Below are 57,671 nucleotides of genomic sequence, written 5' to 3'. Positions count from 1 at the left end.
CGCGAGGTGCTCGCCGCCCGCGGCGTCGGGACCGCCGACCGGATCAGCCTGGAGTGCGAGAACGTCATCGCCCACTCCCGCGGGATGGGGTCCTCGGCCGCAGCCGTCGTCGCCGGCATTGCGATCGCTGATGCGGCCAGCGCCTTCGCCGGGCTGCCGGCACCCTCACCGGAGGAGAAGCTTGCGTGGGCCACGCACTTCGAAGGCCACCCCGACAACGCCGCCCCGGCGATCTTCGGCGGGGTCACCGTCTCCTACTCCGACAGCCACGGGCAGGCCCGCTCGGTCTCTGTGCCCGTCGCCGAGGACGTCTCAGCCGTGCTCATCGTCCCCGACGAACGACTCGACACCTCGGTGGCGCGCTCCCTGCTGCCCGAGACCGTCCCGCACGCCGATGCCGCTGCCAATGCGGCGATCGCCGGCCTGTTCGTCTATGCGATCGGCCATGACCCTGGGCTGCTGTTCGACGCCACCGTCGACCGGCTGCACCAGAACTACCGCCGCCCGGCGATGACCGCAGCGCTCGAGCGCGTCGACGCGCTGCGGGCTGCCGGCCTGGCCGCCGTCGTCTCCGGGGCCGGCCCGACCGTGCTCGTGCTCGGATCCGATGATGACCTCGCCGCCCAGGTCGGTGCGGTGCTCACCGGCGATGCCGCCCGCATCGTCCCGGCTGCCATCGCCGAAACCGGTGTCGAGGTCATGACGACCGACTGCCGGCTGCGCGCCTGACCTGTCTGCAGACCCAGCCGAACGTCCGGGACCGGGCTGCGCCGCCTCGGCGACGGCGACAGGCCGGGTGGGAATTCGCGCAACGGGCGTCATCGCGCTAGGCTAGAGGCGTTCCCCAGCATTCTTCGCTTTACCGGCACCTCCATGTGATCGTGCCCCGCGACTCGGGTGGGAACGCTCTTCGTACCGCGCCGTCTATGGCGTCCGAGGTACTTCATTTTGTGAATGCACGCAATCGTGCGTGTGGTCCGTCGCTGCAGCTCTGTGTTCATGCAGCTGCAGCCGAACGAGGGAGAAGGAACCTTCGTGTCAGAAAGCAATCTCACTGCTCTGCGTCTGCCCCAGCTTCAGGAAATGGCCGCGGGTCTCAACATCAAGGGATACCGTCGCCTGCGCAAGGGGGATCTCATCGCCGCTATCGAGAGCAGGACGTCGAGCTCGGCAGCTGCCAGCTCGGCACCCGCTGCCGCAGCTCCGGCTGCGCAGGAGCAGCCTGCGGCCGCGTCCGCACCCCAGTCAGATCAGCAGCAGGACGCTGCTGCCCAGGCGGCACCTGCCCGCCAGTCCCAGCCCGAACAGCCTGCCCAGCAGCAGGGTGACAAGCCCGGCCGCGACGAGCAGGCCGACGCGCAGCAGCGCGGCGGCCAGCGCCGCGACGCGCAGCGGGACCAGGGCGAGTCGGCCGACGCCGAGTCCTCCCAGGACGACGAGGGCGGCTCGCGCCGTCGCGGCGGACGCCGTGACCGCGGGGACCGCCAGAACCGCGGGGACAACCGCGGTGAGCGTCAGGAGCGCGGCGACCGAGGCGACGGTGGCGACCGCCAGAACCGCGGTGACCAGGACGGACGCGGCGACCGCAGCCGCGACGACAACCGTGGCGACCGCAACGACCGCCAGGATCGCGGCGATCGCCAGGGCCGCCAGGATCGCAATGATCGCGGCGACAACCGCGGCGACCGTCAGGACCGCGGCGATCGGAGTGATCGTGGACACGGTGGCGACAACCGCGGCAACGACAACCGCGGCAACGACAACCGCGGCAACGACAACCGCGGTGGACGCGACGACAATCGCGGCAACCGCGACGACAGCAACCGGCGCGGCAACCGCGGTCGCAACCGCGACCGCAAGCGCCGCGGACGGGGAGACGGCGACGACCAGGATCTGCGTCCCGGTGACGTGCTCATCCCGGTCGGCGGCATCCTCGATGTCCACGACAACTACGCCTTCCTGCGCACCTCGGGCTACCTGCCCGGCCAGAACGACGTCTACGTCTCCGCTGGCATGGTCAAGAAGAACGGACTGCGCAAGGGTGACGCCGTCGTCGGTGCGATCAAGCAGCCGCGCGAGGGCGATCAGCGCTCCAAGCGCCGTGAGAAGTTCGATGCGCTCGTCCGCCTCGACTCGGTCAACGGCCTGAGCATCGAGGACGCCAAGCGCCGCGTCGACTTCTCCAAGCTCACCCCGCTGTACCCGCAGGACCGCCTGCGCTTGGAGACGACCTCGAAGCTCATCTCCACCCGCGTCATCGACCTCGTCTCGCCGATCGGCAAGGGCCAGCGCGGTCTCATCGTCGCCCCGCCGAAGGCCGGCAAGACGACGGTCATGCAGCAGATCGCCAACGCCATCGCCGAGAACAACCCTGAGGTCCACCTCATGGTCGTCCTCGTTGACGAGCGTCCTGAGGAAGTCACCGACATGCAGCGTGCGGTCAAGGGCGAGGTCATCGCCTCGACCTTCGACCGCCCGGCCGATGACCACACGACGATCGCCGAACTCGCCATCGAACGCGCCAAGCGCCTCGTCGAGATGGGCCAGGACGTCGTCGTGCTGCTCGACAACATCACCCGTCTCGGCCGTGCCTACAACCTCGCACAGCCGGCCTCGGGCCGGATCCTCTCCGGCGGTGTCGACGCCAATGCCCTCTACCCGCCGAAGAAGTTCTTCGGCGCCGCCCGCAACATCGAAGGCGGCGGCTCGCTCACCATCCTCGCCACCGCTCTCGTTGAGACCGGCTCGAAGATGGACGAAGTGATCTTCGAGGAGTTCAAGGGCACCGGCAACATGGAGCTGCGTCTGAGCCGCCACCTGGCCGACAAGCGCATCTTCCCGGCTGTCGACGTCAACTCCTCAGGCACCCGCCGCGAAGAGAACCTCATGAGCCCCGAAGAGCGCAAGGTCATGTGGAAGCTGCGCCGCGTGCTCTCCGGCCTCGAACAGCAGCAGGCACTCGAACTGCTCATCTCGAAGATGAAGGAGACCGGCTCGAACGCCGAGTTCCTGTTCCAGGTGCAGAAGACCACGCCGCTGCCGAAGTCGGCGGCCGACGACAACTGACCGGCTGGCCCGCCTGCATGAGTGAGACCGCCGACACGGCAGCCGATATCGACTCGCTGCGCCAGATGGTGCACATGCTCCGCGACGAGCATGCCCGCATCGAGCAGGAGCTGGCCGATCCCGAGGTGCACGCCAACCCGGGCACGGCGCGCCGGCTGACCCGCCGGTATGCCGAGCTCGAAAAGGTCGTGTCCTGCTGGGGCGATCTCATCGCCGCCCAGGACGACCTGGAGGCCTGCCGCGAACTCGCCGACGACGATCCCGGCTTCGCCCAGGAGATCCCCGCGCTCGAAGAGCAGCGCGGGCAGCTCCTGGGCGTGCTGCGGGATCTGCTCGTGCCCCGCGACCCGGATGACGACCGCGATGCGCTCGTCGAGATCAAAGCAGGGGAGGGCGGCGAGGAGTCGGCACTCTTCGCCTCCGACCTGCTGCGGATGTACCAGCGGTGGGCCGATCGGCGCGGTTGGTCGACCGAGGTCATCGACACCACACCCTCGGACCTCGGCGGCTGCAAGGACGTCACGCTGGCCGTCAAGGCCAAGGACGAAGGCGCCTACGGGTGGCTGAAGTTCGAAGGCGGCGTCCACCGCGTCCAGCGTGTGCCGGTGACCGAATCGCAGGGTCGCATCCACACCTCGGCTGCCGGTGTCATCGTCTTCCCCGACGTCGACGAGCCCGACGAGGTCCAGATCAACGACGCCGATCTGCGCGTCGACGTCTACCGCTCATCAGGCCCCGGCGGGCAGTCGGTCAACACGACCGACTCGGCGGTGCGCATCACCCACGTGCCCACCGGCATCGTCGCCAGCTGCCAGAACGAGAAGTCCCAGCTGCAGAACAAGGCCGCCGCCCTGCGCATTCTGCGCGCCCGGCTGCTGGCCGCCCAGGCCGCCGAAGCAGCGGCCGAAGCCGATGACCGGCGCCGCTCGCAGGTGCGCACCGTCGACCGGTCTGAGCGGATCCGCACCTACAACTTCCCGGAGAACCGGATCGCCGACCACCGCACCGGCTACAAGGCCCACAACCTCGACCAGGTGCTCGCCGGCGACCTCGATGCCGTCGTCGAATCCTGCCGCGCACTCGACCGCGCCCAGCGTCTCGAGGAGGCGCAGTAAGCGTGAGTCCAGCCGCAGACACGGCTGGTGGGCAGCCGGCAGATGCGCTCATCGCCGCTGCCCGCACCCGGCTGGCTGAGGCCGGCATCGACACCCCCGGCACTGACGCACGGCTGCTGCTGGCCCACGTGCTCGGTCTGACCCACAAGGAGCTGTCGCTGAAGCTGCTGCGCGGCTTCGACGTGCCCGCTGAGCAGGTGCGCAGCTTCGACGACTGCCTGACCCGGCGGGCGGGGCGCGAACCGCTCCAGCACATCACCGGCACCACCGGCTTCCGCCATCTCGACCTCCGCCTCGGGCCCGGGGTCTTCATCCCGCGCCCGGAGACCGAACTCCTCATCGACCCGGCCATCGCCCACGCCGCCGCCCTGCGCTCCGACGACGAACACACCGGCAACGGCCGGGCGCGCGTGATCCGGATCCTCGACATGTGCACCGGCACCGGCGCCCTGGCCCTGGCTGCGGCCACCGAGATCCCCGGCAGCGAGGTCCACGCCGTCGAGCTCTCCGCCGAGGCCTGCCGGTGGGCTGAGCTCAACATCGCCGCCACCGCCGAGGCGGTCGCCGCCGCCGGCTCGACCGTCACCCTCCATGCCGGTGACGTCGCCGAGGTGGTGCCGGGTCTCGGGCCCTTCGACATCGTCGTGACGAACCCGCCGTATGTGCCCGAGGCCACCCAGCCCGACATCCCCGAAGTCACCGGCTACGACCCGGCCATCGCGCTGTACGGCGGGGGAGCAGACGGGATGCAGACACCGGCACGGATCATCAAGCTCGCCGCCGAGGCGCTGCGGGCGGGCGGGCTGCTCGTCATCGAACATGATGAGACGCAGGCTGCGGCGATCCAGCAGGCCTGCGCTGCCGCTGGTCTGTCCGGTGCCGCCACCCACACCGACTACACTGGCAGAGACCGTTTCACCACCGCCGAACGCCTGGAAGGGCCGTGAATGTCGCGCACGTTCAGCATCGACAACGATGAGATGAGAGACCTGGTCTTCAGCGAATGCGCCCGGGTCCTCGAATCCGATGGACTCATCGTCATGCCGACCGACACCGTCTACGGCATCGCCGCTGACGCCTTCTCCGCCACCGGCGTCGAGAAGCTGCTCCAAGCCAAGGGCCGCGGCCGCGATATGCCCCCGCCGGTGCTCGTCGGCCAGCGCGAAGTGCTCATGGCTCTGGCCGAGGTGCCGAACACCTCCGTCTTCGAACTCACCAAGCGCTTCTGGCCCGGTCCCCTGACGATCATCTGCGGTGCCCAGGCGATGCTCGACTGGGACCTCGGCGACACGCACGGCACGGTCGCCGTGCGGATGCCCGACCACGAGGCGGCCCTCGAACTGCTGCGCAAGACCGGCCCGCTGGCCGTCTCCTCAGCCAACACCCACGGTTCACCGGCCGCCTGCAATGCTGCCGAAGCCGAGGAGATGCTCGGTGAGAGCGTCGACATCTACATCGACGGGGGAGAGGTGCCCGGCATCGGCGCCTCGACGATCGTCGACCTCACCCGCACCCCGCCGCGCATCCTGCGCGAGGGCCCGATCACCGCAGCCGAATTGCGCGAGGTGCTGCCCGATCTGGAGGACAGCGCCGCGAGCACAGAGGAGACCACCGCCTCGGGCGAGGAGGAGACCACTGCCTCGGGCGAGGAGGAGACCGCCACCTCGGGTACGGAAGAGAGCGCTGCCTCAGGCGCGGAAGAGACCAGTGCCTCGGGCGCGGAAGCAGCTGACGAAATCACGCGGGAGTAATCCCGCGTGCGCGCCTACCTCTTCATCCTCCTCGTCGCAGCGATCGTGTCGTACCTCGTCACCCCGATGGTGCGGCGCATCGCCGAACGCGGACTCATCTTCGCGCCGCTGCGCGCCCGCGACGTCCACTCGGTGCCCACCCCGCGACTGGGCGGGGTGGCCATCTACGCCGGTCTGCTCGTCGGACTGCTGTTCGCCTCGCAGACGCCGTTCCTCGAAGAGCTGTTCGTCCAGCCCGGGGCGATCATCGGCATCGTCGGGGCGGCGACGATCCTGTGCGCCCTCGGCGTCGTCGACGACATCTGGGACCTCAACTGGATCACCAAGCTCGCCGGCCAGACCCTGGCCGCCGGGTTCATGGCCTTCAACGGTGTGACCCTGCTGTCGATCCCCTTCAACTCCGTCATCATCGGCTCCCCGCGGATGTCGATCATCCTCACCGTGCTCGTCGTGCTCATCACCATCAACGCCGTCAACTTCGTCGACGGTCTCGACGGACTGGCTGCCGGGATCGTGACGATCGGCGGCATCGCATTCTTCGTCTACTCCTACAGTCTGGCCGTCGACACCAGCTCCGACAGCTACGCCAACCTCGCCTCGCTCATCATCTCGCTGCTCGTCGGGGCATGCCTGGGCTTCCTGCCGCACAACTTCAATCCGGCCCGGATCTTCATGGGCGACTCCGGCTCGATGCTCATCGGCCTGCTGCTGGCTGCCTCGACGATCCGGGTGACCGGCCAGGTCGACCCAGCGCTGCTGTCGGATCAGCGCGTCTTCGCGACCTACCTGCCGATCATCCTCCCGGTGGCGGTGATGTTCCTGCCGCTGCTCGACCTCGGCCTGGCAGTCCTGCGGCGCATGTCCGCCGGCAAGTCCCCGTTCTCGGCAGATGCCAAGCACCTGCACCACCGCATGCTCCGACTCGGGCACTCGCATGCACGCGCGGTGCTCATCCTGTACCTGTGGACGGCGATCTTCGCCTTCGGCTCGGTGTCGTTCCTCATCGCCACCCCCGCCGTCAACGTGCCCATCATCCTCGGCAGCGTGGCGATCACGCTGTTCCTGACGTTCTACCCGCTGTATGCGCGCCTGCGCGCGAAGGAGGCCATCCGATGACCGACCCGAAGCCCGCCCCGCACGAGCGCCGCGAGACCGACGTCGACCTGCAGTGGAAGGCCATCTGGCGCGCGCTGATCATCCGCGGCGCGATCCTCGTCGTCGCCGTCACCCTCCTCGGCGGGCTGCTCGGCATGCTCTTCGCAGGCCAGCGGGGTCTCAACGGAGCGCTGATCGGCGGGGGACTGGCGGCGATCTTCCTGCTCGTCTCGCTCGTCATCATGTACATCGGCCGCAGCTGGAACCTCACCGTCATCGCCGGTGCGCTCGGCGTGGGCTTCCTGTTCAAGGCCTTCATCTTCATGATCGTCATCTGGCGGATCAAGGACGCGGCCTGGCTCGACGGGACGACGGCGTTCTTCACGATCGTCGCAGCCGTGCTCGGCACCTCGCTCATCGATGCGATCACCGTCACACGCGCCCGGGTGCCGACCGTCGACCCCGAGGCGCGCTGAAATCCAGCCGCGGTCACCGACCGCAGCCTGACGACGCGCTGTTTTGAGGCTCTGACCAGGCGTTTTGTCGCGGTGGAAAGCCCGAGAACATGCGGATCGGAGCAGGTGCAGGGATTGCCCAGCAATTTGTGAGTTTATTACTGCGATTGGTAGAGTACTCAAGGACCAGGTGCCAGTTCACCGGTCTCCATGATGTGACAATGCCGCTCCACACTCGTGTGCCGGAGCGACTGGTCGGCCTGGTTCTTACCCGCCCGGGCCCGAAATTGGGAGAGTAACCGAAACGTGTCTATCTTCACCGCGGCGAATTCTGTGATTCTGGCAGCAGGGGACGGCGGGTTCCACCCGCCCACGATGCAGGAGTTCTTCCCGCCGGCGATCTTCTTCGAAGGCACGCCATTCGAGTTCAACCGCGTCATGCTCGTGCGGGTCATCGCCGCCGCAGCACTGTGCATCCTCATGGTGATGGCCGCCAAGCGCGCCAAGCTCGTTCCCTCCCGCGGCCAGTCGATGGCCGAACTCTCCCTTGACTTCGTGCGCAGCAGCATCGCCGAGCAGACCATGGGCAAGGAGCGCGGCCGCAAGTTCCTGCCGCTCATCGCCACCATCTTCTTCATGGTCCTTGCGATGAACCTCACCGGCCTCATCCCGTTCCTCAACCTGGCCGGCACCTCAGTCGTCGGCGTTCCGATGCTGCTGGCCGTCATCGTGTACGTCACGTACCACATCGAGGGCATCCGCTCGCTTGGCGTCGGCGGCTACCTCAAGAACGCGCTCGTGCTGCCGAACGTTCCGCCGGTCATGCACGTCCTGCTGATTCCGATCGAGTTCCTCACCAAGTTCGTCATCCAGCCCTTCACGCTCACCCTGCGTCTGCTGGCCAACATGCTCGTCGGCCACCTGCTGCTCGTGCTGTGCTTCTCGGCGACCTGGTTCTTCTTCTTCGACGCGGCCATGGGCTTCAAGTTCTTCGGATTCCTCACGCTCTTCGGCGGCCTGTTCATGACCGCCCTCAAACTGCTGGTCTCCGTCCTGCAGGCCTACATCTTCGCGCTGCTCGCCTCCGTCTACATTGACCAGGCTGCATCGAAGCACTGATCTTCCCTGACCTGACCGCAAAGCTTGTAACGAAAAACCGTTACGCGTACCGCCCGGTACACAACCGAAAGGAAACGTCCAAAGTGGATATTCTCGCTGAAGTCAACGGCTCCATCGCCACTGTCGGCTACGGCCTCGCCGCGATCGGCCCGGGCATCGGCCTTGGCATCGTCATCGGCAAGACCATCGAGGGAACCGCACGTCAGCCTGAGCTCGCCAACGCTCTGCGCGGCAACATGTTCCTTGGCATCGCCCTGATCGAGGCCCTGGCCCTCATCGGCATCGCCACGCCCTTCTTCCTTTGATATCGAGGACTGACTCAATGACTCCGATGATTCTTGCGGCCGAGGGGACACCGAACCCCCTCATCCCCGCTACCTATGACATCGTCTGGAGTGCGGTGATCTTCCTCATCATCCTCGTGGTGTTCTGGAAGTTTGTTCTGCCGACGTTCAACCGGGTCCTCGACGAACGAGCTGAGAAGATTCAGGGAGGCATCGAGAAGGCCGAACGCGTTCAGGCCGAAGCCGATGCCGCACTCGCTGAATACCAGAAGCAGCTCGCCGACGGCCGTGCCGAGGCAGCGCGCATGCGCTCCGAGGCACAGGAAGACGGCGCTCAGATCATCGCCGAGATGAAGCAGCAGGCCAATGCAGAGGCCGAGCGCATCATCTCCCAGGCAAAAGCACAGATCGAAGCCGAGAAGCAGGCGGCCATGGTCGAACTGCGCGGAGACGTCGGCGGCCTGGCCACCGACCTCGCCTCGCGCATCGTCGGTGAGAGCCTCACCGACGACGCCCGTTCGGCCCAGGTGGTCGACCGCTTCATCGCAGATCTCGAAGCAAGCACCCCGGCCCAGTCGGTTAAGGAGTCGTGATGCTGCAGTCGAGCAGGAACTCGCTCAACGATGTGCTGGACGCAGTTGACTCCCGGCTCCAGAACGCTGCCGGCGCTGCCGCAACCGAACTCGGTGACGGGCTGCTGTCGATCGTCTCCGCAATGGCTGACAGCGCGCAGCTGCGCCGCCTCATGGCAGACGGCGCCATTGCCGAGGAGCGGAAGCACGGTGTGCTCGACACGCTGTTCTCCGGCCGGGTCGACGCGGCCGCACTCGACATCGCCAAGCGCGCCGCCACACTGCACTGGGCTCGCCCCCAGGACAGCGTGACCGCGCTGGAGGATGCCGGCGTCACTGCGATCGCGGCACAGGCACAGGCTGAGGGGCGTCTCGGCGAGGTCGAGGAGGAGCTGTTCCGCTTCACCCGCCTCATCGAGTCCGATCACGAGCTGGGCTGGGCCTTCGAGTCCGCAGCCCCGGCTGAGACGAAGCGCGCACTCGCAGCCAACCTGCTCGACGGCAAGGCCGCGACTGAGACCGTCAAGCTGGCAGCACAGGCTGCTGCGCACCCGCGCGGCGCCCGCGTCTCCGAGACGCTAGACCGCTACTCGGAAGTGCTGGCCCGCCGTCAGGCGCGCTCCGTTGCCGAGGTGACGGTCGCCAAGCCGATGAGCGACGAGCAGCAGGAGCGCCTGGCTGCAGCGCTGTCGGCCCACTACGGCCGCGAGCTGGTCCTCAACGTGCATGTGGACCCCGACGTCGTCGGTGGTGTGCGTGTGCAGGTCGGCGACGAAGTGATGAATTCGACGATCTCGAATCGTCTGTCCGACCTTCGCCGTCGCCTGGCAAGCTGATCAACCGCCCGCGCCTCGGGCTACATACACACGTTCAGACAGCGGTCTGCAGAGAAGAACCGGGTCGCTGCGAGAGAGATTTAAGGAAGCAGGGAAACCAGATGGCGGAACTGACAATTCGTCCGGATGAGATCCGGGACGCCCTGGGGAAGTTCGTTGAGTCGTACAACCCCGAAGGCGGAGACAAGACTGAGGTCGGAAAGGTCGTCACCGCAGGCGACGGCATCGCCAGCGTGTCCGGACTGCCCGGCACCATGGCCAATGAGCTGCTGCGCTTCGAAGACGGCACCCTCGGCCTCGCACAGAACCTCGACGAGCGCGAGATCGGCGTCGTCATCCTCGGTGAGTTCGCCACCATCGCCGAAGAGCAGCCCGTCTACCGCACCGGCGAGGTCCTCTCGATCCCGGTCGGCGACGGCTTCCTCGGCCGTGTCGTCGACCCGCTCGGCGCCCCGATCGACGGCCTCGGCGATATCGAGTCCGACACCCGCCGTGAGCTCGAGCTCCAGGCCGCCGGCGTCATGGCACGCCAGGAGGTTCGCGAGCCGCTGCAGACCGGCCTGAAGGCCATCGACGCGATGGTGCCTGTCGGCCGTGGCCAGCGTCAGCTCATCATCGGGGACCGCAAGACCGGCAAGACCGCCCTTGCGCTCGACACCATCATCAACCAGAAGGCCAACTGGGAGTCCGGCGACCCGAAGAAGCAGGTCCGCTGCATCTACGTCGCCTGCGGCCAGAAGGGCTCGACCATCGCCTCGGTGCGTCGTTCGCTCGAAGAGGCCGGCGCCATGGAGTACACCACCATCGTCGCCTCGCCCGCCTCGGACCCGGCAGGCTTCAAGTACCTCGCCCCCTACTCCGGCTCGGCCATCGGCCAGCACTGGATGTACGAGGGCAAGCACGTTCTCATCGTCTTCGACGACCTGTCCAAGCAGGCAGAGGCGTACCGTGCGATCTCGCTGCTGCTGCGCCGCCCGCCGGGCCGCGAAGCCTACCCGGGTGACGTCTTCTACCTCCACTCCCGCCTGCTGGAGCGCTGCGCGAAGCTCTCCGACGAGCTCGGCGGCGGTTCGATGACCGGCCTGCCGATCATCGAGACGAAGGCCAACGACGTCGGCGCGTTCATTCCGACCAACGTCATCTCGATCACCGACGGCCAGATCTTCCTGCAGTCGGACCTGTTCAACTCGAACCAGCGTCCGGCCGTCGACGTCGGCGTGTCCGTCTCCCGTGTGGGCGGCGCCGCGCAGACGAAGGCGCTCAAGAGCGTCTCCGGCACCCTGAAGATCTCGCTGGCCCAGTACCGTTCGCTCGAAGCCTTCGCGATGTTCGCCTCGGACCTCGATGCCGCCACCAAGCGCCAGCTCGCCCGTGGCGCCCGTCTGATGGAGCTGCTCAAGCAGGGCCAGTTCGAGCCGATGCCGTTCGAGAAGCAGACCGTGTCCGTGTGGGCCGGCTCCGAAGGATACCTCGACGACATTCCGGTCGACGATGTGCTGCGCTTCGAAAAGGAGTTCCACGACTACCTCGAGCGCAAGACTGGTGTCCTCGATGCGATCCGCGAGACGCAGAAGCTCGAAGACGACACCAAGGATGAGCTCACCACTGCCATCAAGGACTTCTCTGACGGCTTCCAGACCTCCGAAGACGGCGGCGTGCATGTCGGCTCCGAAGAGTTCGACTCCGCTGATGAGGACGAGGTCCAGCAGGAGCAGATCGTCAAGCAGAAGCGCTGAGCGCGCTTTGCCCATGACGATCGCTAGCGAAAGGAAGTACTGATGGGAGCCCAGCAGAGGGTCTTCAAGGCGAAGATCAACTCCACCAAGTCCTTGAGGAAGATCTTCAAGGCCATGGAGCTCATCGCGGCATCCCGGATTCAGAAGGCCATCGGCCGGGTGAAGGCAGCCAGCCCGTACGCGAACGCACTCACGCGTGCGGTCTCGGCAGTCGCCACCCAGTCCAACGTCGATCACACGCTGACGACTGAGCCGGAGGAGATCCGGCGCGCAGCCGTCGTCGTGATCGGCCCGGACCGCGGGTTCGCCGGAGCGTACTCGGCCAACGTCATCCGCGAGGCCGAAGAGCTCATCCGGCTGCTGACCGAGAACGGCAAGGACGTCCACCTCTACTCGGTGGGCCGCAAGGCCGAGACGTACTACACGTTCCGCGACCGCGACCTGAAGAAGTCCTGGACCGGATTCTCCGAATCCCCGCAGGCCGAACACGCCCGCGAGATCGGCGAGGTCCTGCTCGAGGACTTCCACACGGCGTTCGAAGAAGACGGCGTCGACGAGATCTACCTCGTCTACACCCGCTTCAAGTCCAGCGTGACCCAGGAGCCGGAGTACCGGCGCCTCATCCCGCTGGAGGTTGTGGACGCAGAGGACGCTGCCGAGACCGATCAGGTCCCGCAGTCCGGCGGCCTGCCCGACCGAGACAAGGCCAAGGCCCATGACGAGGTCTTCCCGCTGTACGAGTTCGAGCCCGGCCCAGCAGAGGTGCTTGACGCACTGCTGCCGCGCTACATCGACTCGCGGATCCTCGCGGCGCTGCTCAATGCCGCTGCCTCCGAGCAGGCGGCACGTCAGCAGGCCATGAAGACCGCGACCGATAACGCAGACGAACTCATCAAGACCTACACCCGGCTGGCCAACACGGCTCGCCAGGCCGAGATCACCCAGGAAATCTCTGAGATCGTCGGCGGTGCGGATTCCCTCGCGGCATCCGGCGCCGACGACTGATCGGCCACACAAGAGAGCAGAAGAGAAAGTAGACCATGACTGCCACAGTTACGGAAACCCCGCAGACGCAGGGCACCGCTGGCCGGATCTCCCGCGTCATCGGCCCTGTCGTGGACGTCGAGTTCCCGCTCGACTCCGTGCCAGCGATTTACAACGCTCTGACCACCGAGGTGACCCTCTCCGAGGGCACCCGCAAGATCACCCTCGAAGTCGAGCTCCAGCTCGGCAACGGCATCGTCCGTGCCATCTCGCTGCAGCCGACCGACGGCCTCGTGCGCGGCCAGGAGGTCATCGACACCGGTGCACCGATCTCGGTGCCCGTCGGCGATGTCACCAAGGGCAAGGTCTTCAACGTCACCGGCGATGTCCTCAACGACTCGATGATCGATGAGCCCTACGAGATCACCGAGCGGTGGCCGATCCACCGCGAGGCCCCGAACTTCGACCAGCTGGAGTCCAAGACCCAGATGTTCGAGACCGGCATCAAGGTCATCGACCTGCTGACGCCTTACGTCCAGGGCGGCAAGATCGGCCTGTTCGGCGGTGCCGGCGTCGGCAAGACCGTCCTCATCCAGGAGATGATCACCCGTGTCGCCCAGGACCACGGCGGTGTCTCCGTGTTCGCCGGCGTCGGTGAGCGCACCCGTGAGGGCAACGACCTCATCATGGAGATGGACGAGTCGGGCGTGCTCGACAAGACCGCACTGGTCTTCGGCCAGATGGACGAGCCCCCAGGCACCCGTCTGCGCATCGCCCTGACCGGCCTGACGATGGCGGAGTACTTCCGCGATGTCCAGCAGCAGGACGTGCTGCTGTTCATCGACAACATCTTCCGCTTTACCCAGGCAGGCTCCGAGGTCTCGACGCTGCTCGGCCGCATGCCCTCGGCCGTCGGCTACCAGCCGACCCTGGCCGACGAGATGGGCGTGCTGCAGGAGCGCATCACCTCGACCCGCGGTCACTCCATCACCTCGATGCAGGCGATCTACGTCCCGGCTGACGACTACACGGACCCGGCTCCGGCAACGACGTTCGCCCACCTCGATGCGACCACCGAGCTCAGCCGTGACATCGCCTCGCGCGGTCTGTACCCGGCTGTGGACCCGCTGGCCTCGTCCTCGCGCATCCTCGACCCGCTGTACGTGGGCCAGGATCACTACGACGTCGCCACCCAGGTCAAGCAGATTCTGCAGAAGAACAAGGAGCTGCAGGACATCATCGCGATCCTCGGTGTCGACGAGCTCTCCGAAGAGGACAAGCTCACCGTGCACCGCGCACGCCGCATCGAGCAGTTCCTGTCCCAGAACACCTACACCGCAGTCCAGTTCACCGGTGTTGAGGGATCGACCGTGTCGATCCAGGACACCGTCGAAGGCTTCCGCGGCATCTGCAACGGCGACTTCGACCACATCCCGGAACAGGCCTTCTTCAACGTCGGCCCGATCGACGATGTGCTGCGCAACTACGACAAGCTCCAGAAGGAGAACTGATCCCTCATGAGCCTGAATGTCACCGTCGTGGCCGCCGACCGGAGCATCTGGTCCGGTGAGGCCAAGCGCGTCGTCGCTCGTACGACCGAAGGTGAGATCGGCATCCTGTCCGGCCACGAGCCCGTTCTGGCGATCGTGGCCGGCGGGGAGGTGCGCATTGTGACGGCTGACGATCAGACCGTCCGGGCGCAGGCCGACGGCGGCTTCCTGTCCGTCGAGAACGACAGGGTGAACATCGTCGCCGACCAGGCCGAGCTCGTCTGAGACATCGCATACACTGGTCAACGTGAACCCATCGACCCTGCTGATCATTCTGCTCTCGTTGGTAGGGCTGGCTGTGGTTTTTGTCGTGCTGTTCCTGGTGCGACGACGGGCGATCACCAAGCTTCGGGGCGCGTTCGACTGCTCCATCAGCGTGGGCGAGGATACTCCTCGCCCACGCTGGCGTTTGGGTGTGGCGGTCTTCACGATCACCTCACTCGACTGGTACCCGATCTTCAGCCTCACCCGGTCGCCGGCGATGACCCTGCCGCGGCAGGACATGGAGATCATCCGGCGCGAAGAGCCGGATTCCGCTGAGCGCTACGCCGTCATGCCCGGCGCTGTCATCGTGACAGCCGCCTACGGCGCAGCAGACGGCTCAGCCCATCAGACCCGGCTGGCCCTCGACTACGAGGCGCTGGCCGCTCTGGCCTCCTGGCTCGAATCAGCGCCGCCGGGCTTCAACCGCACCGTCGGCCGTTTCACCTAGGCGGCCTTGACCTCCTAGACTGATATGTCCTGCGGGGCTGCGCTCCTCAGGACTCTTCTCTGCCACCGCACGATCCGCCCGAGGAGGACCACGCTCATGGAGATCCTGTCCGTCAACGGACCGCACCGGCTCACCGGCGACGTGGCCGTGCGCGGGGCGAAGAACAGCGTGCTCAAGCTCATGGCCGCCACCCTCCTGGCCCCGGGCCGGTCGGTGATCTCCAACGTGCCGCGCATCCTCGATGTCTCGATCATGAGCGAACTGCTGCGCCGCCTCGGCTGCGAGATCGACTACGACCCCGAGGCCGGGATCATCGACATCGACGTGCCGGAGGAGCCGGGCATCCAGGCCGACTACGAACTCGTGCGCGCCATGCGCGCCTCGATCTGCGTGCTCGGCCCGCTCACCGGGCGGATGCACGCAGCCCATGTCGCGATGCCCGGCGGTGACGCCATCGGCTCGCGCGGACTCGACATGCACCAGGCCGGGCTCGAGGCGATGGGCGCCAGCGCACATCTCGACCACGGCTACTTCATCGCCGAAGCCCCAGACGGCCTGGCCGGTGCCGAGATCCACCTGCGGTTCCCCTCGGTGGGTGCGACCGAGAACCTCCTCATGGCCGCCACCCTGGCTGAGGGCACCACCATCATCGACAACGCCGCCAAGGAACCGGAGATCATCGACATCTGCCTCATGCTCCAGGCGATGGGCGCGCAGATCTCCGGCATCGGGACCAAGACTCTGACGATCGAGGGCGTCGAGCGCCTGCACCCGGTCGAGCACCGGGTCGTCGGCGACCGGATCGTCGCCGGTTCCTGGGCCTTCGCCGCAGCCATCACCGGCGGGGATGTCACCGTGCGCGGCATCGACCCGCAGCTGCTGCCGCACGTCTTCGAGCACCTGCGCGCCGCCGGCGCCGAGGTGTCGGTCCTGTCCGGCAGCGCGGACACCGAGGGCCTGGTCGCCGGAATCGCCGCAGCGAATGAGCACGGAGCCCAGAACATGGGCTTCCGGGTCGTGGGCCCGAGCCGACCGCACAGCATCCGCGTCGCCACCCTGCCGTTCCCCGGCTTCCCGACCGACCTGCAGCCCTTCGCTGTGGCCCTCAATGCGATCGCCGACGGAGTCGGCCTGCTGACCGAGAATCTGTTCGAGGCCCGCTGGCGCTTCGTCCATGAGCTCGCACGCCTCGGTGCTGAGATCACCATCGACGGCAACCACGCGCTCGTCACCGGTGTCAGCTCGCTCTCCGGAGCCGAGGTGGAGGCCTCGGACATCCGTGCCGGGGCCGCTCTCGTCATCGCCGGCCTGGCAGCCGAGGGTCGCACCGAAGTCTCCGGCGTCGATCACATCGACCGCGGCTATGAGGGATTCGTCGAACAGCTCCAGGCACTCGGCGCAGACGTCGAGCGGGTCGACAAGCCCGAGCCCTTCGACATCGAGTCCCTCGCCTGAGCGGCGGCTGTCAGCGGCACACCGGCTGGGGGAGCAGCGTGGCTTGAGCGCTCAGAACAGCCGTGAGTCCGGGTCGTCCATTCCGCGCAGCGCATCGTAGTCGAGGACCACACAGCGGATCCCGCGGTCTTCGGCCAGTGTGCGTGCCTGCGGCTTGATCTCCTGGGCGGCGAACACACCGGTGACCGGGGCGAGGATCGGATCGCGGTTCATGAGCTCGAGATAGCGGGTGAGCTGCTCGACCCCGTCGATCTCCCCGCGGCGCTTGATCTCGACTGCCACCGAGGCACCGGCATCGTCCTTGGCGAGGATGTCGACCGGCCCGATGGCGGTCATGTACTCCCGGCGGACGGTCGAGTAGCCCGAGCCGAGGGTCTCGATGTGCTCGGCCAGCAGCTCCTGCAGATGCGATTCGACGCCGTCCTTGACCAGACCTGGATCGACACCGAGCTCAGCGGAGATCTCATCGCGGATCTGCGCGATGCTGATGATGAGATGGTCGCCGGTCTTCTGGTGGGTGACCGTCCAGATCTCGGTGATGCCGTGCTCGGCCTGTTCGGCGCTGGGTTCGCTGATCGTCGTGGTGCACGGTGGGCTCATCCAGTTGAGGGGCTTGTAGGAGCCGCCGTCGGAATGGACGAGGACGCTGCCATCGGCCTTGAGCATGAGCACCCGGTCTGCCATGGGCAGGTGGGCCGTCAGCCGGCCGGCATAGTCGACACTGCACTTCGCGATCACTAAACGCACGGCATTACTGTACGTGAGACAATGACGCCATGCCACGTTCGTCGTCTTCGCGCCGCGCAAACAAATGGGCCCGGCCGCACCGCGAGCTGGGAGCGAGCCTGAATTCCGTGCCGCGGGCCGCCGAGGGACCCGACGGCACATGGGTCGTCCAGCAGGTGCGCGGCAGCAGTTCCGGCAAGGTCTACACGTGCCCCGGCTGCCTGCAGGACCTGCCAGCCCGCATGGACCACATCGTCGCCTGGCGCTCCGAGGAGGAGTTCGGCTTCAACACCGGAGTCGGTGCGCGCCGTCACTGGCACAGGGCCTGCTTCCGCAGCCGGCCGCCGCGCTGAACGGCTCCGCACCTGTCCATGACGAAGGCGGGGACTTCCAATCGGAAGTCCCCGCCTTCAGCTGTCGGTAGGCGTTCAGCGCAGCCGGTTCGAGTTCTGCGACTTGCGGTTGAGCGAACCGCGATTGCCGCTGCCGGCAGCCTGTGAGCCCGAGGCGCCGCCGGACTTCGAGGCGTTCGACTGCTGGCCGGCATTCGCCTGCGCGCCGCCCTGGGTGGGCTTGGCACCGGGCTTCGCGGCTCCGGCCTGCGAACCGCCGGACGAACCGTCAGGACGGGTCTTCATCTCCTGCGTCTCGTCCTCGCTGATGACCTCAGCTTCCTCGATGTCCTCACCATCGCCGTCGGCGGCGCTGCTGTCACCGTCCGAGGACTTCACATCCGTGGCCGGCGTCGCTGCCGCATCGTCCTTCGCATCCTCAGCGGCGGTGAGCTCGGCGAGCTCATCATCAGAGGCGATCTTCTCCGTGGGCAGAGCCGCAGCAGCCTCCTGATCGGACTTGTCCTCGGTGAAGTCGACATCGTCGAACAGGCCGGGCGCTGCGAACATCGACCGCAGCTGCTCGAGCTGGGCGGTGATCGTGCGGCGCTGCTTGGTCAGCAGGTCGACCTGGGCCTGGGCGGAGGAGACATTGCGCTTGGCCTCAGCGGCCGACTCCTCGATCGTCGCCTCGGCAGTCGAACGTGCCTCGGAGATGAGATCCTGGGCGCGCTTGCGGCCATCGGCGATGATCTTGTCGGCCTTCTCGACCGCTTCCTTGCGGGTGCGCTCGGCACGCTCGGCCGCAGCCTTCGCGTCATCGTCGGCCTTCTTCGCCCGGGCCTGGGCTTCCTCGGTCAGCTTCCGGTGCTCGGCGGCAGCGGTGTCGAAGCGCTCCTTCTCAGCTGTTTCGGCCTTCTGGCGCTTATCGGCGAGCTCGACATCGAGCTCATCGGCAGCTTTGCGGATCTCCTCGTCCTTGGCCTTGGCAGCGGCGAGGATCTCGTCGGCTTCCTTCTTCGCCTTCGCCCGGATGTCAGCGGCATCCTTCTCGGCGTCAGCACGCAGCTGCGCGACCTCGCGCTTGAGTGACTCACGCGACTCCTCAGCCTCCGTCGACGCGGTCGAGGTCAGCTGCTCGGCCTCGCGCTCGGCAGCGGTCTGGATCTCCTCGGCACGGGTCTCAGCAGCCTGGATCGTCTCCTCGGCGCGCAGCTCGGCAGCCGAGCTGATCGCCTCCGCCTCGGAGCGGGCATTGTTGAGGGTGTCGTTGCTCTCGGTGTGCATACGGGCGCGCTGGCTGGCGGCGTCGGCACGAGCCTTGTTGCGGATCGTCTCGGCATCGGCGGTGGCCTGGGCGAGGGTTTCGCGGGCCTGTGACTCGGCGATCTTGAGCAGGTGGTCGATGCGGGAGCCGGGAGGGCCAGCTGCCTCTGCCTTGTCGCTGGCGGCGTCCTTGAGCTGCTGCTTCGCCTCGGAGAGCTCTCCGGCGATCTGCAGCTTCGCCCGGTCGGCGCTGATGACCTGAGACCGCGCATCGGACAGGGCCTTGCGCAGGGATTCGATCTCGGTCCGCAGCTGGCCGATGCGCGCATCGACTTCGTTCTTCTCGTAACCGCGCATCGCGGTCCGGAACTCTTCGGGAGGCGTCACAGTCTTCGACTCCGTTTCATTCATTGCGTGGGAATTTCGGGGGCTCACCATCCCACTCTACTCGCCGTACGCGCCAACACCCGTCTGAGGCCGCCATCTGAGCGGTGCAGGTCACACCACTGAGGGAATTCACAGCCGGCTACCCGGGATTCTCAGCAGTTGGACCCTCGACTAGGCTGGGATCTGTATCACTATGTGTGGACTGCGGAGCCGAGCCCAGGAGTGCCAGGACGGCCGCATCCGTCGAAGGAGGAATCATGACCGAAGCTGTGATCGTTGCCGGTTCGCGCACCCCGCTGGGACGCATGAGCGGAGCCCTCGGATCGCTGAGCGCCATGGATCTCGGTGCCGAGGCGATCTCCGGGGCGCTGCACCGCGCCGGCGTCAAGCCCGAAGCCGTCGAGTACGTCATCATGGGTCAGGTCCTGCAGGCCGGCTGCGGTCAGGGGCCGGCACGCCAGGCCGCCGCCAAGGCCGGCATCCCGATGTCGGTGCCGGCCATCACCATCAACAAGCTCTGCCTCTCAGGCCTCAACGCCATCACCCAGGCGGCCATGCTCGTGCGTGCCGGAGAGTACGAAGTCGTCGTCGCCGGCGGCCAGGAGTCGATGACCAATGCCCCGCACATGCTGGAGAAGTCCCGCGCCGGCTACAAGTACGGCACCGTCAAGGTCCGCGACCACATGGACTACGACGGACTGTGGGACGCCTTCACCGACCAGGCGATGGGCGGGCTGACCGAGGACGCGAACAAGGGCGAGCGCGAGTTCAGCCGCGAGCAGCAGGACGCCTTCGCCGCCCGATCCCACCAGCGTGCGGCAGCGGCATGGGAAGCCGGCCGCTTCGACGACGAAGTCACCCCGGTGACGATCACCTCGCGCAAGGGCGAGACCGAGGTGAGCCGTGATGAGGGCGTGCGCCCGGACTCGACGGCTGAGTCGATGGCCAAGCTGCGCCCGGCCTTCAGCAGGGAAGGCACCATCACTGCCGGCAACGCCTCGCAGATCTCCGACGGTGCCTGCGCTGTCGTCGTGATGTCCAAGGAGCGCGCCGAGCGCGAGGGCCTGGAGATCCTCGCTGAGATCCGCGCCCACGCCTGGACCGCAGGCCCGGACTCGACCCTGCAGCACCAGCCCAGCCAGGCGATCAAGGTTGCTGCCGAACGCGAGGGCATCCCGGCTGACGGCTTCGACCTCTACGAGATCAACGAGGCCTTCGCCGCTGTCGGCCTGGCGAGTGCCAAGGACCTCGGCATCAGCGAGGACAAGGTCAACGTCAACGGCGGTGCGGTCGCCCTCGGCCACCCGATCGGCGCCTCCGGCGCACGCGTGGCCCTGACGCTCGCACTCGAACTCAAGCGCCGCGGCGGCGGCACCGGGGTCGCCGCGCTGTGCGGCGGCGGGGGACAGGGCGATGCCCTCGTGCTCTCCGTGCCGAAGAACTGATCAGCTGAAACTCAGAGGAGGAACCCATGCTTGTCGCATTCTCCGTCGCCCCGACCGGCGACGCCGAGACCGGCTCGATGCACGAGGCCGTCGCCGCTGCGGTGAAGGTTGTGCGCGAATCCGGCCTGCCCAACCGCACCGACTCGATGTTCACCACCATCGAAGGCGAATGGGATGAGGTGTTCGCCGTCGTCAAGCGCGCCACCGACGCGGTGGCCGCCTACGGCCCGCGCGTGTCACTTGTGCTCAAGGCCGACATCAGGCCCGGGCGCACCGGCGAGCTGACCGGCAAACTCGAGCGCCTCGAATCGGCCCTCGACTCCGACTGAGGCACCACCGCCTCGGGGCCGGGACGACCGCCTCGGGGTCGGGGCCACCGCCTCGGGAGCCGACGCAGCAGGGGCCCGGCACCAGTGCTCACCACTGATGCCGGGCCCCTGCGGGCTCTGCGCCCCCAGCAGGAATCGAACCCGCATCTTCCGGGTAGAAACCGGACGTCGTGATCCTTTGGACCATGGAGGCACTGGACATCTTAGCGCCTGCGCGCCCGCTGTGCCTGCCGGGGCCGGCGGCCAACTGCGGCGGCTGCGGCGTGGTGAGTGGTGTCAGCCTGGGAAAACCGAGAGAGTAGGAACGTGACTCAAGGACCGAACGACACCAGCCTGTCCTCAGGCGTCGCGCCTGCCCTCAGCGACCTCATCAAACGGGTGCGAGATGCGCGATTTCCGCTGCACACACCCGGTGCCGAGACCGGTCGCAGCCTGCAGCGCAGCCTCGATGACCAGCTGACCGACTACCTGCTGCCGCGGGTCAGCCAGACCGACGCCCCGCTGCTCGTCGTCGTCGGCGGATCAACCGGTGCCGGCAAGTCCACGCTGGTGAACTCGATCGTCGAAGCCGACATCTCCGCCACCGGCGTGCTGCGCCCGACCACCCGCTGGCCGGTCCTCATCCACCATCCCGATGACCAGGAGCATTTCGCCTCCGACCGGATCCTGCCGGGCCTGGAGCGCGTCATCGGCGAAGCGACTGACCTTCAGCGCCCCCAGCTGCGGCTGGTCTCCAGCACCAGCGTGCCGCCGGGCCTGGCCCTGCTCGACTCACCGGACATCGACTCAGTCCGTGAGGCGAACCGCACACTGGCCCGCCAGCTGCTCGCCGCAGCCGACCTGTGGCTGTTCGTCACCACCGCCTCCCGGTACGCCGACGCTGTGCCGTGGGAGCTGCTCAAACAGTCCGCCGAACGCGGCACGGCCGTGTCGATCGTGCTCGACCGGGTGCCGCCGAAGGCCAACCGGGAAGTCCGTCACCATCTCTCGGGACTGCTCGCCGAGGCGGGCCTGGGCTCAGCGCCGATCTTCACCGTGCCTGAGCTCATGCTCGTCGACGGCCGGATCCCCGAAGCCGCGGTGTTCCCCGTGCAGTCGTGGATCATGAACCTCGGGCGCAACTCCCGGGCCCGCGACCGCGTCATCGCCCAGACGCTGACCGGAGCGCTGGCGGCCGTGCCCGCCCGCGCCCGCACCCTGGCCGACTACGTCGAAGAGCAGGAATCCGCCCACCAGCGCCTGCAGGAGACCGTCACCCGTGAGTTCGGCAGCGCCCGCGAGGAGCTCGCCGCGTCGCTCGTCGACGGCCGGGTGCTGCGCGGCGAGGTGCTCGCCCGCTGGCAGGACTTCGTGGGCACCGGGCAGTTCTTCCGCGGACTCGAACCCACGGTCGCTCGGATCCGCGACCGCATCACGTCTGCGGTGACCGGCAAGCGCGACGCCGCCGAACCGCTCAACCAGGCGATCGAGGACTCCGTGGCGCTGCTCATCCGCGAGCAGGTCGTCACTGCGGTGACGAACACCGCCCACGCCTGGCAGGCCCATCCCGAAGGCGATGCGCTCGTCAAGGCGAACCCGCAGATGACGCGGGTGCCGGCCGAGTTCGACGCCGACGTCGGCCGGATGGTGGCGCACTGGTCCGATGACGTCAACGAGCTCGTCCGCGAGGTCGGGCAGAGCAAGCGCGCCAAGGCCCGCATCCTGTCCTTCGGCGTCAACGGCGTCGGCGCAGTGCTCATGCTCGCGGTGTTCGCCGGCACCGGTGGGCTGACCGGAGCCGAGGCCGGTGTCGCCGGCGGCACGGCGCTGGTGGCCGGCAAGCTGCTCGACACGATCTTCGGCGACCAGGCCACCCGCGACCTGGCGCAGATGGCGCGCACCCGCCTCATCGACAGCGCATCTGAACTGCTCGAGCGCTACCGAGCGCCATTCGACTCGGCTCTGAACGACAGCGAAGTCCCGCCCCGGCAGGCAGGCAATCTGCGCGGCGCCGGTGACCGATTGGAGGAAGCACTGTGAGCGATGCCACACGCAGCGAGATCGCGACGCTGACAGAGGGCATCAACCGCGCTCTCACCCTGGGACCGCGCAAGATCTCCGACGAGACCCGCACGGCGGCAGCCGAGCTTCTGGACAAGGCCGAAGCGCGCCTGAAACTCGGTGAGGAATCGACCGTCGTCGCCTTCGCCGGCTCCACCGGGTCCGGCAAGTCCTCCCTGTTCAACGCGGTTGCCGGCCTGGAGATCGCCGAGGTCGGCGTGCGCCGGCCGACGACCTCGAAGCCGACCGCCTGCGTCTGGGGCGACGGGGGCGAGGAGATCATGTCCTGGCTCAAGGTGCCGGTGACCAACCGCACCTGGCGCGAAAGCGCCCTCGACGGAGACGATGAGGAGAGCCTGCACGGCCTCGTGCTCCTCGACCTGCCCGACCATGACTCCACTTCAGCGGAGCACCGCGTCGAATCCGACCGGCTCGTCAACCTCGTCGATGTCGTCTTCTGGGTCGTCGACCCGCAGAAGTACGCCGACTTCTCCCTGCACTCGCACTATCTCTCCGAACTGGCTTCCCACGCCTCGTCGATGGTCGTCGTGCTCAACCAGGTCGACACACTGAGCGCGGAGGAGCGGGTCGCCTGCCGCGAACACCTGCAGCAGCTGCTCGCCCACGACGGGCTCGACAACGCCCGCGTCGCCTTGGCCTCAGCGGTGACCCGTGAGGGCGTCCCGGAGCTGCGGCAGATCCTGACCGAGACTGTGCTCGCCCAGGCGGCCGCCTCCGAACGGCTGCTGACCGACCTGAGGGAGATGGCCGGGCGGATCCGCGGCGAGCTCGGCACGCCTGTCGACCAGCCCGAGCAGCTGCAGGGCGCTGACCGGCTCATCGACGCGATGGTCGACGCCGCCGGTGTGCACGCAGTTGCCCAGACGGTGGAGGACGACTACCTGCGCCGGGCCTACAAGAAGACCGGCTATCCGCCGCTGGCCATGGCCCAGCGCGGCCAGGCCGATCCGCTCGGCGCCCGGCACGGCGGTGACCGCGAGGACCTCATCCGTGCTGCCGTGCCGGAGACGACGCGCACCCAGAGCGCGCGGGTCAACCTCGCCGCCCACGAACTCGTCGTCGACGCCGTGTCCACGTTGCCGATGGCCTGGCAGGCCGATGTCGCCAAAGCGGAGAAGCAGTCGACTGCCGAACTGACCCACACGCTCGACGAGGCCGTCACCGCGGTGCGCATCGAACGGCGCAAGCCCGGCTGGTGGACGCTGGCCGGTGTGCTGCAGAACCTGTTCTTCCTCGCCACCGTCATCGGCGCCCTGTGGCTGGTCATCCAGCTCGTCCTCCTGCTCACCGGTGTCGACGTCACCGCTGGTTCGACGCTGCTGTGGATCATCCCCGGCGCGCTGCTGCTCATCGGCATCACCGGCTCGGTCATCACGAGCCTCGCTGCGGCCTCAGCCCGGCGCAAGGGTGCGAAGGAGGCAGCCGACGACGTCGCCGAACGACTGACCCAGGCCGTCCACTCGGCAGCCGCGAGCTCGTATCTCGCACCGATCACCGGAGTGCTGCGCGAGCACCGGGAGGTCTACGACAGCCTGCGCTGAGCGTTGGAGACCAGCGCCTGTGGATGCCAGACGTGCATCCACAGGCGCTGCGTCATATCTGGGCGGTCATCGGACTGATGGGCAAGAGTGACAGGCAGGTCTCAGCAGAGGCAAGAGAAAGGACCTGCTCATGAAACAAGTCAACTACTTCGTCGGCACCGCAGGCGCTGACTGCCAGAGCGGCACGCTCAGCGACGGACGCGTGTGGGCGTCCTTCAGGCTGGCAGTCAACTTCGGGTTCTACGACAATGAGAAGGGGGAGTACCGGGAGATCGACACCTCGTGGTTCGACGTCTCCTGTTACGGCGACCTGGCCCTTCACGTGAACTCCTCAGTGCACAAGGGCGATGCTGTCATCGTCGCCGGCCGGCTGCGGATCCGTGAGTGGACCGACACGACCGGCACGAAATCAGGCAAGAACCCGCAGATCATCGCCGAGGCCGTCGGCCACAATCTGCGCTTCGGCACAGCGAACTGGGCGCGCAGCACCCGCAACGGTGCCAAGAGCACTGCGGCCGGCAGCTCCAGCGGCTACGACAGCCTCGGCAGCCCGCCGCCGACATCGCATGCCTCGGCAGCGCCGAGCGATGACATCGACGACACCATGGTCGACACCACGACAGGGGAGATCCACGACGATCACTCCATGGAGCCGGCCGGGCAGAGCTGAGCACCGGAAGGTCACCGGGCAGGTCGGGCGCGTACGATCGATGCGCACGGCCCGCCCGGCGACATGCCGGAGAATCTGCGTCGCTTCGGTGAGACGAGTCCGCTGAGTCCGGTTAGAGTAGGACTGTTGTGTGGCACTGACTGAAGGACGACGATGCTTCGACGGTTTCTCGCTGCCGGAACGCTGGCCTGTTCCGCAGCACTCATCAGCGGCTGCTCGCTGCTGAACCAGCAGGCAGCAGAACCGAACCCGGTGCAGACCAAAGAGGTCCCGGCTGTCGTGGACGAAGTCGTCGCCGCACTCAAACCGCTCGAAGGCCGGGACGACGTGCCGAGCACTCAGGAGTTCTTCGACACGATGACCGACGCCGGGTACAAGCCGGAGCAGCTTGAGGCGACGATCGACGCTTCGCCGCTGGGCAATGACGTGCCTGCGAAGATGTTCGGAGTCAAGGTCGACGACGGCTGCGTCGTCGGCGAGATCCGCTCCGGAAAGATCACCGCCCATCTGACCAAGCCCACCGAATCGACCGGCACGTGCCTCCTCGGCTACGTCGAGCGGCCCGAAGGCGTCGATGCGCCGACAGGCGATGAGCGCGACGAGGACTCCGATGACAACGGTGCCGGGCACATGCCGGGCGAGGACATGAACGGCGAGGACACCGCGGAGCCGAGCGAAACCGGCAGCTCCGACGAGGGAACCGGCGACGGCAGCGGCGACGAGGAAGAGAGCACCGAGGCGCCGCAGCTCGGCGGCTGAGCTGCGCTCAGGCGGTGTCGCGCACCGGCTGAACGACGGGCGCGGAGGAATGGCCTAGCCATGTGGGAACCGATAGTCTGAGACCACTATGGCCGAATTCATTTACACCATGCATAAGGCGCGTAAGGCGCACGGTGACAAAGTCATTCTCGACGACGTGTCGATGTCGTTCTACCCCGGAGCGAAGATCGGCATGGTCGGCCCGAACGGTGCCGGTAAGTCCACCATCCTCAAGATCATGGCTGGCATCGACCAGCCATCGAACGGCGAAGCCCGTCTCAGCCCCGGATACTCCGTCGGCATCCTGCTCCAGGAGCCGCCGCTGAACGAAGACAAGACCGTCCTCGGCAACGTCGAGGAAGGTGTCGGCGAGATCAAGGCGAAGCTTGACCGCTACAACGAGATCTCCGAGGAGATGGCCAACCCGGATGCCGACTTCGACGCCCTGATGGAGGAGATGGGCAAGCTGCAGGAAGCCATCGATGCAGCCGATGCCTGGGATCTCGACTCCCAGCTCGAACAGGCGATGGACGCACTGCGCTGCCCGCCGCCAGACGCTGACGTCAAAGTGCTCTCCGGCGGTGAGCGGCGCCGCGTGGCGCTGTGCAAGCTGCTGCTGGAGAAGCCTGACCTGCTGCTGCTCGACGAGCCGACCAACCACCTCGACGCGGAGTCGGTGCTGTGGCTCGAGCAGCACCTCAAGACCTACCCCGGCGCTGTCATCGCCATCACCCACGATCGGTACTTCCTCGATCACGTCGCCGAATGGATCGCCGAAGTCGACCGCGGCCACCTGTACCCGTACGAGGGCAACTACTCCACCTACCTGGAGAAGAAGCAGGAGCGCCTGAAAGTCCAGGGCAAGAAGGACGCCAAGCTGCAGAAGCGCCTGAAGGACGAGCTCGAGTGGGTCCGCTCGAACGCCAAGGCCCGCCAGACGAAGTCCAAGGCCCGTCTCGCCCGCTACGAGGAGATGGCAGCTGAAGCGGAGAAGACCCGCAAGCTCGACTTCGAAGAGATCCAGATCCCGCCCGGCCCGCGCCTGGGCGACATCGTCATCGAAGCCAAGGACCTGCAGAAGGGCTTCGGCGACCGCACGCTCATCGACGGCCTGTCGTTCTCGCTGCCGCGCAACGGCATCGTCGGCGTGATCGGCCCCAACGGCGTCGGCAAGACGACGCTGTTCAAGACGATCGTCGGACTCGAAGAGCTCGACGGGGGAGACCTCAAGGTCGGCGACACCGTCAAGATCTCCTACGTCGACCAGTCCCGCGGCGGCATCGACCCGGAGAAGAGCCTGTGGGAGGTCGTCTCCGATGGACTCGACTTCATCCAGGTCGGCAACGTCGAGATGCCCTCGCGTGCCTACGTCTCCGCGTTCGGCTTCAAGGGCCCGGACCAGCAGAAGAAGGCCGGCGTGCTCTCCGGTGGTGAGCGCAACCGCCTCAACCTCGCGCTGACCCTCAAGCAGGGCGGAAACCTGCTCCTGCTCGATGAGCCGACCAACGACCTCGACGTCGAAACCCTCGGCTCGCTGGAGAACGCGCTGCTCGAGTTCCCCGGCTGTGCTGTGGTCGTCTCCCACGACCGCTGGTTCCTCGACCGCGTCGCCACCCACATCCTCGCGTGGGAGGGCACCGAAGAGAATCCGGCCAGCTGGTACTGGTTCGAAGGCAACTTCGAAGCCTACGAGAAGAACAAGGTCGAGCGCCTGGGCGAGGAAGCCGCCCGCCCGCACCGCGTCACCCACCGTCGCCTCACCCGCGACTGAGCTGCACGCGCATCGACAGCACGAGGCCGGCTGCTCCCACAGGGGAGCAGCCGGCCTGCAGCATCCATGTCAGGCTTCGGGCTTGATGCGGACCATGCCCTCCTGCGCGACCGTGGCCAGCAGCTGACCGGACTGCGAGAAGATCCGGCCGAGCCCCAGCCCGCGGCCGCCACGCGCAGACGGAGAGGTCTCCGAGTACAGCATCCACTCGCCGATCGCCACCGGCCGGTGCCACCACATCGCATGGTCGAGACTGGCCATCCGCAGCCCCGGCGTCATCCACGTCAGGCCCTGGCGGCGCAGCACCGGGGCGAGCAGATTGAAGTCACTGGCATAGGCCAGCGCGGCAGCATTGAGCAGCGGGTCGTCGGGGAACGCAGCCGAGGCGCGGATCCACATCCGCTCCTGGGCACGTGCCTGAGGGTCGGGATCGAAGTAGATCGGCGGCTCGACCGGCCGCACCTCGAAAGGCCGCTTGCGCAGCCAATCGCGCATGAAGGGGATGTCGACATCGGCCAGCAGCTCGTTGATCTCCGGGCAGTCCTCCGGGGCCGGCACATCTGCTGGGAACTCATCTCCGTGCTCCATGCCGTCCTGCTCGACCTGGAAGGAGCAGATGAGCGAGAGGATCGGCTCATCGCGCTGATAGGCGTGCACCCGGCGGGCGGAGAACGACCCGCCGTCGCGCAGCACCTCGACGCCGAAGGTGATCGGTTCGCTGACATCGCCAGGGCGCAGGAAGTAGCCGTGCAGCGAGTGGATGTGACGGGCGGGATCAACGGTCTGCCCGGCTGCCATGACACATTGGGCCAGCACCTGGCCGCCGAACACCCGGCCATCGGGCTTGTACTGGCTGCGCCCGAGGTAGAACACCGACTCCCGCGTGCCGGGTACCGGATCGGTCGGGGTGACCTGCAGCAGGTCGATGAGCTGGGCTACGTTGTCTTCGGCACCCATCAGTGCCCTCCTCACTGTGTGCTGGCAACTGCTGGCAGTCTACGCCGGTGCGCACCCATCCGCCCTGACCAGGGTCCAGCCTGGTGTGCCTGCCCACCGGCACCGGTGGCAGAATGGGATCATGCCCGAATCCCTGTCGAACCCGCTGCTGTCCGGTCCCTTCGCCCGCGTGCTCATCGAACTGCGCTGGGGCGATATGGACGCCTACGGGCACGTCAACAACGTCACCCAGCTGCGTCTGCTCGAAGAAGCCCGCGTGCGCGCCTTCGGCTCACCGACCGCTGACCGTGACGCTGCTGCTCCGGCGGACATCCCCGGCGCCGGGCACTCAGTCCAGGGCCGGGCCTTCCCGCCGGTGCTCGGCGAGGCGGCAGGGGAGACGAACCTGCTCGTCTTCTCCCACCGCATCGAATACCGTCGGCCCATCGGCTTCCGCACCGGACCGATCGCAGTCGACACCGTCATCTCCGGCCTCACCCCCGCCACCATGGAGGTCGGCTACGTCATCGCCGAACCCGACGGCAGCGAGGTCTACACCCTGGCCGAGACCGTCATCGCCTTCGTCGACGCCCGTACCGGCCGGGCCCGGCGGCTGAGCGAGGCCGAAACGGCGGCGGTCGAACCCTTCGTCACCGCCCCGGTGCCGCTGCGTCCCGTGCGGGCCCGCCGCTGATGTCAAGGATCGGCATGCACACATCCGAGCACATCCGCCTCACCACATCCGAGGCGCTGGCCGACTGGGAGGTCTTCGCCTCCCGCGCCCAGCGCATCGACTCCGAGGGCGCGATGCGCCTGTCGGCCACCGGCGATGTCCTTGTCGTCTCCGTCGCACCCGTGTTTCCGCACGGGCTCGGCGACACGACGCCGCTGGCCGTCGGGATGCGCATGTTCCGGCTGGCCGACACCGGACTCGACGGCCTCGACGTCGTCGTGCCGACAGCGGCGATCTGCGACCGGTTCGCCCGGCTGCGCAGCACCGGTGAGGAGGCGATGCCGATCCCGCCGCAGGAGATCCAGGTGTCCTGGGCAGGCATCGCCCCACCCCGCGGGCCGTGGCTGCCGGTGGGCCAGCTGGCCGATGCTGAGCTCATCGCCGCCGCCGAGGCGGGGATCGCCGAGGTGGCCGCCGGGACTCCCGAGGTCGCAGGGATCCATGCGGTGGCCGGGCTGCGCCGCCGCGTGTGGAGCCGGCCGCTGCCCGGTGAGTTCGAGGACCGGCTGCCGGCAGCGGTGGCCTTTGCGATGCTCGGACTGGGATTCGCCCATCCTGCGGGCACCACGAGCGTGTTCGAAGCGCCGGGCTGGCTGCGGCTGAGCTCGCCGCGCGGCCACGTGCTCACCCGCGGACGCGGCGATCGGGCCGCCTGAGGCATCCTGCCGGCTGCTCCCAGCAGGACAGGCTCAGCTGCCGGGACTCAGCTGCCGGGACTCAGCTGTTGGGGGTCAGCGGTCCCAGGCTGGTGCGCGGAGCCTCCCCGGGCTCATCGAACCGGTTGACCATCGCGGTCGCGGCGCGTTCGAAGTAGTCCCACACCATCGTGTCGTGCAGTGGTGGCAGCTCAAGGGAGTCCATGGCGGTGCGCATGTGCCGCAGCCAGTGCTCCCGAGCCTTCGGTGTGACCGGGTACGGGCTGTGCCGCATCCGCAGTCGCGGGTGGCCGCGCTCCTGGGAGTAGGTCGTCGGACCGCCGAAGTACTGCTCCAGGAACGTCTGCAGCCGGTGTTTGGCGCCGTCGAGCTCCTGGCCTTCGGGGTACATCGCGATGAGGTACTCATCGGCTGCGACCTCCCGGTAGAAGACGTCGACGAGCTGCGTGAAGGCCGCGTGGCCGCCGATGATCGTGAACATGGTGTCTGGGCGCTGAGTCGTCACGCTTCGATCCTATGAGTCACTCGGGTCGCGCCGCGAACTCTGCTGCGTGATCCCGAAGGAGGGATCCTTCGTCGCGGTGCTCTCCTGGTTCGCCCGTGCAGGCAGCGGATCATCGGCGATGTCCTCATGCCTCTCATCGTCGCGCTCGGCCGTCGCGGTGGCCGTGCGGTCGGCGTCAGCGCCGCTGTCGGCGGTCCGCTGGCGGGAGGGCAGTGTGCCGGTGGTGCCGAAATCCGATGCCGAGGCGGAGGTGTCGACCGGCTGGGCGCGCACGACGGTCTGCTGGGCCAGCGGGATGCGGATGCCCTTGTCGTCCATCATCCGCTTGACGGTGCCGCGGAAGGCACGGGCGACGGCCCACTGTTCGTTGGGTTTGGTCTTGATGAACGCGCGGATCGTGATCGCCTCACCGGTGAGGTCCTGGACGCCGAGGATCTCGGGGTCTTCGAGGATCGAGGTGGTCATCGCCGGGTCGGCGCGCAGCTCAGCCACAGCGTCTTCGATGATGCCGTTGAGCACGTTCGGGTCGGAGTCGTACGGCACGGCGATGTCCATCACCGCGCGCGCCCAGCCCTGGGACTGGTTGCCCACGCGCATGATCTCGCCGTTGCGCACATGCCACAGGGTGCCGTCGATGCCGCGCACCTTCGTCGTGCGCAGCCCGACCTCCTCGACTGTGCCGACGGCCTCGCCGAGGTCGACGGTGTCGCCGATGCCGTACTGGTCCTCGACGACGAGGAAGAAGCCGGACAGGTAGTCTTTGACGAGCTCCTGGGCGCCGAAGCCGATCGCCACACCGGCGATACCGGCAGAGGCGAGCAGCGGGCCGAGATTGAAGTCCAGTTCGGTCAGCACCATCATGATCGCCAGGGTGGCGATGATGATCGTCGCGATCGACGACAGCATCGACCCGACGGTCTGCGCGCGCTGCGCCCGGCGGGCCTTGGCGATCGCGTCGGAGCCGTTGATGCGCGGTGTCTCAGCGGACCTCTGGCGCCGCCGGTTCTCCGCGGCGTTCGAGCCATCGGCGATCTTGCCGGCGAACTTGCGGATGATCTTGCGGGCGACGAGGTTGAGGATGACCGCGCCGACGATGATGAAGGCGATGCGCAGGGGTGCGCCCAGCAGCCACATCCAGTCGAAGTGGGCGGTTCTGTCCACGGTCTCGTTCACCGTATCCTTGATCTGCTCAGCAGGAGGTGTCGTTGAAGTGCTCATACGGGCGCAATCTTAGAGACCTGATCTGAAAGGGCAGTCAGAACAGCCCCGCCTCCGCTGAGCGTCGCATGAGGACGCGGTATGGCGTTCACCACAGCGCTGCGCAGTTTCGCCCGGCAGCCGGTCAGCTGCCCGATTCTGCGCCGGCAGCGCTGAGTGCTGCCATCGAGGTCTGCTGGGCGCGCAGGTCCCGTTCGGCGTTGTCGAGGTTCTCGGCCATGAGCCGCAGCAGCCCCTTCGGGGCAGCCGGATGCTCCTCAAGCCACTGCCGGGTCCGGGCCACCGCCTCGGGCGTGGCAGGCGGGTAGAGCCTGAGGGTGAGCGTCTGCGCGATCTCCAAGGTGCGCGACTCCCACCAGCCGGCCACCCGGTCGAAGTACTCGGTGGCGAAGCTGCCGACCGGCTCCTCGGCGGGCACCAGCGACCCATCGGGCAGCTGCAGGCCGGTGGCGAAGCCCAGCGCGGTCGCGGCGACGACCGAGTTGGGCAGCTCACGGTCATCGGCCAGGGAGCGGAACGCCGCGGTCTTGGCCGCCGGGGTCTGCGGGGAGGCCTTCGCCGTCTGAGCCTTGTTGCGACCCATCGCGGTGTCATCGGCCTCCAGCGCAGCGCTGATGCCGGCCTCGTCGAGGCGGCCGGCGGCGGCCAGTGCGATGACGAGGCTCCAGCGCAGGTCGGTGTCGATGCTCACGCCCTCGACTGGTGCAGTGCCGGTCTGCAGCATCTGGGCGACACGGTCGAGCTGGCTGTCGGTCTCAGCGGTTTCGGCGAAGCCGATGAGGAACTGCAGCTGGCTGTCCGACCCCGGGGCGGCGCGCTTGAGCAGCGTCCACAGGTCATCGGCGAACCGGGCGCGCGCATCGGCGCGCAGGTGCGGCGGCAGGAACCGGGTGATCGCGGCCTTGGCCTGCCGCAGCTGGGCGAGCAGCCCGGCCGAATGGGTGATCGACCCGGCATGCGCGCCGACGAGCGCGAGGTAGTCCTGGGCGGAGATCTCGCCGTCGCGGACCATGTCCCACACGGTGGAGAAGACCAGCAGCTGGGTCAGCGAGTCCTCGAAGCCCGAGGCGTGGGCGATCGCATTGCGCAGGCTGACCTCGTCGAAACGGGTCTTCGCATAGGTCAGGTCGCCGTCGTTGACGACGATGATGTCCGGGCGCGACGAGGCACCGGCCGGCGCCTCCACCTCGGCGACGGGGCCGTAGAGATCGACCGACTGGATGTGCGTGCGCACCACCTGACCGGATGCGGTGATGTCGTAGCAGCCGATCGCCACCCGGTGCGGGCGCAGCGAGGGGACCGGGCGGCCGGGCAGCTCAACGGCCTCCTGGCTGATCGCCAGGCGGGTCAGCTGGCCGGTCTCATCGGTCTCGACGATCGGGCGCAGCAGGTTGATGCCCGATTCCTCCAGCCACAGCTGCGACCAGGTGCGCAGATCCCGGCCCGAGGTGGCCTCCAGTTCGGTGAGCAGGTCGTCCAGTTCCGTGTTCGCCCAGGCGTGGGTGTCGAAGTAGCGCTTGACGCCGGCGAAGAACGCATCCCGGCCGACCCAGGCGACGAGCTGCTTGAGCACGGCCGCACCCTTGGCATAGGTGATGCCGTCGAAGTTGACCTCGACGTCGAAGAGGTCCTCGATTGCGGCGACGATCGGATGAGTGCTCGGCAGCTGGTCCTGCTGGTAGGCCCAGGCCTTCTCAACGGTGGCGAAGCTGGTCCACACATCGGAGAACTCCGTGGCCTCGGCAGTCGCCAGCGTCGAGGTGAACTCCGCGAAGGACTCGTTGAGCCACAGGTCGTTCCACCAGCGCATCGTGACGAGATCGCCGAACCACATGTGCGCCAGCTCGTGCAGGATCGTCACCGCACGGGCCTCGACGGTGCTGCGCTTGGGCCGGGAGCGGAAGACATAGTCCTCGACGATCGTGACCGCCCCGGCGTTCTCCATCGCCCCGGCATTGAACTCCGGGACGAAGAGCTGATCGAGCTTCTCAAACGGGTACGGGGTGGCGAAGAGGTCCTCGAAGAAGGTGAACCCGGCGCGCGTGAGCTTGAAGATCTCCTCGGCATCGACGTGGTCGAACAGCGAGGCGCGCGCGTAGACGCCCAGCGGCACCTCCTCGCCGTCGCAGCTGAGCAGCGAGGAGTGCGCGGACTTGTACGGCCCGGCGATGATCGCGGTGATGTAGGACGAGATCGGGGGAGTGGGAGCGAACTGCCACAGCGCCATGTCCGCTGATTCGATCCCGAGCTCGGCGAGCGCCTCATGCGGTTCGCCGGCGACCGGGGTCGGGGAGTTCGACACCACCGTCCACGACTCCGGGGCGATGATCGTGAAGGAGAAGGAGGCCTTGAGGTCAGGCTGCTCGAACACGGCGAACACGCGGCGGGCATCAGGCACTTCGAACTGCGTGTACAGGTAGGTCTCGTCATCGACGGGGTCGACGAAGCGGTGCAGGCCCTCACCGGTGTTCATATAGAAGAAGTCGGCGTCGATGCGCAGCTCGTTGTCCGGAGCCAGGCCCGGCAGGCTGATGCGGGCGGCCGAGACGTGCTCGTCGACCGGCAGCTCCTCGCCGTTGAGCCGGATGCTGTGCACCTGAGCGGTGACCGCGTCGATGAAGGTCGAATCATCGCTGTCGGCGGTGAAGCGCACCGTGGTGACTGAGCGGAAAGTCTCTCCCTGACCGTCGAGGACGAGTGTGACGTCGTAGGACGTAACCGAGATCTGCGCGGCGCGCTCGGCCGCCTCGATGCGGGTCAGGTTGTGCTGTGCCACGGATGGGCCTCCGGAATATCAGCTGGTGGAATGATCGGACTAGGCTCATTGTTGCATGATCGGAAGCCGTGCCGGGCGCATCCGGTGCGGTCATCGCACATCCGGCCGCAGCCTTGCGGCAGACCGACACGGAAGGACTCTGATGAGCACGCAGACACTTGATTTCTGGTTCGACGCGACCTGCCCCTGGGCCTGGATGAGCTCCCGCTGGGCGCTTGAGGTTGAGAAGGTCCGCGACGTCAGGGTCGCCTTCCATCCGATGAGCCTCTCAGTGCTCAACGAGGGCCGTGAGGAGCTGCCGGAGGACTGCAAGGAGAAAATGAAGCTCGCCTGGGGCCCGGCCCGCGTCGTCACTGCCGCGATGGTCGAACACGGGCCCGAGGTGCTCGCCGACCTCTACACCGCCCTCGGCACCCGCATCCACAACGAGGGCCGCCGCGACTTCGACGAGGTGATCCCCGCCGCGCTCGCCGAAGCCGGGCTGCCGGCCGAGCTCGCTCAGGCCGCCCACACCGATCAGTACGACGAGCAGCTGCGCGCCTCCCACAAGGAGGGCATCGACAAGGTCGGTGAGGACGTCGGCACCCCGATCATCTCCCTGGGCGAGGTCGCCTTCTTCGGCCCGGTCGTCAGCCCGGCCCCCAAGGGCGAGGCTGCCGGTAAGCTGTTCGATGGAGTGCTGGCCGTGGCGAGCACCGACGGGTTCTTCGAACTCAAGCGCACCCGCACGGTCGACCCGATCTTCGACTGAGTCTCTGCTGGACACGCTGCGAAAGGGCAGGCAATGAAAGTACACCTCGGCACCGACCACGCTGGCTTCGAGTTCAAAGAAGCGCTCAAGGCGCACCTCGCAGCCCAGGACTACGACGTCGTCGACCACGGCGCCCACGAATACGATGCACTCGATGACTACCCCGCCTTCTGCATCGCCGCCGCCGAGGCGGTGGTGACCGACAACGCCTCGGGCACCCCGGCACTGGGTGTCGTCATCGGCGGTTCGGGCAACGGCGAGCAGATGGCAGCGAACAAGGTCGAAGGCGCGCGTGCGGCCCTGGCCTGGAACCCGGAGATCGCCCGGCTGGCCCGGCAGCACAACAACGCTCAGATCGTCTCGATCGGTGCGCGCCAGCACACCGAGGCTGACGCGTTCGCCATCGTGGATGCGTTCCTGACCGAGCCGTTCTCCGGAGATGAGCGCCACGAGCGGCGCATCGGCATCATGGCCGCCTACGAGAACGGCGAGACCATCTGAGGCTCACCCCTCCGCAGGTCCTGAGCTGAGCCCGCCTGGCCGTCCCGGTCAGGCGGGCTCAGTCGTGACCGGGCCCGGTCGTGTCAGTTCCAGAAGATCGGGCCTGGTCTGCATGATCGGGCCTGGTCTGCTTCAGGACCAGAAGATCGGCAGCGCACCGGGATGGTGGGCGTGGACGATGGTGAGGAAGACGATGAGGTCGAACAGCAGGTGCACGCAGATCGTGTAGGGCAGTGACTTCGTGCGCGTGAAGATGAGTGCCTGGACGAGTGCGAACGGAATCGTGAGCACCGGGCCCCACGCCTGGTAGCCCAGCTCCCACAGGAAGGACACGAAGATCACCGAGGTGAGCACATTGGCCGTCCAGAACGAGAAGTGGCGGTACAGCAGCGTGAAGACCGTGCAGATGAAGAACAGCTCATCCCAGATGCCCACGGCGTTGACGCCGAGGAACAGCCGGAGGATCTCACTCGGTGTCTCCACGGCCGGCCAGTTGGTGTACACCCCGGAGCTGATGAAGTACCGCGGCAGGATGAGCCAGCCGAGGAAGAGCACGATGAACAGCCAGGACCATTCGAGCTTCGACCACGGCTGGCCGATCCGCCGTGGGAACCGGACAGCGTGGTCGCGGTAGACCCAGCGGCTGATGGCGTAGGGGATGATGACCGCCCCGGACAGCACGGCTCCCATGAGGGCGATGTTGCCCCAGGAGATATCGGCCTTGAGTGAGATCGTCGAGATGAGCGCCAGCGCCAGGCAGATGAGCAGCACGTCCCGGCCCAGCGCCCGGTCGATCGTCCACGCTCCGATGAGCCCGATGGCCAGCGGCAGATAGCCCCAGTCCGACTCGAAGCCGAAGAGCAGCACCGCTGCAGCAGAGACACACGCCACCGCTGCAGACGCCGGACAGAGGGCGCGGTGCTGACGCGGGCGATCGGATGCAGGACCTGCATGGGAGGGTGTCTGTTCGCTCACGGATTCATTGTGTCAAAGACCGTGCAGCCGCAGGCCCGGGCACGCGCCGGCGGGTGGGAAAGAGAAACCGCCGGCCCACATGTGGACCGGCGGAATGCGGAGGGGATGACGGGAATCGAACCCGCACCATCAGTTTGGAAGACTGAGGCTCTACCATTGAGCTACATCCCCACTGCGCCCGTGTGAGCGCTCTAGAAATGCTAGAACAGATCAGCTCCGAATGCAAAGCGAGATGCGCGCTCGCCAGACGGCGCTGACACGGTGACGAGGGAGGATGTGAGATCGTCGGCAGCCGCGCTGCGGATTAGGAGGAAGGCTGCTCAGGCGGCTACAGTAGAGTCTCGTTGAGCCGGGGTGTGGCGCAGCTTGGTAGCGCATCCGCTTTGGGAGCGGAGGGTCGCAGGTTCAAATCCTGTCACCCCGACTGACGGAAGTGTCGCGAGTTCGCTCGCGGCACTTCGTCTATTCACACGCCGCATGCTGTCTATCCAGACCCCGTACGTCCTCTATTCAGCCCCGGGGCCGGCCTCGGTCTCGGGTGCGTCGTCGGCGTCGTCAGCCGTCCGGCGTCTGCCGCGTGAGGCCAGCCTCAGGCCGATGCCGCCGGCGACTGCCGCCGCGCCGACGCCGAGCAGTGCACCGCTCGCTCCGCCTGTCATCGGCAGCTCCGCGGCCTGTAGAGCCGGATGCTGCGATGGGTCCGGCGGCGATGCTGAGCTGGGCTGCTGCCGCGGGGAGCTCTCAGCTGTCGGTGCGGCGCTGTCGGTGCTCGTCGGCGCTGCCGTCGGTGAGGAATCCGGGCTCGCTGACGCCTCGGGGGTGGGTGCCGGCGAGGAGTGCGTCGGTGCGGGATGACTCGGTGTCGGCCCGGTGGTGGGAGCTGTGCACTCAGCGGTACGGGGCTCATCACTGCGCGCACCGACGGGACCGGAGGCCGGCTGTGCGGTGCGGCTGCCGGCAGTGGTCTGCCACGAGGTGCGGTACGTCGGCCTGTGGCCGGGCTCCAGGCGCGGGTCCGGAGCCGATTCGCTCGGCACCGGCGTGAGGTAGTAGTCCGCCTGCACCCGCTCGGGCGTGACGTCGATGAGCACGTAGCCGTGCCCGATCCCGTCCATCCACTTGAGCCCGGGGTTGAGCGAGCGCAGCACGGAGGCGGCGAGCTCGACTGCCCCGACTGCGAGCTTGGGGGAGCGCAGCACCCGGCGGACGATCTCGTAGAAGCCGTCGCTGGTGATCGATGGGCAGACGAACTCCACCCCGGCTGGTGTCAGCGCGCGGTGCTGAGCCGGCAGCTGGGGCTGTGGAACGGGGGCGGCGATCATCGGCGGGATCGGTGAACCGTCGCGCACTCCCGGCGCGGCATAGGCGCTGGCGGCTGTGGGCGCCGGATGCGCAGCCGCAGCGGCATCAGCGGCCTCCGGGTAGTCAGCGACGGCCCGGTCGAGATCGGCCTCGGGCTCGGCGACGAGATCGCCGACCCAGGAGGAGTGGATGTCACCGGTGAGGATCACCGTGTCACCGGCGTCTGCCGGTGCGTGGGCCATGTGCCGCAGCAGCTGCTGCTGATCGGCCCGGTAGCCGTCCCAGGCATCGGCGTTGACCATGACGGAGCCGCGGGGGAACCCGGAGTACTCGCCGGGCCAGGCGAGAGAGGCGACCATCACCTGGTTGCCGATCAGATGCCACCGGCGCGGTGACCGCACCCCGTCGCGCACCCATTCCATCTGCGCCGGCTCCATGATGTGCCGGTCCGGGTCATCGAGCTTCTCGCGAGTGCCGGCATCGGCGATGAGCACGAACGACCCGACCTGCTCCGAACGGTGCTGCCGCGTTTCGACCACCGAGAGGTCGGCGAGTTCACCGAAGGTGAAGCGGCGATGGAAGCGCGTGCCGGATGCGCTGCTGTCCGGCATGCGGATCGGCAGCCATTCGGCATAGGCGCGGAAGGCCGCAGCCTGCCGTTGGCGGAAGTCGCCTTCACCTTCATTGTGGTTGACTGCGCCGTCGGCCCAGGCGTTGTCGGCGATCTCATGGTCGTCGAACACCGTGATGAACGGATGCCGGGCGTGGACGGCGCGCGCGTCCGGGTCCGCACGGTACTGCGCCAGCCTGAGTCGATAGTCCTCCAGCGTTACGGTCTCGTGCGCCGGCTCGTGATCGCGCTCGCCGGCGAGTTCGGCAGGTCCGTAGCGGTCGTCGCCGTTGCCGTATTCGTAGAAGTAGTCGCCGAGGTGGAGGACGAAGTCGAGATCATCGCGCTCAGCCAGTGCCCGGTACGTTCCGAAGTGCCCGCCGGTGTAGTTCGAGCACGACACCTGTGCCAGCCGCAGCGCATGTGTCCGCCCGGGCTCATCGGGAGCCGTGCGTGTGCGTCCGACCTCGCTGACCTCGCCGTCGGCGGAGAAGAAGTAGTAGTACTCGGTGTACGGTTCGAGTCCAGTGACATCGACTGTGACGGTGTGGTCGCTGTCTGCCGAGGTGGTGACCTCACCGCTGGCCACCGCAGTGGTGCAGTCCGGCGAGGCTGAGACGGTCCAGCGCACGGTCGTCGGTGCACCCTGTCCGGAACCCGGCACTGCCCGACCGTCGCTGGTGCGGGGACTGAATCGGGTCCAGATGATGACCGCGTCGGCCAGCGGATCGCCGGAGGCCACTCCGAATCCGAACCCGCCGTTGGCGGCCCCGGCGGCGGCTGCCGCACGGTCGTGTTCGCGTGCCCAGGGCAGGGCGGCACCGAGGAGGGCGAAGGCGCCGGCCTGGAACAGACGGCGGCGTGCGAATGCTGTGGAGACGACGCGATGTGCGCCGCCGGCAGTCGTCGCAGATGCCGTGCGCGACTGCACCGGGGGAGGGGGAGTCGAGGGCTGGGGAGACGGTTGAGACGGGTGTGCGGGGAGATTGCGTGCGGTGTCGCTCATGCCTGTCATTCCATGTCACCGCAGCAGGGCCGTCAATTGCACTGAAGCAGCTGCAGAGCGCCGCACCTCGGCCCCGTTGAATCGTCTGACCTGGGGAAACGTCGTAGCGTTCGGTGGTCTGCGGATGTGCGCGGCACGCAGTGTCCGTCATGATTTCACCACGGAGTTACCCAACGGTAAGGCGGGTGTTCCGGACCCTGCCGGAACACCCGCCTCATCGACGCAGTCGCAGCCTGCCGAGAGGCAGCTGCGAGCGTGCGCTCAGGTGTAGCGGATGCGTGCGCCTTCGCTGCGCGACCACGTGATGTATCCGCCTTGGAAGTCCTGGCGCACCTTGCCCTTCCATGCGTACTCGTCGGTCTTCGGGAAGCCGAGCCGGCCGCGCTCCCACTTCTGCTTGCTCCAGGCGGTGCGGATCGCGCCGGTCGTCGCATGTGCGCCGGTTGCCTTGGACCAGTGGATCGAACCGCCTTCGAAGTGCTGGTACGCTCCGCGCGGCGAGGTGAGCTGCCGTTCGTCGGTCGTCGGCAGCCTGAGGTAGCTGCGCTCCCACCCGAGGGCCTTCCATTTGCTGCGGATCGCCCCGACCATCGAGTGGGTGCCGGTGGCCGGATGCGAGACGATGCTGCCGCCCTGGAAGCGCTGGTAATCCGCCTGTGACCGGTACCGTAGCCGGGTCTGATCGGTCGCCGGGTATCCCAGCGGCCCGCGCTCGTACTTCTGCTCAGCCCATTTGCGCTGGATCTTCCCGTTGCGGTGCGTGAAGTGCGCACCGGTGGAGCTCGACCAGTGCACCGAGCCGTTGGCGAAGCGCTGGTAGGCGCCGCGCGGTGAGGAGAGCTGCCGCTCGTCCATCAGCGGTGCTCCGGTCGTGGCTTTGTGCTTGGAGTAGTACGTGCCGATCGCTCCGCGCACCGTGTACATCGACGGCAGCTGCTTGGCGGCGCTGCTGCGGATCGCGGCCATCTGCCCGTACAGCCCGCTGCCGGGGCATTCGGTGTAGCCGGTGTCGCGGTGGGCGAAGATCCGCGGCAGCCGGACCTGCGTGCCCTTCTTGTACTTCGCGGTGCCGCCCTGCGAGGTCAGCGTCACCGAACCCTTGGGGTCGTAGCCCCAGGTGGCGGCCTGCCAGGCGCCCACCCGGCCGAGCGCCTCGATCGCCGCTGAGGGCGCCGGGGAGCTGTAGGTGCCCATCACGGACACCCCGAAGGTGTCGGTGTTGAATCCCGAGGCATGCGCGCCGATGACCGATTGGCTGTGGCTGCCCGACCGGCCCTGATAGACCCCGCCGTACTTGTCGATGAGCATGTTGTAGCCGATGTCGCACCAGCCCAGGCTCTGCGTGTGGTACTTGAGGATGCCGCGCAGAATGCCGGGCACCTGCGCCTTCGTGTAGCCGGTGGCGCCGGCGGTGTGATGGACGGTCATCGCCTGCACACGGCCGGGGGAGATGTCGACGCTGCACTTCTTCAGCGATTCATCGGCACCCCACTGCCGGCGGGTGACATAGGACAGGCTCGGTGCTGCCGCCGCTGCCGGTGCTGCCGCAGCCGAGGCGGTGCGCGCGACGGTGTCGTCGGCTGCGGTGGTCGTCGTGGTCGCCGTGGCGACCTGCGCATCGGCGGCGCTGTGCTGGGTGCGGAACTCCACCTCGGCATCGGCGCCGACGATGACCGGCTCGGTGCCGGTCTGCGCCTGCGCCGCCTCACCTGATCCCGGCTCCGGGCCGTCGCTGGCCGGGTCGAGCTCCTGCCAGGCCGACCAGCCGTCGGTGCCGGCTGCGCGGGAGCGGTACTCGACGGTTCCCGGGTCGTCGCTGGCATCCCAGCTGACGCCGAGCACAGCGACCTCGGCATCACCGAGTTCGACGTCGACGACGGCCTGGGCGTCGTCATCGAAGGTGACCTCATCGGTCTCCACGGCCTGCGGCTGCTGGCTCGGCGCCTGTGCTGGTTGAGCACTCGGCGATGCGCTCGCATCTGCGGTCGGCGCGGGTGCCGTTGTCGGATCGGCCGCGTCGCCGTCGGTCAGCGAAGGAGCCTGTGGATCGGTGCTGGGGCCCGGCTGCGCAGCGGCGGCGGTGGCTCCGGCGGTTGTGAGGGCGAGAATGAGGATCGATGCAGCAAGCTGCTGGCGCATAGCTGTCCCTTTCGAAGAGGCGCGCAGCGATGCGCGCCACGGTTCGGCACAGGAGAAGTTGCCGTCACCAGGCAGGATACCCCCTCTGTCGATGCGCCCACTGGTATTCACGCGCCGGTGCGGCGCGTGCTCGCGGGGCTCACACCTCGTCGCCTGTCACCGGGCCCTCGGTGTTCGGCTTCCATCCCAGCGCCGGAGCGACGTGCGCGGCGAATGCTTCGAGCACATGGACGTTGTATTCGACGCCGAGCTGGCTGGGGATCGTGAGCATGAGTGTGTCAGCGGCCTGGACAGCGGCGTCGGCTGCCAGCTGCTCGATGAGCACATCGGGCTCAGCGGCATAGGTCTTGCCGAACGTCGACCGGAACCCGTCGATGATGCCGATCTGATCCTGTGCCTCCGCCCCGCGCAGGCCGAAGTACATGTGGTCGCGTTCGCTCACGAGCGGGAACACGCTGCGGCTGACGGACACCCGCGGGCGACCCGTGTGCCCGGCCCGTGCGTAGGCCTGCCGGTACAGGTCGATCTGCTCGGCCTGCAGCTGATCGAACGGTGTTCCGGTGGCCTCTGTCAGCAGCGTCGAACTCATGAGATTCACTCCCTGCTCACCGGCCCATTCGGCGGTGCTGCGCGAACCTGCGCCCCACCAGATCCGCTCGCGCAGCCCGGGGGAGTGCGGTTCGAGCCGCAGTCTGCCGGCCGCACCGAACTGCGCGGGGTCAGCGGTGGCGATGCCCTCACCTGAGATGGCGCGCATGAGGAGCTCGAACTTCGGCCGGGCGATATCGGCGCCGCGCGGATCGGTGGACCCGGTGTAGCCGAACTCCTCCCAGCCGCGCAGGGCCGGTTCGGGTGAGCCGCGGCTGACGCCCAGGGCCACCCGGCCATCGGCGATGAGGTCGAGGGCTGCGGCTTCCTCTGCCAGGTACAGCGGGTTCTCGTAGCGCAGATCGATGACGCCTGTGCCCACCTCGATGCGCTGCGTGCGCGCAGCGATGGCGGCCAGCAGCGGCATCGGGGCAGCCGACTGGCGGGCGAAGTGATGCACCCGGAAGTACGCGCCGTTGACACCGAGCTCATCGGCGCGTTCGGCGATGGCGATGGCATCGTGGAGCATCTGCCGGGCATCGGGATCACCGAGCCCGCGTCCGTGACCGTAATGACCGAATGACAGGAATCCGAAAGCTCTCATACCCAGCCAACACAATTGAACTCTCAACTGTTCCCGCGCGGCGCCGGAGGGTGCTCGCGGCACTGCACCGGCCCAATGTGCAAAACGGCGGCCTCCATGACTAGACTGGAGAGCTGTGCATTGCCGCCGGAGTCTGTGCGGCGATGAGACTCATGACTTAGGCGGATCGCATCCGCAGACCCCACCGTCCGAACGAGAGGTACATCGTGAAGAGCTCCGTCGAGAATCTCGACCCGACTCGGGTCAAGCTCAGCGTTGAAGCGCCTTATGCCGAACTCAAGCCGAGCATCGACGAGGCATACAAGGAGATCTCCAAGCAGATCACCATCCCCGGCTTCCGCCGCGGCAAGGTTCCGGCACGCATCATCGACCAGCGCGTCGGCCGTCCGGCCGTCCTGCAGGAGGCCGTCAACAACAGCCTGGACGACTTCTACCGCCAGGCGCTGAACGAGAACGACGTTCGCCCGCTCGGCAGCCCCGAGGTAGAGGTCTCCGAGATTCCCGGACTCGACGGAGCCGAAGAGGGCAACCTCGTCTTCACCGTCGAGGTCGACTGCATGCCGAACATCGAGCTGCCGGCCTACGACTCCATCGAGGTCGAGGTCGACACCTACGAGGTCACCGACGAGGACATCGACAAGGAGATCGACGAACTGCGTGCCCGCTTCGGCACCCTCAACCCGGTCGACCGTCCGGCTGCTGAAGGCGACTTCGTCACCATCGACCTGACCGCCAAGGTCGACGACGAGGTCATCGACGAGGCCACCGACATCTCCTACGAAGTCGGCGCCCGCACCATGATCGACGGTCTCGACGACGCTCTCGTCGACCTCTCCGAAGGCGAGGAGACGACTTTCAGCACGACGCTGGCCGGTGGCGAGCACAAGGGCTCTGAGGGTGTGGTCACCGTCAAGCTCAACGCCGTCAAGGAGCGCGTCCTCGCTGATGCCGATGATGACTTCGCCCAGATGGCCTCCGGTTCGGACACCATCGAGGAGCTGCGCGAGGAGACCCGCGAGAACGTCGCCAAGCAGAAGGAGCTTGAGCAGAGCGTCCAGGCACGCGAGAAGGTCCTCGACGCGCTGCTGGAGATGGTCGAGCTGCCGCTGCCGGAGAAGTTCCTCGCTGAGGAGGTCTCCCGCCAGGTTGAGGCCGCCGGAGCCGAAGAAGGAGACGAGCGCTACCAGGAGATCCAGGACGAGACCGCCAAGGCCGTCCGCACCCAGTTCCTGCTCGACGCGATCGCCGAGAAGGAAGAGGTCGAGGTCTCCCAGGCCGAGCTCATCGAGTACATCATGGCGATGGCCCAGCAGTACGGCATGCAGCCCCAGGAGTTCATCCAGATGCTGCAGTCCTCCGGCCAGGTGCCGGCCATCAGCGGAGAGGTCGCCCGCCGCAAGGGCCTGGCCGCTGTCCTCGCTGAGGCCACGGTCGTCGACACCGAGGGCAACGCCGTCGACATGACGAAGTTCGTCACCCAGGAGTCCGAAGAGGACGACGAGGATGGCGACGACGCTGAGGCAGAGGCCGATGAGACCGCGGATGCAGCCGACGACGCCGAGGCTGAGAAGAAGGACTGACCTGCTGCGCATCTGACGCATCAGACAGGGCGGGTACGGGAGACCGTGCCCGCCCTGCGTCGTCTGTGACCAGCCCTCATATGCTGAGGGCGAACACAAGGCGATGCGGGACTAAAACCCGGTGCCGACGGGTTAGAGTCCAGTAAGCATGGAACCGAACCACAGGAGTGACACGTGACGACACACGAGTACGCCTCCCAGCCGGTCGCGCAGGACAAGCCGACAGGACTGGGACTGGATGATCACATCTTCAACCGGCTGCTCAAGGAGCGCATCATCTGGTTGGGTTCAGAGGTGCGCGACGACAACGCCAACGCCATCTGCGCGCAGATGATGCTGCTGGCAGCCGAGGATCCCGACCGCGACATCTGGCTCTACATCAACTCACCCGGCGGCTCGGTCACCGCAGGCATGGCCATCTACGACACCATGCAGTACATCCGCCCCGACGTCGGCACGGTCGCCATGGGCATGGCCGCTTCGATGGGACAGTTCCTGCTGTCCTCGGGTGCGAAGGGCAAGCGCTACGCCACCCCGCACGCCCGGATCCTCATGCACCAGCCGCTGGGCGGCATCGGCGGCACCGCCACCGACATCAAGATCCAGGCCGAGCTCATCCTGCACATGAAGAAGCAGATGGCCGAGCTGACCGCCGAGCAGACCGGCAAGTCCCTGGAGCAGATCCTCAAGGACAATGACCGCGACCACTGGTTCACCGCTGATGAGGCCCTCGACTACGGCTTCATCGACAAGGTCATCACGAAGTCCGACGACCTCGACGGCGAAACCTCGCTCAACGAAGCATAAGGAGACATAGATGACTCGTATCGATCCCTGGAGCACCGCCGGCACGATGCCGACCTCGCGCTATGTCATGCCGCAGTTCGAAGAGCGCACACCCTACGGCTTCAAGCGGCAGGACCCCTACACCAAGCTGTTCGAGGACCGCGTCATCTTCCTCGGCGTGCAGGTCGACGACACTTCCGCCGACGACGTCATGGCCCAGCTGCTCGTCCTCGAATCGCAGGACCCGGACCGTGACATCACGCTCTACATCAACTCGCCGGGCGGCTCGTTCACCGCGCTGACGGCGATCTACGACACGATGCAGTACATCAAGCCCGAGATCCAGACCGTCTGCCTCGGGCAGGCCGCCTCGGCTGCCGCTGTGCTGCTGGCCGCCGGCACCCCGGGCAAGCGCCTGGCGCTGCCGAACGCCCGTGTGCTCATCCACCAGCCGGCCATGCAGGGCCAGGGCCATGGCCAGGCCTCGGACATCGAGATCCAGGCCGCCGAGGTGCTGCGCATGCGCACCTGGCTGGAGGAGACGCTGGCCAAGCACACGAACAAGTCCGCTGACCAGATCTCCAACGACATCGAACGCGACCTGTTCCTCACTGCCGAGCAGGCCAAGGAGTACGGCCTGGTCGACCAGGTGCTCTCCTCGCGCAAGAACGTCTGAGATCAGGTGACGACCGGCCCGCGCCTCGTGATCGGGGTGCGGGCCGGTGCCGTTCCCGAGGCGGTGGCCGGCAGCCGTGATTCCGCGCCTGGGCACAGGGTGTCACGACACGCGCCGGGTGAGGTCGCAGGCGTTGTCCGCGCCGTGTGACATGCTGTTGAGGTACTGAACAGAAGCGGGTTAGGCTGATAGCGTGTGCCCCTTGGAAAGGTTGTGACCGTGGCGCGCAAGAGCGATAGTGCAGATCTTCTCAACTGCAATTTCTGCGGCAAGTCGCAGAAGCAGGTTCGCAAGCTCATTGCCGGTGGCGGTGTCTACATCTGCGATGAGTGCATCGGGCTGTGCAATGAGATCATCGAAGAGGAGCTCAACCAGCCGCTGGCCGAGGTCGAGGAGACCGAGCTGCCCAAGCCGCAGGAGATCTACGACTTCCTGCAGGAGTACATCGTCGGCCAGGAGACCGCGAAGAAGGCCCTCGCCGTGGCGGTGTACAACCACTACAAGCGCATCCGCGCCTCCCGCAGCCTCGATGACGATGACATCGAGATCTCGAAGTCCAACATCCTGCTCGTCGGCCCGACCGGTTCCGGCAAGACCTACCTCGCTCAGACGCTGGCGAAGAAGCTGAATGTGCCCTTCGCCGTCGCCGATGCCACCGCCCTGACCGAGGCCGGCTACGTCGGCGAGGATGTCGAGAACATCCTGCTCAAGCTCATCCAGGCCGCTGACTTCGATGTCGAGCGCGCCCAGACCGGCATCATCTACATCGACGAGATCGACAAGATCGCGCGCAAGGCCGAGAATCCCTCCATCACCCGCGATGTCTCCGGTGAGGGCGTGCAGCAGGCGCTGCTGAAGATCCTCGAAGGCACTCAGGCTTCAGTGCCGCCGCAGGGCGGGCGCAAGCACCCGCACCAGGACTTCATCCAGATCGATACGACCAATGTGCTCTTCATCGTCGCCGGCGCCTTCGCCGGTCTGGAGGAGATCATCTCCTCCCGCGAGGGCAAGCACGGCATCGGCTTCGGCGCGATGCTGCAGTCGAAGAACGACGACGAGGACATCTACAGTCAGATGCTGCCCGAGGACCTGCTGAAGTTCGGGCTCATCCCGGAGTTCATCGGCCGTCTGCCGGTCATCGCCACCGTCTCCAACCTCGACCGCGATGCCCTCATGACGATCCTGACCGAACCGCGCAACGCCCTGGTCAAGCAGTACCAGCGGATGTTCGAGTTCGACAACGTCGAACTCGAGTTCGAGCACGAGGCCCTGGAGGCCATCGCCGACCTTGCGCTGCTGCGCGGCACCGGCGCTCGCGGCCTGCGCTCCATCATGGAAGAGGTCCTGCAGCCGGTCATGTTCGATGTGCCCAGCCGTGATGACGTCGAACGCGTCGTCATCACCAAGGATGTCGTCGACTCCAACGTCGCCCCGACGATCGTGCCGCGCAAGGCGCAGCCGGCCCGCCGCAAGAAGTCGGCCTGATCAGCTCTTCGCTTCGGCAGAGCCCGACGATTCCCTGCGCGCCTCAGCCATCGCATCGCGCGCATTGTGCCCCCGGGTGGGGTCTGCGCCATCACGCTGCCGGAGTGTCCAGTAGGCGTGTGCAGCCGCTGACCAGCTATTCCATCTCGGTCTGCGGCTCGCAGGAACACTGAGCCGGCGTGCATCTGCGGGCAGCGCCACCCGAGTCATCGACCGGCTCTTGACTGCGGCTCCATGAAATGCAACCATTCAGTTATAGCAACTGAATGGTTGCACGTTATGCCTGTGGAGGCTCTCATGGAACAGCTCATCATCGACCGCAGCATCGACATCAGCGCCTCGGCAGAGACGGTCTTCGGCCTCATCTCCCAGCCCGGCTGGTACATCAACGACGGGACGCTGCGCGATCACACTGTGACTCGACGCGGCGAGCTGGCATTCGTCACCGACCCAGTGCACGGCACCTTCGCCATCCGGACCATCGAGCTCAAGCCGCCGCATTTCGCCGCTTTCCGGTGGACCGCCGGCGAAGCACTCGACGGATCGCTCGACGCCGCCACCGCCGAAGACCTGCCGATGACGCTCATCGAGTTCTTCATCACCGAACGCAGTGGGGGAGTGACGCTGCGGGTGCGCGAAACCGGGTTCGAGAACCTCAGCGCGGACGGCCTGGCCCTGCGTCGGGCCTTCGATGCCAACGACTCCGGGTGGGCCGAAGAGCTCGCCGTGGCCAAGGCGGCGCTGGAAGACGACCGAGGCCCGGAGGCATCTCAGACCGCGGAGCGCGCTCAGTGACGCACACCAGCACCGGAGAGTCAGTGCAGATGCTGCGCGCGCTGGGGGAGAGCACTCGGTTGGAGCTCATGCTGCGCCTCGGTCAGGCACCGGCCTCCGCCTCGGGACTGCAGCACGAATTCAGCATCTCCCGCCAGGGCATCATGAAACACCTGGATGTCCTCCGCAAGGCAGGACTCATCACAGCAGAGCGCAGCGGGCGCGCTGTCGTGTATCAGGTCGAGCCGGAGCGCATGTTACACCTCGCTGCGGTGCTCAGCGAGCTCAGCCGGGGCTGGGAACGCCGCCTGGCTGCGATCAAGCACGCCGCGGAGGCTGCTGAAGCCGATGACGCGGCCGACGAGAGCTGAGTCCGTCGGGCTGCTCAGTACGTCTCTGCCGGCTGAACGACGACGAAGCCCGGGCCGTGGAAGCGCATCTGGATGCCCTCACCGGAACCCCGGCCGAAGAACGAGCCGAGGGTCACATCGGTGTGGATGTCCGGTGCCAGATTCGCTGACCAGCACACCGCCGCCTGCGGGTCGACGAACGTCGGGGTGCGCGAGCAGTCGAGGACCATCGGCTGGCCCTGCGCGCAGATCGCGGCCGTGCCGTGCCCGGAGAGTTCGAGGTTGAACAGTCCTGAACCGGTCGTCAGCGCGCCGATGCCGCGCAGCGGCTGGATGTCCCAGCGCAGCGAGGCGTCGAAGGCGAGCATGCTCGTCGTGTTGACGGTCAGCGCATCGTGTGGTCCTTCGAGCTGCATCATGAAGATGTTCGCGGCCATCCGGGCGAAGAAGATCTCGCCGTGGCCTTCGACGCGCATGAGCTGACCGCCCTCACCCGTGGCCGCCTTCTTCATGAACTGCCCGACCGAGGTCGAACCCTGGTGCTTGAAGTTGACGTTGCCCTGGTAGGCGACCATCGCACCCTTCGTGGCGATCATCGGCTCCTGCGGGGTCACCACGCCTCGCACCATCCGGCTGGACTGCATCGTCCACCGCTGGTTGAGCTCCTGCTCCTGGTGCTGTTTGGCGAAGAGTTCGCTGCGCATCGCTGTCTCCTGGTCGTGCGCGCCGGGCCGGTGCCCGACTGGGGAAATGAAGCTGGGGGCGTGCAGATCGACTGCACGCCCCCAGCTTAAACCCACAGCAGGCTCAGCGAGCCGCTTCAGTGTGGCTGTTCGGCAACACTCACTCGGCGGGCTCGAACTCGACGTCGGCGACCGTGATGTCCTCACCACCGGCCGACAGTGTCCACGTCTGCACGCGTCCGGCGGCCATGATGTCGCTCTCAGCACCCTGTGCGGCGGCGAGCACCGCCTCGGGAACGGTCACCGTCACCGAGGTGATCGGGGTCTTCTGCGAGACCTTCGCCTCGGTCTTCGCGCGGCGCAGCTCACCGAGCACATCGCCGACGTGCCCAAGGGCCTGAGTATCGGCCTCGAAGGCCGGCAGGTCGTCCGCCTGCGGCCAGGCAGCGCGGTGGACAGAACCGGACCGCCACCACGACCACACCTCTTCGGTCACGAACGGCATGAACGGGGCGAAGAGACGCAGCAGCACATCGAGCGCGGTCGCCAGGGTCGCATGCGCCGAGAGCTGACCGGCCTCGCCGACCGAACCGTAGGAGCGGTCCTTGGCCAGCTCGACGTAGTCGTCGGTGAAGGCCCAGAAGAAGGACTCGGCGGTGCGCAGCGCATGAGCGTAGTCGTACTCGGCCATGAAGGCTGAGCATTCGGCGACGGTTGCGCGCAGAGCCGCCAGCACAGCCTGGTCGAGGCTTTCGGTGATGAGGTCGGTGCGCCCGATGAGATCGGCGTGGACACCCTGGGCGAGGGCGAACTTCGAGGCGTTGAGGATCTTCATCGCCAGACGCCGGCCGATCTGCATCTGCGTGACCTCATAGGCGGTGTCCGCGCCGAGCCGGGCCGAACCGGCCCAGTAGCGCACGGCATCCGGCCCGAAGCCGGGCTTGGACTCTTCGAGGATGTCACTGGGCACGACGACATTGCCCTTGGACTTCGACATCTTCTTGCGGTCAGGGTCGAGGATCCAGCCCGAGAGCGCAGCCCGCGTCCACGGCACATCGTCGTTCAGCGAGTTGGCGCGCACAACCGTCGAGAACAGCCAGGTGCGGATGATGTCATGACCCTGCGGACGCAGATCGAAGGGCGCGGTCTGGGACCACAGCTTCTCGTTGCGCGACCAGCCGCCGGCGATCTGCGGGGTCAGCGACGAGGTCGCCCACGTATCGAGCACATCGGGCTCACCGGTGAAGCCACCGGGCTGATCGCGCTGCTCGGCGGTGAACCCCTCAGGCACATCGGCCTGCGGGTCGACCGGCAGGGAGGCGTCATCGGGCACGATCGGGTTGTCGTAATCGGGCTCGCCGGCCTCATCGAGGCGGTACCACAGCGGGATCGCGACACCGAAGTAGCGCTGCCGGGAGATGAGCCAGTCGCCGTTGAGGCCCTCCACCCAGTTCTCGTAGCGCGAGCGCATGAACGAGGGATACCAGTCGAGTTCGCGGCCGCGGGCGATGAGCTTCTCGCGCAGCCCGGAATCCGTGCCGCCGTTGCGGATGTACCACTGCCGGGAGGTCACGACCTCCAGCGGCTTGTCGCCCTTCTCGTAGAACGGCACCGGGTGCGTGATCGCCTCCGGCTCGGCGAGCAGGTCACCGGACTCAGCGAGCATCTCGGCGATCGTCTTGCGTGCGGTGAACGTGGTCTTGCCGGCCAGCTGCTCATAGTTGTCCACCGCCTCGGGAGCGGGGGAGGAGGCGATCCAGTCCGGGACCTCGCGCTGCAGGCGCCCGTCGCGGGTGATGACCGCGCGGGTCGGCAGCTGCAGCTCACGCCACCACGTGACGTCGGTGAGGTCACCGAAGGTGCACACCATCGCGATGCCGGTGCCCTTGTCAGGCTTCGCCAGCTGGTGGGCGCGCACATCGACGGCCACGCCGAAGAGCGGAGACACGACCTGGGTGCCGAAGTAGTCCTGGTAGCGCTCATCATCCGGGTGCGCGACGAGGGCTGCCACGGCCGGGATGAGCTCAGGGCGCGAGGTGACGATGACGATCGGCTCGACTGACCTGTCAGCAGTGCCGTCAGCGGCAGCCGGGTAGAAGGCGACCGTGTGGTAGGCGCCTTCGCGCTCCCGGTCCTCCAGCTCAGCCTGCGCCACCGCAGTGCCGAAGGTGACATCCCACATCGTCGGGGCTTCCTGCGAGTACACGTGCCCGCCGGCGAGGTCCTTGAGGAACGCCCGCTGAGACACCGCGCGGCAGTCGGCGTCGATCGTGCGGTAGGAGTGGTTCCAGTCGACCGACAGGCCGACCGAGCGGAACAGCGCTTCGAACACCTCACCATCGGAGCTGGCGAGCTTCTCGCACAGTTCGATGAAGTTCTGCCGCGAGACCGGCACGAAGTCCCGCGGGTTCTTCGCAGGCTTCTGCGGCGGCGTGAAGTCAGGGTCGTAGGGCAGAGTCGGCTCGCAGCGCACTCCGTAGTAGTTCTGGGTGCGGCGCTCGGTCGGCAGGCCGTTGTCGTCCCAGCCGAGGGGGTAGAAGACGTTCTTGCCCATCATCCGCTGATAGCGGGCGATGATGTCGGTCTGGGTGTAGGAGAAGACGTGCCCCACATGCAGCGATCCCGACGCCGTCGGCGGGGGAGTGTCGATCGAGTAGACCTCCTCGCGGGAGGTCTCAGGGTCGAAGGCGTAGGTCTGCTGCTCGGACCAGCGGGAGTCCCACTTGTCCTTCAGGCCTTCGAGAGCGGGTCTGTCCGGGAGGTGCACCGAGTCTTGTGTGCGTGAGGCAGGTTGAGTCATACCGGTGATTATCCCCGCACCGCGCAGCCGAACTCAAACCACCTGAGACCAGCGGTTCCATGTCAGGATAGGAGGGTGAGCCCCCTGCCGCCGACCCCGCGCTATGCCGAGAACGCAACGTCGACTGCCTGGATGAACCCGGCCCGCTCACTGGCGATCCTCTTCGTCGTGGCGATCCACAGTGTCAGCGCCACCGTTGAGACCGACCTGAGCTCCCATGGCGACGCCACGTGGTGGTCCGCCAATCTCATCGACGCCACCGCCCGCTGGTCAGTGCCTGTGTTCCTCATGATCTCCGGCGCGCTCGCCCTCGACCCCGACCGCGGAGTGCGGCCACGGGAGTTCCTCATCAAACGCTTCTACCGCATCGGCATCCCGCTGGTGGTGTGGACGGTCGTCTACATCCTCTTCCGGCTCTTCTACGAAGGCCGCATCCACACCAGCTGGAACCCGATCGCCGCGATCCTCACCGGCTCCCCGTATGTGCAGCTGTACTTCCTCTACGTGCTCGCCGGACTGATTCTGCTCACTCCGTTCATGCGGCTTCTGTCGCTGCACGGAACGAAGCGCCTGCAGTGGGGCACGGCCGGGATCCTGCTGGCGATCGGGATGGCCGATCACGTCATCTCGACGTTCTTCGACGTCGGTGAGCCCAACGCCGCCACCCGGTTCCTGCCGCTCATGGGCTACTACGTGCTCGGCTTCGTGCTGCGTGACTGGATCCTCACCCGCAGGCAGACGATCCTCGCGTGGCTCGTCTTCTTCGGCTCCTACGGTGCGATCCTGGCATGGTCTGCGATCGGGCCGGGGGACAAGCCATGGCGGTTCGCCTACGAGTACGTCTCCCCGTTCGTGGTGCCGATGTCGCTGGCGGCCTATGTGCTGCTGCACACTCACATGCGCACCGGCTGGCGATTCCTCACCAGGATCTACCCGTACTCATTCGGCGTCTTCCTCCTCCACCCGCTCATCCTGTTCCCCATGCGGCAGGTCATCGGCTACCCCAACACGGTCGGCTCTGTGCTGTTCCACGGACTCGTCCTGCCGATCGTCTACACGCTTGTCTGCACGGCCATCACCTGGCTGATGCTCAAGATCCCATTCGTGCGCGCGGCTTTCGGTGCAGGAAGGCCGTTCCTCGCCCGCGGCTGAGACACCGGAGGACCGGTCATGCTCGTGCTCGACTTCGACTCCGCCCACCACCGCGCCATCGTCGAGGCATACGCGCACATCTGCGACGGCGAGGTCGCCGTCGTCGAGCTGCGGGCACCGCTGGAACAGCGCGACACCGGATGACGACAGCACACAGGCCGGGTGCCGTCGGTGCGCTGTCCACCTGGTACCCGCATCTCGTCATCGACACCCACGATCAGCAGTCTGAGCAGACCGCAGCAGAGGTGCTCACCTGGCTCGCGTGCGCTCGACATCTTGTGAACCGCCGGGCCTGCGGCGAGGATGGAGACGACAACTCAGCCCTCGGCCCATGAGGAGATGCCACGATGACGATCATGCGCGCAGTCGTGACCGGAGCCAGCTCCGGGATAGGAGCAGCCACCGTTCGCCGCCTGACTGCCAGCGGCTGGCACGTCACCGCGGTCGCCCGCCGCGCCGAGAAGCTCAACGCGCTCGCCGACGAGACCGGGTGTGCCGTCGTCACCGCCGACCTCACCCGCGATGATGACGTCGCGACGATGGCCGAGACGGTCGCCGCGGCCGGTCCGCTCCATGCCCTCGTCGCCAACGCCGGAGCCGCCTACGGTCATGCCGAGATCGCCGATGCCGCGGTGACCGACTGGCAGAAGACGATGGACATCAATGCGTTCGGACTGCTGCGCAGCATCAACGCGCTGCTGCCGGCTCTGACTGCTTCGGACCGCGGAGACGTGCTCATCATGGGTTCGACCGCCGGGCTCATCACCTATGAGGCGGCGGGTGCGTACACCGCCTCGAAGCATGCGGTGCACGCCATCGCTCAGACTCTGCGCCTGGAACTGGCCGGCAGCCCGGTGCGCGTCATGGAGATCGCCCCGGGCATGGTCCGGACTGAGGAATTCAACCGCAAGCGCTTCGGTTCGCAGGAAGCCGCCGACAAGATCTACGAGGGCGTCGAGAACCCCCTGACGGCTGAGGACATCGCCGACGCGGTGGACTGGATGCTGAGCCGCCCGCACCACGTCAACGTCGACCTCATGGTCATCCGCCCGCTCGCCCAGGCCGCCCAGCACAAGGTGGCCCGCCATCAAGGACTGTGAACCGGTCTGCGGCTATGACCAAAGTGGTAACGACACTGAGTGTGCCCCGGCGCAGCCTGGAAGCACCCGCCCGGCGCCGCATCCGCGCCCGCCGGGCCGGGTGACGAGAGGAACCGATGTCGCACGCAGCTCTGGAGGCACACCCCGGCACCACCCCTGCCACCGGCTGGCGCTGGCGCGGCATCGCCCGAGCCGCGGTGCTGCTCGTTCTCTCAGCGCTGTTCCTCGCCGGCTGGTTCTCCTCACTGCCGCCACAGGGCGCCCTCGATGCCGGTCTGCGCGTTCTCACCGTGGCGCTCTTCGTGCTCGCTGCCGATCGCAGCCCCCCGCACGCAGCCGGGACGCACCCGCGACCTCCTCGTCGCTGCAGCGCTCATCCTGGCGGCAGGCGAGTTCGCCTGGCATGTCCACCTCTCCGTCGCCACCGAACTCGACGTGTCATTCGCCTGGGGGTACACGGGCGCGCTGCTCGTCATGCTGCTGATCTCGGCAGTCCGGCTCATCCGCGACCGCCGTGCACACACCTCCGCGACTGCTGCTGAAACGGCCGAGCCCACTGCCGCCGACCGCCCAGACTGAGCCGAGCAGCTGAACTGAGCAGCTGAACTGAGCAGCCCACCGGCACGGTTCGGATTCCGCATGCATCTGCGCTAAGATGTCTCCTGCGACGATCCGGCCATCACCGGGGAGCATCCGGAAGAACAGGCGCGCAGCCAGACCACGGGAGCGCGTGCCCCATTAGACCCGGACGGGCGGGCCCGTCACAGCCTGGAAATGAGCGATCGGAGACCTCCAATGCCGACCCGAGCCACACCTCGGCGGCGGGCAGGACTCCGATAAGCGAGGTGGTACCGCGGCGGAAGCGTCGTCCTCGTCACCGGACCGCCGAACGCATCAAGGACGCTCATGACCGATCAGATCTACCCCAAGCAGAAGACCTCCGCTGCAGGCCTGACCGCATCGCCGTCGTTCCCTGCCATCGAAGACGACGTGCTGCGCTTCTGGAACTCCGACGACACCTTCCAGGCGAGCATCGATCAGCGTGAGGCCGGTTCCGAGGGCCAGAACGAATTCGTCTTCTACGACGGCCCGCCCTTCGCCAACGGCCTGCCGCACTACGGCCACCTGCTCACCGGCTACGTCAAGGACGTCGTCCCGCGCTACCAGACGATGCGCGGCAAGCGCGTCGAACGCCGCTTCGGCTGGGACACCCACGGACTGCCCGCCGAACTCGAAGCCGAACGCCAGCTCGGCATCACCGACAAGTCCGAGATCGGCGACATGGGCATCGCCCGCTTCAACGAGGTGTGCCGCTCCTCAGTGCTGACGTACACGAAGGAGTGGGAGGAGTACGTCACCCGCCAGGGCCGCTGGGTCGACTTCGACAACGACTACAAGACGCTCAACGTCGAGTACATGGAGTCGGTCATCTGGGCGTTCAAGCAGCTGTGGGACAAGGGCTACGTCTACGAGGGCTACCGCGTCCTGCCGTACTGCTGGAAGGACCAGACGCCGCTGTCGAACCACGAGCTGCGCATGGACGAGGACGTCTACAAGTCCCGCCAGGACCCCTCGGTGACGATCGGCTACAAGCTCGCCGACTCCGATGAGTACGTCGTCATCTGGACCACCACCCCGTGGACTGTGCCGAGCAACCAGGCAGTGGCCGTCCATCCGGACGTCCAGTATGTCGCGGTGCGCCCCGGGCCCGAGGCGCCGGCTGAGCACCTGCGCGGCACCACCCTCATCATGGCCAAGGACCGGGTTGCCGCCTACGCACGCGAGCTCGGCGAGGACCCCGAGGTGGTGCGCGAGATGGCCGGCACCGACCTGCTCGGCCTGCGCTACGAACCGCCCTTCGGGTACTTCGAGGGCCGGCAGGAGGAGTTCGGCGAGGCGATGCACTCGATCCTCGCCGCCGACTTCGTCACCACCGACGACGGCACCGGCATCGTCCACCAGTCACCGGCCTTCGGTGAGGAGGACAAGGTGCTCACCGACGCCGCCGGGATCCACGCCGCCCGTCCCGTCGACGACGCCGGCTGCTTCGAAGCCCCGGTCACCGACTACGCCGGCCAGCAGGTCTTCGAGGCGAACAAGGCGATCATCCGCGACCTGCGCGACCACACCGGCCCGCTGGCCGGACGCTCGGCGCTGCTTGTGCGGCACGAGACCTACGAGCACTCCTACCCGCACTGCTGGCGCTGCCGCACCCCGCTCATCTACCGGGCGGTGTCCTCGTGGTTCGTCAAGGTCACCGACTTCAAGGACCGGATGGTCGAGCTCAATGAGCAGATCAACTGGGTGCCGGAGAACGTCAAGCACGGCCAGTTCGGCAAGTGGCTGGAGAACGCCCGCGACTGGTCGATCTCGCGCAACCGGTTCTGGGGCTCGCCGATCCCGGTGTGGGTCTCGGATAACCCCGAATACCCGCGCACCGACGTCTACGGCTCGCTGGCCGAACTCGAAGTCGACTTCGGCCGGCTGCCGCTCAACGACAAGGGCGAACCGGACCTGCACCGGCCGTGGATCGACGACCTCACCCGCCCGAACCCGGATGACCCGACCGGCCAGTCGACGATGCGCCGCGTGCCCGATGTCCTCGATGTGTGGTTCGACTCCGGTTCGATGAGCTACGCCCAGGTCCACTACCCGTTCGAGAACGCCGACTGGTTCGAACACCACTTTCCGGGCGACTTCATCGTCGAGTACATCGGCCAGACCCGCGGCTGGTTCTACACCCTGCACATCCTCGCCACCGCCGTGTTCGACCGCCCGGCCTTCCGCAACTGCATCAGCCACGGCATCGTGCTCGGCTCCGACGGGCAGAAGATGTCCAAGAGCCTGCGCAACTACCCCGACGTCAACGAGGTCTTCGACCGCGACGGCTCCGATGCGATGCGCTGGTTCCTCATGTCGAGTCCGATCCTGCGCGGCGGCAACCTCGTCGTGACCGAACAGGGCATCC

At 67.2% G+C, this 57,671-nt stretch carries 53 protein-coding genes and 3 tRNA genes (2 of these 56 running past the window's edge); 42 read left to right on the top strand and 14 right to left on the bottom strand.

From position 1 onward, the window contains the following. From thrB to murA, 17 genes are all read left to right on the top strand, one after another. Positions 1-729: the 3' portion of a homoserine kinase gene (gene thrB / locus H9634_RS06030; protein ID WP_191725810.1), read on the top strand. The gene continues 240 nt to the left of window position 1, outside the view; the window shows 729 of its 969 coding nt (coding positions 241-969); its start codon lies off the left edge, out of view; the stop codon is at positions 727-729. A 270-nt stretch (positions 730-999) separates the two neighbouring features. Beyond that, positions 1,000-3,066: a transcription termination factor Rho gene (gene rho / locus H9634_RS06025; protein ID WP_191725809.1), complete on the top strand. Its 2,067-nt coding sequence runs from the start codon at positions 1,000-1,002 to the stop codon at positions 3,064-3,066. A 17-nt stretch (positions 3,067-3,083) separates the two neighbouring features. Then, complete coding sequence (gene prfA, locus H9634_RS06020; RefSeq protein WP_404801673.1) at positions 3,084-4,181, top strand: peptide chain release factor 1; 1,098 nt, start codon at positions 3,084-3,086, stop codon at positions 4,179-4,181. 2 nt (positions 4,182-4,183) lie between these two features. Then, the gene (prmC, locus tag H9634_RS06015) at positions 4,184-5,128 is read left to right on the top strand and encodes a peptide chain release factor N(5)-glutamine methyltransferase (protein WP_318245017.1); all 945 of its coding nucleotides are present in this window, start codon (positions 4,184-4,186) and stop codon (positions 5,126-5,128) included. Next, positions 5,129-5,932, top strand: a complete 804-nt coding sequence (locus H9634_RS06010) for an L-threonylcarbamoyladenylate synthase (RefSeq protein ID WP_191725808.1) — start codon at positions 5,129-5,131, stop codon at positions 5,930-5,932. Positions 5,933-5,938: 6 nt separating this feature from the next. After that, positions 5,939-7,048: an MraY family glycosyltransferase gene (locus tag H9634_RS06005; protein WP_191725807.1), complete on the top strand. Its 1,110-nt coding sequence runs from the start codon at positions 5,939-5,941 to the stop codon at positions 7,046-7,048. Beyond that, the gene (locus H9634_RS06000; RefSeq protein ID WP_191725806.1) at positions 7,045-7,503 is read left to right on the top strand and encodes a hypothetical protein; all 459 of its coding nucleotides are present in this window, start codon (positions 7,045-7,047) and stop codon (positions 7,501-7,503) included. Before H9634_RS06005 ends, H9634_RS06000 begins: the two co-directional genes overlap by 4 nt. A gap of 312 nt (positions 7,504-7,815) precedes the next feature. Next, on the top strand, positions 7,816-8,601 hold the full coding sequence (gene atpB / locus H9634_RS05995; protein ID WP_318245016.1) for a F0F1 ATP synthase subunit A: 786 nt from the start codon (positions 7,816-7,818) through the stop codon (positions 8,599-8,601). An 83-nt stretch (positions 8,602-8,684) separates the two neighbouring features. Continuing rightward, on the top strand, positions 8,685-8,906 hold the full coding sequence (atpE, locus tag H9634_RS05990) for a F0F1 ATP synthase subunit C (RefSeq protein WP_102159700.1): 222 nt from the start codon (positions 8,685-8,687) through the stop codon (positions 8,904-8,906). A 17-nt stretch (positions 8,907-8,923) separates the two neighbouring features. Beyond that, on the top strand, positions 8,924-9,478 hold the full coding sequence (locus H9634_RS05985; RefSeq protein ID WP_191725805.1) for a F0F1 ATP synthase subunit B: 555 nt from the start codon (positions 8,924-8,926) through the stop codon (positions 9,476-9,478). Next, positions 9,478-10,293 (top strand): F0F1 ATP synthase subunit delta, encoded by an 816-nt coding sequence (locus H9634_RS05980; protein WP_191725804.1) that lies wholly within the window; start codon positions 9,478-9,480, stop codon positions 10,291-10,293. The genes H9634_RS05985 and H9634_RS05980 overlap by 1 nt, the downstream gene beginning before the upstream one ends. A 101-nt stretch (positions 10,294-10,394) precedes the next feature. Then, entirely contained in the window at positions 10,395-12,029 is a 1,635-nt protein-coding gene (gene atpA / locus H9634_RS05975) for a F0F1 ATP synthase subunit alpha (RefSeq protein WP_191725803.1), read from the top strand. A 42-nt stretch (positions 12,030-12,071) separates the two neighbouring features. Continuing rightward, complete coding sequence (locus H9634_RS05970; RefSeq protein WP_191725802.1) at positions 12,072-13,034, top strand: F0F1 ATP synthase subunit gamma; 963 nt, start codon at positions 12,072-12,074, stop codon at positions 13,032-13,034. A gap of 35 nt (positions 13,035-13,069) precedes the next feature. Beyond that, the gene (atpD, locus tag H9634_RS05965) at positions 13,070-14,524 is read left to right on the top strand and encodes a F0F1 ATP synthase subunit beta (RefSeq protein ID WP_191725801.1); all 1,455 of its coding nucleotides are present in this window, start codon (positions 13,070-13,072) and stop codon (positions 14,522-14,524) included. 6 nt (positions 14,525-14,530) lie between these two features. Next, positions 14,531-14,788 (top strand): F0F1 ATP synthase subunit epsilon, encoded by a 258-nt coding sequence (locus tag H9634_RS05960; RefSeq protein ID WP_175294558.1) that lies wholly within the window; start codon positions 14,531-14,533, stop codon positions 14,786-14,788. Positions 14,789-14,810: 22 nt separating this feature from the next. Next, positions 14,811-15,275, top strand: coding sequence for a DUF2550 domain-containing protein (locus H9634_RS05955; protein ID WP_191725800.1), 465 nt, complete (start codon positions 14,811-14,813; stop codon positions 15,273-15,275). Between the two features lie 96 nt (positions 15,276-15,371). Then, positions 15,372-16,730: a UDP-N-acetylglucosamine 1-carboxyvinyltransferase gene (gene murA / locus H9634_RS05950; RefSeq protein WP_191725799.1), complete on the top strand. Its 1,359-nt coding sequence runs from the start codon at positions 15,372-15,374 to the stop codon at positions 16,728-16,730. Between the two features lie 51 nt (positions 16,731-16,781). Here murA and nucS read toward each other — a convergent pair whose 3' ends face one another. Next, the gene (gene nucS, locus H9634_RS05945; RefSeq protein ID WP_191725798.1) at positions 16,782-17,477 is read right to left on the bottom strand and encodes an endonuclease NucS; all 696 of its coding nucleotides are present in this window, start codon (positions 17,475-17,477) and stop codon (positions 16,782-16,784) included. Positions 17,478-17,506: 29 nt separating this feature from the next. Here nucS and H9634_RS05940 point away from each other — a divergent pair, with 29 nt between their 5' ends. Further along, positions 17,507-17,809 carry a hypothetical protein gene (locus tag H9634_RS05940; RefSeq protein WP_225210647.1) on the top strand — a complete coding sequence of 101 codons (303 nt, stop codon included), beginning with the start codon at positions 17,507-17,509 and terminating at the stop codon, positions 17,807-17,809. 75 nt (positions 17,810-17,884) lie between these two features. Here H9634_RS05940 and H9634_RS05935 read toward each other — a convergent pair whose 3' ends face one another. Further along, positions 17,885-19,441 carry a coiled-coil domain-containing protein gene (locus tag H9634_RS05935; protein WP_191725797.1) on the bottom strand — a complete coding sequence of 519 codons (1,557 nt, stop codon included), beginning with the start codon at positions 19,439-19,441 and terminating at the stop codon, positions 17,885-17,887. Positions 19,442-19,698: 257 nt separating this feature from the next. Between H9634_RS05935 and H9634_RS05930 the strand changes: the two genes are divergently transcribed. Continuing rightward, positions 19,699-20,886, top strand: coding sequence for an acetyl-CoA C-acetyltransferase (locus tag H9634_RS05930; protein WP_191725796.1), 1,188 nt, complete (start codon positions 19,699-19,701; stop codon positions 20,884-20,886). Positions 20,887-20,912: 26 nt separating this feature from the next. Continuing rightward, complete coding sequence (locus H9634_RS05925; protein ID WP_191725795.1) at positions 20,913-21,215, top strand: thiamine-binding protein; 303 nt, start codon at positions 20,913-20,915, stop codon at positions 21,213-21,215. 120 nt (positions 21,216-21,335) lie between these two features. Here the strand turns inward: H9634_RS05925 and H9634_RS05920 are convergent. After that, positions 21,336-21,408: transfer RNA gene (locus tag H9634_RS05920), tRNA-Arg, on the bottom strand. Positions 21,409-21,521: 113 nt separating this feature from the next. On the opposite strand from H9634_RS05920, the gene H9634_RS05915 reads away from it, so the two are divergent. From H9634_RS05915 to ettA, 5 genes are all read left to right on the top strand, one after another. Then, positions 21,522-23,234 carry a dynamin family protein gene (locus tag H9634_RS05915; RefSeq protein WP_191725794.1) on the top strand — a complete coding sequence of 571 codons (1,713 nt, stop codon included), beginning with the start codon at positions 21,522-21,524 and terminating at the stop codon, positions 23,232-23,234. Next, positions 23,231-24,817: a YfjP family GTPase gene (locus H9634_RS05910; RefSeq protein ID WP_191725793.1), complete on the top strand. Its 1,587-nt coding sequence runs from the start codon at positions 23,231-23,233 to the stop codon at positions 24,815-24,817. The genes H9634_RS05915 and H9634_RS05910 overlap by 4 nt, the downstream gene beginning before the upstream one ends. A gap of 130 nt (positions 24,818-24,947) precedes the next feature. Further along, positions 24,948-25,487 carry a single-stranded DNA-binding protein gene (locus tag H9634_RS05905; protein ID WP_191725792.1) on the top strand — a complete coding sequence of 180 codons (540 nt, stop codon included), beginning with the start codon at positions 24,948-24,950 and terminating at the stop codon, positions 25,485-25,487. Between the two features lie 153 nt (positions 25,488-25,640). Continuing rightward, positions 25,641-26,246 carry a DUF6993 domain-containing protein gene (locus tag H9634_RS05900; RefSeq protein ID WP_191725791.1) on the top strand — a complete coding sequence of 202 codons (606 nt, stop codon included), beginning with the start codon at positions 25,641-25,643 and terminating at the stop codon, positions 26,244-26,246. Between the two features lie 88 nt (positions 26,247-26,334). Beyond that, positions 26,335-28,017 (top strand): energy-dependent translational throttle protein EttA, encoded by a 1,683-nt coding sequence (ettA, locus tag H9634_RS05895; protein WP_191725790.1) that lies wholly within the window; start codon positions 26,335-26,337, stop codon positions 28,015-28,017. Between the two features lie 69 nt (positions 28,018-28,086). Here ettA and H9634_RS05890 read toward each other — a convergent pair whose 3' ends face one another. Continuing rightward, positions 28,087-28,974 (bottom strand): acyl-CoA thioesterase, encoded by an 888-nt coding sequence (locus tag H9634_RS05890; protein ID WP_191725789.1) that lies wholly within the window; start codon positions 28,972-28,974, stop codon positions 28,087-28,089. Positions 28,975-29,095: 121 nt separating this feature from the next. Between H9634_RS05890 and H9634_RS05885 the strand changes: the two genes are divergently transcribed. Next, entirely contained in the window at positions 29,096-29,647 is a 552-nt protein-coding gene (locus H9634_RS05885; protein WP_191725788.1) for an acyl-CoA thioesterase, read from the top strand. Between the two features lie 14 nt (positions 29,648-29,661). Beyond that, positions 29,662-30,342: a hypothetical protein gene (locus H9634_RS05880; protein ID WP_191725787.1), complete on the top strand. Its 681-nt coding sequence runs from the start codon at positions 29,662-29,664 to the stop codon at positions 30,340-30,342. Positions 30,343-30,403: 61 nt separating this feature from the next. Here H9634_RS05880 and H9634_RS05875 read toward each other — a convergent pair whose 3' ends face one another. The 3 genes from H9634_RS05875 to pepN all read right to left on the bottom strand — a co-directional run bounded on the left by H9634_RS05875 (position 30,404) and on the right by pepN (position 34,841). Continuing rightward, the gene (locus H9634_RS05875) at positions 30,404-30,847 is read right to left on the bottom strand and encodes a globin (RefSeq protein WP_404801672.1); all 444 of its coding nucleotides are present in this window, start codon (positions 30,845-30,847) and stop codon (positions 30,404-30,406) included. Between the two features lie 9 nt (positions 30,848-30,856). Continuing rightward, complete coding sequence (locus tag H9634_RS05870; protein ID WP_318245015.1) at positions 30,857-32,020, bottom strand: mechanosensitive ion channel family protein; 1,164 nt, start codon at positions 32,018-32,020, stop codon at positions 30,857-30,859. Between the two features lie 169 nt (positions 32,021-32,189). Beyond that, positions 32,190-34,841 (bottom strand): aminopeptidase N, encoded by a 2,652-nt coding sequence (gene pepN, locus H9634_RS05865; RefSeq protein ID WP_191725785.1) that lies wholly within the window; start codon positions 34,839-34,841, stop codon positions 32,190-32,192. A gap of 142 nt (positions 34,842-34,983) precedes the next feature. Between pepN and H9634_RS05860 the strand changes: the two genes are divergently transcribed. Then, on the top strand, positions 34,984-35,592 hold the full coding sequence (locus H9634_RS05860; protein ID WP_191725784.1) for a mycothiol-dependent nitroreductase Rv2466c family protein: 609 nt from the start codon (positions 34,984-34,986) through the stop codon (positions 35,590-35,592). 33 nt (positions 35,593-35,625) lie between these two features. Further along, the gene (locus H9634_RS05855; protein ID WP_102159750.1) at positions 35,626-36,093 is read left to right on the top strand and encodes a ribose-5-phosphate isomerase; all 468 of its coding nucleotides are present in this window, start codon (positions 35,626-35,628) and stop codon (positions 36,091-36,093) included. A gap of 132 nt (positions 36,094-36,225) precedes the next feature. On the opposite strand, the gene H9634_RS05850 is transcribed toward H9634_RS05855, so the two are convergent. Together H9634_RS05850 and H9634_RS05845 are read right to left on the bottom strand one after the other, a co-directional pair. Next, positions 36,226-37,068 (bottom strand): CPBP family intramembrane glutamic endopeptidase, encoded by an 843-nt coding sequence (locus tag H9634_RS05850; protein ID WP_191725783.1) that lies wholly within the window; start codon positions 37,066-37,068, stop codon positions 36,226-36,228. 100 nt (positions 37,069-37,168) lie between these two features. Further along, positions 37,169-37,239 (bottom strand) — tRNA-Gly (locus H9634_RS05845). A 179-nt stretch (positions 37,240-37,418) separates the two neighbouring features. On the opposite strand from H9634_RS05845, the gene H9634_RS05840 reads away from it, so the two are divergent. Next, a tRNA-Pro gene (locus tag H9634_RS05840) sits at positions 37,419-37,492 on the top strand. A gap of 82 nt (positions 37,493-37,574) precedes the next feature. Here the strand turns inward: H9634_RS05840 and H9634_RS05835 are convergent. From H9634_RS05835 to H9634_RS05825, 3 genes are all read right to left on the bottom strand, one after another. Continuing rightward, positions 37,575-39,986, bottom strand: a complete 2,412-nt coding sequence (locus tag H9634_RS05835) for an alkaline phosphatase D family protein (protein WP_191725782.1) — start codon at positions 39,984-39,986, stop codon at positions 37,575-37,577. Between the two features lie 261 nt (positions 39,987-40,247). Continuing rightward, positions 40,248-42,125 (bottom strand): N-acetylmuramoyl-L-alanine amidase, encoded by a 1,878-nt coding sequence (locus H9634_RS05830; RefSeq protein WP_191725781.1) that lies wholly within the window; start codon positions 42,123-42,125, stop codon positions 40,248-40,250. A 139-nt stretch (positions 42,126-42,264) separates the two neighbouring features. Continuing rightward, positions 42,265-43,317 carry an LLM class flavin-dependent oxidoreductase gene (locus H9634_RS05825; protein ID WP_175294578.1) on the bottom strand — a complete coding sequence of 351 codons (1,053 nt, stop codon included), beginning with the start codon at positions 43,315-43,317 and terminating at the stop codon, positions 42,265-42,267. A gap of 206 nt (positions 43,318-43,523) precedes the next feature. Here H9634_RS05825 and tig point away from each other — a divergent pair, with 206 nt between their 5' ends. The 6 genes from tig to H9634_RS05795 all read left to right on the top strand — a co-directional run bounded on the left by tig (position 43,524) and on the right by H9634_RS05795 (position 48,989). Then, a complete protein-coding gene (tig, locus tag H9634_RS05820) occupies positions 43,524-44,897 on the top strand; it encodes a trigger factor (RefSeq protein WP_191725780.1) in 1,374 nt (457 codons plus the stop codon). A gap of 174 nt (positions 44,898-45,071) precedes the next feature. Continuing rightward, positions 45,072-45,704: an ATP-dependent Clp protease proteolytic subunit gene (locus H9634_RS05815; protein WP_318245014.1), complete on the top strand. Its 633-nt coding sequence runs from the start codon at positions 45,072-45,074 to the stop codon at positions 45,702-45,704. A 10-nt stretch (positions 45,705-45,714) separates the two neighbouring features. Then, positions 45,715-46,359: an ATP-dependent Clp protease proteolytic subunit gene (locus tag H9634_RS05810; protein ID WP_175294580.1), complete on the top strand. Its 645-nt coding sequence runs from the start codon at positions 45,715-45,717 to the stop codon at positions 46,357-46,359. 219 nt (positions 46,360-46,578) lie between these two features. After that, positions 46,579-47,844, top strand: a complete 1,266-nt coding sequence (gene clpX / locus H9634_RS05805; RefSeq protein WP_191725779.1) for an ATP-dependent Clp protease ATP-binding subunit ClpX — start codon at positions 46,579-46,581, stop codon at positions 47,842-47,844. A 297-nt stretch (positions 47,845-48,141) separates the two neighbouring features. Continuing rightward, positions 48,142-48,639, top strand: coding sequence for an SRPBCC family protein (locus tag H9634_RS05800; protein ID WP_191725778.1), 498 nt, complete (start codon positions 48,142-48,144; stop codon positions 48,637-48,639). Continuing rightward, a complete protein-coding gene (locus H9634_RS05795; RefSeq protein ID WP_318245013.1) occupies positions 48,636-48,989 on the top strand; it encodes an ArsR/SmtB family transcription factor in 354 nt (117 codons plus the stop codon). The genes H9634_RS05800 and H9634_RS05795 overlap by 4 nt, the downstream gene beginning before the upstream one ends. 14 nt (positions 48,990-49,003) lie before the next feature. Here the strand turns inward: H9634_RS05795 and H9634_RS05790 are convergent, their stop codons facing one another. Then, positions 49,004-49,672, bottom strand: a complete 669-nt coding sequence (locus H9634_RS05790) for an AIM24 family protein (protein WP_165883099.1) — start codon at positions 49,670-49,672, stop codon at positions 49,004-49,006. A 139-nt stretch (positions 49,673-49,811) separates the two neighbouring features. Continuing rightward, the gene (valS, locus tag H9634_RS05785; RefSeq protein ID WP_191725777.1) at positions 49,812-52,451 is read right to left on the bottom strand and encodes a valine--tRNA ligase; all 2,640 of its coding nucleotides are present in this window, start codon (positions 52,449-52,451) and stop codon (positions 49,812-49,814) included. Positions 52,452-52,526: 75 nt separating this feature from the next. Here valS and H9634_RS05780 point away from each other — a divergent pair, with 75 nt between their 5' ends. The 6 genes from H9634_RS05780 to ileS all read left to right on the top strand — a co-directional run. After that, positions 52,527-53,603 carry an acyltransferase gene (locus tag H9634_RS05780; RefSeq protein WP_318245012.1) on the top strand — a complete coding sequence of 359 codons (1,077 nt, stop codon included), beginning with the start codon at positions 52,527-52,529 and terminating at the stop codon, positions 53,601-53,603. A gap of 18 nt (positions 53,604-53,621) precedes the next feature. Next, entirely contained in the window at positions 53,622-53,747 is a 126-nt protein-coding gene (locus H9634_RS14715) for a hypothetical protein (RefSeq protein WP_263598795.1), read from the top strand. Next, positions 53,744-53,938 (top strand): hypothetical protein, encoded by a 195-nt coding sequence (locus H9634_RS05775; RefSeq protein WP_191725776.1) that lies wholly within the window; start codon positions 53,744-53,746, stop codon positions 53,936-53,938. Before H9634_RS14715 ends, H9634_RS05775 begins: the two co-directional genes overlap by 4 nt. Positions 53,939-53,950: 12 nt before the next feature. Continuing rightward, on the top strand, positions 53,951-54,703 hold the full coding sequence (locus tag H9634_RS05770) for an SDR family oxidoreductase (protein WP_191725775.1): 753 nt from the start codon (positions 53,951-53,953) through the stop codon (positions 54,701-54,703). 267 nt (positions 54,704-54,970) lie between these two features. Next, complete coding sequence (locus H9634_RS05765) at positions 54,971-55,282, top strand: hypothetical protein (RefSeq protein WP_191725774.1); 312 nt, start codon at positions 54,971-54,973, stop codon at positions 55,280-55,282. A 327-nt stretch (positions 55,283-55,609) separates the two neighbouring features. After that, on the top strand, positions 55,610-57,671 hold the 5' portion of the coding sequence (ileS, locus tag H9634_RS05760; RefSeq protein WP_191725773.1) for an isoleucine--tRNA ligase. The gene runs 1,208 nt beyond the window's last position; 2,062 of the gene's 3,270 nt are visible here — the first part of the coding sequence; it begins with the start codon at positions 55,610-55,612; the stop codon falls past the right edge of the window.

This window comes from Brevibacterium gallinarum, assembly GCF_014836885.1.
Classification (GTDB): Bacteria; Actinomycetota; Actinomycetes; order Actinomycetales; family Brevibacteriaceae; genus Brevibacterium; species Brevibacterium gallinarum.
This window is presented reverse-complemented; position numbering and strand designations above follow the sequence as displayed.

What these genes read in the sequence shown, in the direction of transcription:
- rho (WP_191725809.1), top strand. Translation starts at nt 1,000, where the DNA reads ATGCAGCTGCAGCCGAACGAGGGAGAAGGAACCTTCGTGTCAGAAAGC.
- prfA (WP_404801673.1), top strand. Translation starts at nt 3,084, where the DNA reads ATGAGTGAGACCGCCGACACGGCAGCCGATATCGACTCGCTGCGCCAG.
- H9634_RS06010 (WP_191725808.1), top strand. Translation starts at nt 5,129, where the DNA reads ATGTCGCGCACGTTCAGCATCGACAACGATGAGATGAGAGACCTGGTC.
- H9634_RS06000 (WP_191725806.1), top strand. Translation starts at nt 7,045, where the DNA reads ATGACCGACCCGAAGCCCGCCCCGCACGAGCGCCGCGAGACCGACGTC.
- H9634_RS05985 (WP_191725805.1), top strand. Translation starts at nt 8,924, where the DNA reads ATGACTCCGATGATTCTTGCGGCCGAGGGGACACCGAACCCCCTCATC.
- H9634_RS05980 (WP_191725804.1), top strand. Translation starts at nt 9,478, where the DNA reads ATGCTGCAGTCGAGCAGGAACTCGCTCAACGATGTGCTGGACGCAGTT.
- atpA (WP_191725803.1), top strand. Translation starts at nt 10,395, where the DNA reads ATGGCGGAACTGACAATTCGTCCGGATGAGATCCGGGACGCCCTGGGG.
- H9634_RS05970 (WP_191725802.1), top strand. Translation starts at nt 12,072, where the DNA reads ATGGGAGCCCAGCAGAGGGTCTTCAAGGCGAAGATCAACTCCACCAAG.
- atpD (WP_191725801.1), top strand. Translation starts at nt 13,070, where the DNA reads ATGACTGCCACAGTTACGGAAACCCCGCAGACGCAGGGCACCGCTGGC.
- H9634_RS05960 (WP_175294558.1), top strand. Translation starts at nt 14,531, where the DNA reads ATGAGCCTGAATGTCACCGTCGTGGCCGCCGACCGGAGCATCTGGTCC.
- murA (WP_191725799.1), top strand. Translation starts at nt 15,372, where the DNA reads ATGGAGATCCTGTCCGTCAACGGACCGCACCGGCTCACCGGCGACGTG.
- H9634_RS05940 (WP_225210647.1), top strand. Translation starts at nt 17,507, where the DNA reads ATGCCACGTTCGTCGTCTTCGCGCCGCGCAAACAAATGGGCCCGGCCG.
- H9634_RS05930 (WP_191725796.1), top strand. Translation starts at nt 19,699, where the DNA reads ATGACCGAAGCTGTGATCGTTGCCGGTTCGCGCACCCCGCTGGGACGC.
- H9634_RS05925 (WP_191725795.1), top strand. Translation starts at nt 20,913, where the DNA reads ATGCTTGTCGCATTCTCCGTCGCCCCGACCGGCGACGCCGAGACCGGC.
- H9634_RS05905 (WP_191725792.1), top strand. Translation starts at nt 24,948, where the DNA reads ATGAAACAAGTCAACTACTTCGTCGGCACCGCAGGCGCTGACTGCCAG.
- H9634_RS05900 (WP_191725791.1), top strand. Translation starts at nt 25,641, where the DNA reads ATGCTTCGACGGTTTCTCGCTGCCGGAACGCTGGCCTGTTCCGCAGCA.
- ettA (WP_191725790.1), top strand. Translation starts at nt 26,335, where the DNA reads ATGGCCGAATTCATTTACACCATGCATAAGGCGCGTAAGGCGCACGGT.
- H9634_RS05890 (WP_191725789.1), bottom strand. Translation starts at nt 28,974, where the DNA reads ATGGGTGCCGAAGACAACGTAGCCCAGCTCATCGACCTGCTGCAGGTC.
- H9634_RS05885 (WP_191725788.1), top strand. Translation starts at nt 29,096, where the DNA reads ATGCCCGAATCCCTGTCGAACCCGCTGCTGTCCGGTCCCTTCGCCCGC.
- H9634_RS05880 (WP_191725787.1), top strand. Translation starts at nt 29,662, where the DNA reads ATGCACACATCCGAGCACATCCGCCTCACCACATCCGAGGCGCTGGCC.
- H9634_RS05860 (WP_191725784.1), top strand. Translation starts at nt 34,984, where the DNA reads ATGAGCACGCAGACACTTGATTTCTGGTTCGACGCGACCTGCCCCTGG.
- H9634_RS05855 (WP_102159750.1), top strand. Translation starts at nt 35,626, where the DNA reads ATGAAAGTACACCTCGGCACCGACCACGCTGGCTTCGAGTTCAAAGAA.
- H9634_RS05835 (WP_191725782.1), bottom strand. Translation starts at nt 39,986, where the DNA reads ATGAGCGACACCGCACGCAATCTCCCCGCACACCCGTCTCAACCGTCT.
- H9634_RS05830 (WP_191725781.1), bottom strand. Translation starts at nt 42,125, where the DNA reads ATGCGCCAGCAGCTTGCTGCATCGATCCTCATTCTCGCCCTCACAACC.
- H9634_RS05825 (WP_175294578.1), bottom strand. Translation starts at nt 43,317, where the DNA reads ATGAGAGCTTTCGGATTCCTGTCATTCGGTCATTACGGTCACGGACGC.
- H9634_RS05810 (WP_175294580.1), top strand. Translation starts at nt 45,715, where the DNA reads ATGACTCGTATCGATCCCTGGAGCACCGCCGGCACGATGCCGACCTCG.
- H9634_RS05800 (WP_191725778.1), top strand. Translation starts at nt 48,142, where the DNA reads ATGGAACAGCTCATCATCGACCGCAGCATCGACATCAGCGCCTCGGCA.
- H9634_RS05790 (WP_165883099.1), bottom strand. Translation starts at nt 49,672, where the DNA reads ATGCGCAGCGAACTCTTCGCCAAACAGCACCAGGAGCAGGAGCTCAAC.
- valS (WP_191725777.1), bottom strand. Translation starts at nt 52,451, where the DNA reads ATGACTCAACCTGCCTCACGCACACAAGACTCGGTGCACCTCCCGGAC.
- H9634_RS14715 (WP_263598795.1), top strand. Translation starts at nt 53,622, where the DNA reads ATGCTCGTGCTCGACTTCGACTCCGCCCACCACCGCGCCATCGTCGAG.
- H9634_RS05775 (WP_191725776.1), top strand. Translation starts at nt 53,744, where the DNA reads ATGACGACAGCACACAGGCCGGGTGCCGTCGGTGCGCTGTCCACCTGG.
- H9634_RS05770 (WP_191725775.1), top strand. Translation starts at nt 53,951, where the DNA reads ATGACGATCATGCGCGCAGTCGTGACCGGAGCCAGCTCCGGGATAGGA.
- H9634_RS05765 (WP_191725774.1), top strand. Translation starts at nt 54,971, where the DNA reads ATGCCGGTCTGCGCGTTCTCACCGTGGCGCTCTTCGTGCTCGCTGCCG.